Here is a 56,217-nt window from a genome sequence, read left to right on the forward strand (position 1 = left end):
GAGGGTGATCGTGTTCTTCAGGGACTTGCGCATGTCTTCATTCCTTTGCTTGTCGCGCTCGGCGCGGTGGGTGACAGCGCGCCGAACACACCCCGCGAAGGGGTGGAGAACCAGCGGTGAGCTGCTGGTGAGCGCTTGCGGGTGTTTCCCGGCTTGTGACAGTGATTCGGGGCCACTCGCGAGATGGTTTGGGTGGGTTTGTCCTCGTTACCGTTCTGTGACAACCCGGGCCTGTCGGGCGGCCGGGCGAACGCCGGAATTCGTCGCGCCGAATCCTTCTGATCAGGCCTTTTCGGCGGTGTCGCCCGCTCGGGACATGGCAGGATCGACGAGTTCCGAGACGACGGTGTCTCCGCTGTCATCTCGAAAGGCGTCCCCCCATGTCGTTCTGGGCCCTCTTCCTCATCGCGCTCGGCGTCTCCGCCGACGCCTTCGCCGTCGCACTCGGCAAGGGCCTGCACATGAAGCGGTTCAACGTCCGGCAGGCCGTGGTGATCGCCGTCGTGTTCGGTCTCTTCCAAGCGCTGATGCCGCTGCTCGGCTGGCTGCTCGGCACCACCTTCGCCCGCGCGATCGCCGACTACGACCACTGGGTGGCGTTCGGGCTGCTCGCGCTCGTCGGCGGCAAGATGCTCTGGGAGGCCTTCAGCAAGCACGAGGACACCGACGAGGACACCGACCGCCTGCGGATCCGCGAACTGCTGGTGCTGGCCATCGCGACGAGCATCGACGCCCTCGCGGTCGGCATCACGCTGGCGTTCCTGCCGGTGTCGATCGGGTGGGCCGTCCTGCTCATCGGCATCACGACCGCGGTCCTGAGCTTCGTCGGGGTGGCCGTCGGGCGTCGGGTCGGCGCCCGCTTCGGCAAGCCCGCCGAGATCGCCGGCGGTGTGGTGCTCATCCTCATCGGCGTGCAGATCGTCCTCGAGCACACCGGCGTCCTCGGCTGACGCCGTCGACCATCGGTCATCGGACGGCTCGGGCGGCGATCCACTCGCGATCGGACTGGCTCTGCCTGTCCATGCGAGGATCAGGCCGTGACTCGTGGGGACACCGACGGAAGCGGACGCACCGGGACCGGACCGTGGCCGCATGCGATGCTGGCAGCTGCAGTCGGCGCCGTCGCAGCCCAGTTCACCCACGGCGGTGCCGTCGCCGTTCTGCTGACGGGGTTGCCGGGCTTGGTGGTGCTCGTGATGGTCACGGTGGTGACCGGTGGTGCCCTCGCTGTGTGCGCGGTCCTCGGTACGGGAGCGCGGAGGTTCGCGTGGCTCGGAACCACGGCGCTTCTCGTGGTCCCCGTGGTACTCGTCGTCGACGCCGTCCGCTTCATGCGAGCCGGACCGAGCGATTCCCCCGACGGTGGCTTCTCACCGTCGCCGCTGCTGTGGGTGATCGGCGCGGTGCTCGCTGCCGTCCCTGCTGTGCCTGTGCATGTGACCCGTACCGGCAGATCCCCAGCCGGTCGAGGCGAGTGACACCGGGGGACTTCGCACCGCGAGGCCGAGGGACCCGCGCGATCTTCCACGCGCAGTCACAGCCTCTCCGGGAGTAGCTTGACTAGATTTAGTCATTCGTGACTAAATAGCGTCACTGCCGACCGAGCCGGAGGAGGTGTCGATGCAGCTACAGAACCCGTTCACCGCGCTCTCGCCGACCGTGGACGCCGACGTGCTCGCCGAGCTCGCCAGCGTTCCTCCAGGTCGGCCCCACCCGCTGCCCGCCATCGTCGAGCGGACAAAGCGCTCCAGGACCGGGGTGCTGACCGTCCTCGAGCGGCTTGTGCAGCAAGGCGTCGTCTTGTTCGACGACATCGGGGGTGTCAAGACCTACCAGCTCAACCGCGAGCACCTGCTTGCAGAACAAATCGTGGCGATCAGCGAGTCGCGGGCTCGTTTCCTCGCTCGTCTTCGCGATGACTGCGAGCTGATCCCCGTCCGGTACGCAGCGCTCTTCGGTTCCGCGGCACGGGGGACGATGCGGCCTGACAGCGACATCGACCTGTTCTTCGCGGTGGACGCCGCCGAACGGGAGCGTGCGGAGGACCGGATCTTCGACCTCACCGGTGCTGTCCATCGCTGGACCGGGAACGAGGTCAATCCCGTCGTCTACGACGCCACCGCCATCAGTTCCGACGACCCACTCATCGCCGCCATCGACGCAGAAGGCATCCCACTGACCAACGATCGTCGATGGCTGCGGAACCAACTCCGAGAGGCTGCCGATGACCCCACCCAAGCTCGCACCGACGACACCCGGCGATGACGCGTACATGCGCGGCCGGTTCAGCAAAGCGAAGGACTTCCTCGAGTCGGCAGAGGCCCTGTTCGTCGTCGGATCGGACGACGGGGTCCTCGCTCCGACCTCGGTCCACGCCAGCTCGTTCGTGGACCTCTGCGTGAACGCTGGCATCGCTGCAGGTGACGCCATCTGCATCAAGAGGACCGGCCGGTACAGCAGCGGCGGCGACCACAACGCCGCAGTCGCGATCCTCAAGGACGCGACCGACAGGGCGGTTGCGAAGAACCTCGACATGCTCATCCGGGTGAAGAGCAAAGCGGCGTACAGCGCAAGGGCGGTGGACGCGTCGGACATCCACAACGCCGGCGAAGCTGCGCGCGCTCTGGTCGACTACGCCCGAGACGTCATCTGACCCGAGCCCTTCGCTCCCCCCGCATACCGGGAGGCGCGGTGCGGGTCGGACCCGCACCGCGCCTCCCGGCCGGGTCGCGTCAGGAACCGGAGGCCGGTGCGTCGCTCGGGGCACCGGTGGGCGCGTCACCCGGGGTCCGCGGGGTCGGCGCCGAGCCGTCCGTCGCCGGGGGCGTCGGTGCCTTCCCATCGGCCTTCGGTGCTGCTCCGTCGGGACCGCACGTGGCAGCTCCGCCGGCCGGACCGGCTCCCGGTCCGGCTGCCGGACCACCGGCGGGGCCGCCTGCCGGGCCGCCGGCTGCACCACCGGCTGCGCCCGGGCCGCCGGGCGCACCGCTCGGCGCTCCCGTCGGCGCACCGGTGGGTGCCCCGGACGGTGCCCCGCTCGGTGCTCCGGTCGGCGCGGTGACGCTGCTGTTCCCGCCGTCACCGGGACCGGCCGCCATCGCCGCAGTGACGCCGACCCCGCCGAGGACGAGGGTGGCGGCGACCGCGGCACCGATGCCGGCGCGGCGGGCGAAGCGTCGTCGGCCGGCGGTGCGGTCGGCTGCGGGTGCCGTGGTGGGCGCTGCGGCGAAGTGGTCCACCGGGTACTGCTCCGTGGGCTGGTCGTTCCGGTTGCGGTCGTCGTGGTCGTCGTGCTGGTTGCTCTGGTGCATCGGGGTGCTCCTCATGGCTGCGGCGAACCCGTGCGGCTCGCTGTGGACAACGCTGGAAGTCGTGTCTGAAGCAGGACTGAAGCACAGGCGTTGCCCAGGTCGTTCCATGCTGCTTGCTCGCAGAGGACACCTACCGTTCCCCGCGTGACCCTCCCCGCCCGCGTCCTCGTCATCGACGACGACGAGTCCATCCGCACCGCTGTCGCCTCGAGCCTCCGGGCCGAGGGGTTCGCCGTGCGCACCGCCGGTGACGGCGACACCCTCGTCGAGGACCTGGCCTCGGGCCGCCCCGACCTGGTGGTGCTCGACTGGATGCTGCCCGGTGCGAGCGGCATCGTGCTGGCTGCCCGGGTGCGCTCGGTGTCGGACGCGGCCGTGGTGATGATGACAGCGCGCGACGAACTCGAGGACCGACTGCGCGGGTTCGCCGAGGGTGCCGACGACTACGTGGTGAAGCCGTTCGCGATGGCGGAGCTCGTCGCCCGGGTCACCGCGGTCCTGCGGCGGCGGGGTCGGATCCCGTCCGTGGTGGAGATCGGCGACCTCGTGGTCGACCCGGACGGCGCGACCGCTCGCCGCGGTGGTGCGCTGCTCGACCTGACCGCGACCGAGTTCCGGCTGCTCTGCTTCCTGGCCGAGGGTCGTGGCCGGACGCTGTCGAAGGCGCAGATCCTGACGCAGGTGTGGGGGTACGACGACATCGACCCGAACATCGTCGAGGTGCACCTCAGCGCACTGCGGCGGAAGATGGAGGCGCACGGGCCACGCCTGATCCACACGATCCGCGGGCTCGGCTACCGGATGAGCGCCGAGCGGGTCGCTGCGTGAGCCGCCGCCGGGTCGCCGGTCCCGCCACGCCCGCACTCCGCACCACGTCCCTCCGCCTCCGGACCGTCGTGGCGATCGTGGTGCTCCTGGCCGTCCTGCTGGGCGGGCTGTGTGTCGCGGTGCAGGTCCTGCTCGGCGAGCAGCTCCGCGCCCAGACCGTCGACCGGCTGCGGGACCGGGCGTCCGCGGCGGCGGCCCTCGTCGGGACGGTCGACGCCGACGACCTCGCCGACCGCCTGTCGATGCAGGGGCTGTCCGTGCGCATCGTGCAGCCCGACGGTGCCGAGGTGCAGGCGGGTCCGTCGCCTGAGCAGCTCCGCGCCGGACCGCCCGACCCGGGGAGCCTGCCCGCGCCGGGGTCGGGCCCGGGGGCCGCTACCGGGGCCAACGGCACAGGCACCGGCGCCGGCCGCACCACGACCGGCAGCGCGGACGGTGCATCCGTGGTGTCCTCGACGACCTCCGAGGACGACGGTGTCCTGACCCTCCGGTCGCGGCTCGACGACGGCACGGTCCTGACCCTGACGACCGGCACCCGCGACGTCCAGTCCACCCTGTCGACGCTCGGCTGGGTGATGGGAGCCGCGTCCGCCGGGTTCCTCGTCGTCGCCGTCGTCGGTGTCACCCTCGTCGTCCGCCGGGCGCTCCGACCACTCGACGTGGTGACGTCGACCGCGATGTCGATCGCCGGGGGTGACCGTGGCCGACGCCTCCGACCGCACCGGGACGACACCGAGATCGGCCGTGTCGCGACCGCCCTCGACACCATGCTGGACGCGGTCGAGGGTGCGGAGGACTCCGCCGTGCAGGCTGAGCTGCGACTCCGGGCCTTCCTGTCTGACGCCGCTCACGAACTCCGCACTCCGGTCGCCGGGGTGCGGGCGGCTGCGGAGACGCTGATCCGCGCGGGCGTGCAGGGGGAGCAGCAGGAGCAGCTCGCGGTGCACGTCGTGCGACAGGCGGGGCGCGCCTCCCGGCTCGTCGACGACATGCTCACGATGGCGCGGCTGGACCGCGGGATCGACCTCGACCGCCGACCGGTGGACCTGGCCGCGTTCCTGACGGCCGAGGCGGAACGGCTGGTCCTGCGGCTGCCGTCGGTGCACCTCGACGTGCGCGTGCCGGACCATCCGGTGCCGGCCTTGCTCGACGCGGACCGGATCGCCCAGGTGCTCGGCAACCTCGCCGACAACGCCGCCCGGGCGACCGGCGGTGACGGCCACCTGCTGCTGACGCTCCTGGCCGCCGACGGTGCGGACACCGCCGTGGTCCGGTTGGAGGACGACGGTGTCGGCATCCCGCTCGCGGACCGGGAGCGCGTCTTCGACCGACTCGTCCGCTTGGACGACGGACGCGAGGACCGGAGCGGCGGCGCCGGGCTCGGCCTGCCGATCGCGCGCGGGATCGCGCGTGCGTCCGGCGGCGAGCTGGTCGCGGCCGACCCGCTCGTCCTGGACGGCGCGGCGTTCGTGCTCACCCTGCCGGTGTCCGGAACAGCGGCCCCGGCACACGACCACGGCCGGGAGGCGCGACTCACCCCCGTCGGCTGAGGTGCGGACGCGTGCTGGGGTCGCGAGATGCCCCGTCGGGTGCCGTCCGGGCCTGGGCCCGGCCCCGACTCACCGGGCCGCGACCTGACGCCGGTGCACCGGCCCGCTGCCGTCGACGAGCGCGCCGCCCGGGGCACCGCGGCGGACCGCGACGACCTCGGCCATGATCGACAGCGCCATCTCGGCGGGCGTCTCGGCGCCGATGTCGAGGCCGATCGGGGACCGCAGCCGCTCGGTGTCGGGCGTACCGAGCTCCCGCAGCACGGACAGCCGCCGCTCGTGCGTCGCCCGGGACCCCATCGCGCCGACGTACCCGGCACCACGACGGAGCGCCAGGTCGAGCACCTCGGCGTCGAACCGGTCGTCGTGGGTGAGCACGATGACGACGGTGTCCGGTCCGATCGCGGTGTCGGCGAGGACCCTCGGCGGCCACCCGACGACACGCTCCTGCGCCGCCGGGAACCGCTGGTCGGTGAGGAACACCGGCCGCGGGTCCACGACGGTCACCGCGTAGCCGAGCATCGCCGCGGTGTTCGTGACGGCGACGGCGAACTCGACCGCGCCGACCACGATGCACCGCGCCCGTCCGCCGGCGTACTCGGTGAAGACGCGGGTCCGGCAGCCGTCCGACGCCGTCACCGCGGTGCCGAGCGAGGCCGCGTCGAGCGACAGGCCGAGCGAGGTCGGCGCTCCGGCAGCGGCGGCACGGAGCGCGTCGACCACGACGGCGTCGGTCGGCAGGACGCGGTGCACGAGCACTTCGACCCGGCCCCCGCACCGCAAGCCCGGCGCCCAGTCGGCCAGCGGGTCGGACGGGTCCTCGAACCCGAAGCGTTCCAGGACCGGGACGCCCGTCGTCAGGACGTCCTCGGCGGTGTCGTAGAGCGACCCCTCGACGCATCCGCCGGAGATCGTCCCGACGACCTCGCCGCCGGGCAGCACCGCCATCGAGGTGCCGGTCCCGCTCGGCGCGCTGCCCTGCACGTCGACGGCGGTCGCGACGACGATCGGGTCGCCGCCGTCGAGCACGGCCAGGAGGCGCGGTGCCAGTTCGAACATCAGACACCTCCGGCGTCGGTCGCGTCCGCCAGCAGCGCCCACACCCGGTCGCGGGTCATCGGCAGGCGGTACGGCCGGATGCCGATCGCGTCCCGGACGGCGTTGGCGACGGCCGGGGCGACCGGGTTGTAGGGCGCCTCGCTCATCGACTTCGCACCGAGGGGGCCGAGCGGGTCGGAGGTGTCGGCGAAGAGCACCTGCGTCCGTGGCACGTCGGATATCTTCGGCACCCGGTAGGAGCGGAAGGCGTCGGTGGTGACCCGGCCGGTGGCGTCGAGCACGACCTCCTCGTAGAGCGTCGACCCGATCGCCTGTGCGGCACCGCCTTCGACCTGGCCACGGAGCTGTTCGGGGTTGAGGACGGTGCCGGCGTCGACGGCCTGCACGCTCTGCAGGATGCGGACCTCGCCGGTCGGTCGGTGCACCGCGACCCGAGCGCCGTGCACCGTGAACGCGAGGGAGCGCGGGGTGCCGTCGTGGCTGGCGTGTGCGACGAGCGGCCCCTCGGCCAGCAGCTCCGCGTGTCCGACGAGCTCGTCGCCCACGCGGACGCCCTCGGGCTCGACGGTGACCGCCGGACCGAGGACGCCGGAGGCCGTGCGCGGGGTCCGGGCCGCGACGAGCGCCAGCGCCCGGGCGGTCAGGTCGTCCCGGAGGGTCTGCGCGGCGGCGTACAGGGCCCGGCCGGCGACGACGACCCCGGCGGACCCGAACGCCCCGGTGTCGTGGTGCGCGGCGTCGGTGTCGGACTGGTGCACGTCGACCCGGTCGGGCGTGGTGCCGAGCGCGGTGGCGACGAGCTGTGTGTGCACGGTGGTGGTGCCGTTGCCGAACTCCGCCGTGCCGACACCGATGCGGTAGCGCCCGCCGGGCAGCAGCTCGACGGACGTGTGCGCGTGGTGGCCCCGAGGCGGCATGGTCGCGATGGCCGCGAGCGCGACACCCGTGCCGTACGCCCAGTCCGGGGAGCGATCGAGCCCCGGTCCGTCCAGCACCGGCCCGTCCATCCGCGGGACCTCGGGCAGCGGTCCGGCGAGCGCGTCCTCGACCAGGTCCAGGCACTGGTCGAGCCCGTAGCTGCCCTCCCACTGCAGGTCGCTCTGCTCGTGCGGGTCCGTGACGACGAGCGGGTCACCCGGCACGACGACGTTCCGCCGGCGGAGCTCGATCGGGTCGATGTCGAGCTGCCGGGCCAGGTCGTCCATCGCCGACTCGATCGCGAACACCACCTGTCCGAGGCCGTACCCGCGGAACGCCCCCGAGGGCAGGTTGTTCGTGTAGACCGACTCTGCGTCGACGCGCTTCACCGGGCACCGGTACACCGCGACGGACTCGCTGACCGAGTGGAACATGACCCCGATGCCGTGGTTGCCGTACGCCCCGGTGTCCATCGTCTGGTCGACGTGCAGCGCCGTCAGTGTGCCGTCGGCATCGGCACCGAGCCGGACCCGGACGCGCATCGGGTGCCGGGTGGGAGCGACCGTGAACTCGTCCCGACGGCTGAACTCGAACTGCACGGTGCGTCCGGTCCGGAGCACCGCAAGGGTGACGAGGTCCTCGGTGAGCAGCTCCTGCTTGCCGCCGAACCCGCCGCCCACCCGCTTCGCGACGACGCGCACCCGGGCCGGGTCGAGTGCGAAGACGTGGGCGATCTCGTCCCGCACCAGGAACGGGACCTGCGTGGCGGTCCGGAGCACGAGCCTCCCGTCCGGGTCCACCCACCCGCGGGTGGCGTGCGTCTCGAGGGCGGCGTGCGAGACACGGCCGGTGGTCCAGACGCCGTCGACGGTCGCGGCCGACGCGGAGAGCGCGGCCTCGACGTCGCCGGTACCGCCGTGGAGGCTCGCCACCACGTTCCGCGCCGGCTCGGCGATCCGGTGCTCGGCGGCCGTCTTGTCACCGTGCAGGAGCGGGGCGCCCGGCCGCCGTGCCGCGTCCGGGTCGTGGACGCTGTCGAGGACCTCGTACTCGACCCGGACCAGGGCGCACGCCTGCTCGGCGATCCGGACACTGTCGGCGACCACGGCGGCGACCCGCTGTCCGCGGAACCGCAGTACCGGGTCGAGCACGCGGGTGTCGTCCGGGTCGTCGAGCCGCGACTCGTGGCGGCCGGTGGAGAACAGCACGCCGGGGTCGTCGTGGTGGGTGAGCACGGCGTGCACGCCGGGCAGGGCCGCGGCTTCGGTGGTGTCGATCGCGGTGATGCGGGCGTGCGGGTGCGGGCTGCCGAGGACGGCGAGGTGCAGGAGCGCCTCGGTGCGCCGGAGTCCGTCGCTCGGGATGTCCAGCGTGTACTCCTCGCGGCCGGTGACGATCCGCCGGGCGGCGGGGGCGGCGACCGAGGTGCCGATCGCCGCGCCGGGAGCCGCGCAGGAGGTGTTCGCGACGCCGTCCAGTGCGTCCTCGATCGCCCGGTACCCGGTGCAGCGGCAGAGGTTGCCCTTGAGCTTCCGGTGCCGGTCGGCCAGGTCGTCCTCGGTGAGCGTCGAGGCGGTGACGACGAAGCCCGCCGTGCAGAAGCCGCACTGGAACCCGGGCGCCTCGGCGAACGCGCGCTGGACGGGGTGCGGGTCCTCCGGGGTGCCGAGACCGGCGGCCGTGGTGACCGTCCGGCCCTCGAGCCGGTGGGCCGGGGTGATGCAGGAGTGCACCGGCACCTGGTCGACGAGGACCGTGCAGGCACCGCAGTCACCGGCGTCACAGCCCTTCTTCACGGAGGTCACGCCGTGGTCGCGGAGGAGCGTGCGGAGGACCTGTCCGGGCTGCGGCGAGACCTCGAGCAGGGTGCCGTCCACCTCGAGCCTCATCGGGTGCCCGCCGTCGCTGCGCCCGCTACCTCGGCCGCTTCGGTCCGGAGTTCGTGCGCGAAGACGCTGCTCACCGCGCGTCGCCACCGGGGGGAGCCGTGCGGGTCGTCGTACCAGTCCTCGTCCGAGCCCAGGACGGCGTCGAGTGCTGCGTCCACCTCGCCGGCCGACGGCACCGACGACCACCGGAACACCACCGGCCGCGGGGTCGCCGCCGTGACGACGAGCACGAAGCCGGCCGCCGACCACCGTGCGGTGACGAGCGAGCCCGACCGGCCGTTCGGGCTGAGCGACACCCGGCGGAACCCGGTCGTCGCCCGGAGTGCCTCCTCCGGCAGCTCGAACGCCCGGATCACCTCGGCGTGTCGGAGGTCGAGCGTCTGCACCCCGAGCACGAGCTGCTCCACGGGGACTCGGCGCTCCCCACCGTCCGGCGTCCACACCACCGCGGTCGCGTCGAGCGTGACGAGGAGCGCCGTCATCGCCCCGGCCGGCAACCCGACCGCCACGTTCCCGCCCACGGTCGCCGCGTTCCACACCTTGAACGAGGCGAGCAGCGCGTTCGCACACCGGTCGACGAGCGGCCAGGCGGTCCAGTCGGGGTCCGGCTGCACCCGGAGCAGCGCGGCGATCGTGCACGTCGCGGCGATCGTCAGCGTGCCGGGCGTCCGTTCGACGTCCGGCCAGCCGAGCGTCGTCAGGTCGACGAGTCCGGTCAGGCCGGGTTGCTCCTCCGAGAAGAGCCAGGTGCCGCCACCGAGCGGGCGGTCACCGGGTGCGAACGCGAGGTCGTCGCGGTGCGACGGTGTCCGCACGGTGCGGACGGAGACGAGGTCCATGGACGGGTCCGATCAGGGCAGGGCGGCAGGGGTCGACGAGCGCACCGACTCGTCGGCCGTGCGCGATCATGCCCCGGTTCCATGCCATGTCGGCCACGCTAGGGAACCGGTGTTTCAGCGTCGTTACGGGGAAGGAACAGCCGTGGTCGGGCGGTACAGCGGACCCGTGACCTGCCCGACCTCTCCCCGAAACACGGGGGTGCCATCCTCCGGGACATGACCGTTCCACCGTCCGACACCGCCACCCAGGCGTCCGCGACGACCGGCAGCGCGCTCGCGTTCGACCGGCTCGACGACGACGCTGCCCGGGCGCTCGTCACGTCGTGGGCCGCCGTGCCCCGGTGGGTCGACGCCGTCCTCGCCGGCCGCCCCTACGGTGCGGCCGACGCCCTCGCCGCCGCGGCCGACCGGCTCGCGCGGAACTGGACCGACGACGAGGTGGACGCCGCGCTCGCGGAGCACCCGCGGATCGGGGACCGGCCGGTGGGTGACGGGGCCGCGGCAGCAGCCTCCCGGCTGGAACAGGCCGCGTCCGCCGAAGCCGACGCGGACACGGCGGCCGCACTCCGGGCGGGCAACGCCGCGTACGAGGACCGCTTCGACCGGGTGTTCCTCATCCGGGCCGCCGGCCGCAGCGCCGACCAGGTCCTTGCCGAACTGCACCGACGGATGGAGCACGACGACGCCACCGAGCGCGTCGAGGTCGCCGCCCAGCTGCGGGAGATCGCCCTGCTCCGACTCGACCGGAGCGTCCGGTGAGCCACCTCAGCACCCACGTGCTCGACACCACGAACGGGTGGCCGGCCGCCGGGGTCGCCGTCTCGTTGACCGACGCCGACGGGGTGCTCGTCGCCTCCGGCCGGACCGATGCCGACGGTCGGATCAGCAGCCTCGGGCCGGACCGGCTCGCACCGGGGGAGTGGACCCTGTCCTTCGCCACCGGCGCGTACTGGGCGGCGCTCGACACCGGCACCTTCCACCCGCGCGTGACCGTGACGATCACCGTCCCCGAGCAGGCGGACCACCCCGCCCCGCACCTGCACGTCCCCCTCCTGCTCAGTCCGTTCGCCTACTCCACCTACCGAGGGAGCTGACCCACCATGACCGACACCAGCACCGCACCCGACACCGCCGCCCGCGCCACCGAGCCCGGCACCGTGCCGACCACCGTCCACCTCGGCGCCAACCAGTACGGCAAGGCCGAGGTCCGCCTGGTCCGGGTGACCCGCGACACCGACCGCCACGAGATCGAGGACCTCACCGTCACGACCCAGCTGCGCGGCACGGCGCTCGCCGACTCGTACACCGACGGCGACAACGCGAAGGTCCTGGCGACGGACTCGCAGAAGAACACCGTGTACGCCTTCGCCCGGGAGCACGGGGTGCACAGCCCGGAGGAGTTCCTGCTCCGACTGGGCCGGCACTTCACCACCGCGTTCGACTGGTACGACGGCGCCACCCTCTCGGCCGAGCAGCACACCTGGGAGCGCATCACGGTCGCCGGCCGCGAGCACGACCACGCCTTCGTCCGGGCCGGAGCCGGCACGCGCACCGCGGTCGTGCAGGTCGACGGCGACGACGTCCACGTGATCGCGGGCGTCACCGACCTGACCGTGCTCAAGTCGACCGGCAGCGAGTTCCACGGCTTCCCCCGCGACGGCTACACGACCCTCGCCGAGACCGACGACCGGATCCTCGCGACCTCGGTGACGGCCCGGTGGCGGTACCTGCCGGACGCGGTCGCCGCCGGCATCGACTACGACGCCGTGCACGCGGGCGTCCTCGCCCGGATGCTCGAGACCTTCGCCGACCTGCACTCGCTCGCGCTGCAGCAGACCCTGTTCGCGATGGGGCGCACCGCGATCGAGGCGTTCCCCGAGATCGCCGAGGTGCGCTTCTCGATGCCGAACAAGCACCACTTCCTGGTCGACCTGGCGCCGTTCGGGCTCGACAACCCGGGCGAGGTCTTCTTCGCCGCGGACCGCCCCTACGGCCTCATCTCGGGAACGGTGGTCCGCGACGGCATCGAGGAAGCACCCGCCGCCTGGCTCGCGGTGCCCGGGTTCGTCTGACGATCCACATGACGGCCGCCCACACGCGACCCGGACGGGTCGTCGGCGTCGTCCTGGCTGCCGGTGCGGGTACCCGCATGGGCCGGCCGAAGGCCCTGGTCCGTCGATCGGACGGCCGAGCGTGGGTCGACCTGGCGGTCACGGCCCTGCTCGACGGCGGCTGCGACACGGTCGTCGTCGTCCTCGGTGCGTCCAGCCGGGAGGCACGTGCCCTGGTCCCCGTCCGGCCGGCGGTCCGCACCGTGGTCGCCGCCGAGTGGGAGCGCGGCCCGTCCGCCTCGCTGCTGGCGGGCCTGTCCGCGGCGTCGGAGGACCCGGACGTCACCGCCGTGCTCGTCACGCTCGTGGACCTGCCCGGGCTGCCGGCAGAGGCGGTGCGCCGGGTGCTCGACGACCGCGGTCGAGCGGTTCCCGACCGCGCGGCACTCCGACGGGCGGTGCACGACGGCCGGCCCGGACACCCGGTGCTCCTCGGGCGCGACCACTGGGCCGCGCTCGATGCGGCGCTCGAGGCGGCAGCGGGGGAGGACCGAGGCGCCGGGCCCTGGCTCCGGTCGGCCGGGGTGCAGTCCGTCGAGTGTGGCGACCTGTGGGACGGCGACGACCAGGACCGACCCGGGTCGGGTCCGGGCGCATCTGACCTGACCCGGACGTGACGGGAGGCCCGGTGCCAGCTGGCACCGGGCCTCCCGTCAGGTGGTCTCGGACTAGGCGACCGACGTGCGCACCTCGGCGAGGGTCGGGTAGTCGGTGTAGCCCTCGGCGCTCTGGCCGTAGAAGAGCTCGGGGCGGGGCTCGTTGAGCTCCGCGTCCTGCTCCCAACGCTCGGCGAGGTCCGGGTTCGCGATCGCGGGACGGCCGACGGCGATCGCGTCGGCGATGTCCTCGTCGACGACGGCGATGGCCTCGTCGCGTGTGGTCATCGCGCTGAAGCCCGAGTTGACGACGAACGGGGCGCCCGCGGTGCGGCGGATGTGCTGCACGAGGTCACCGGTCGGCTCGGCGTGCAGGACGTCGATGAAGGCGAGCCCGAGCGGAGCCAGACCCTCGGCGATCGCCGAGTAGACGGCGCGCACGTCGGCGGCGTCGTCCTCGATGACGCCCTGGATGCCGTGCTCCGGCGACAGGCGGATGCCGGTGCGGTCCGCGCCGACGGCCTCGGCGACGGCCGTGGTGACCTCGACGGCGAAGCGGGCACGGTTCTCGGCCGAGCCGCCGTACTGGTCCGTGCGGGTGTTCGAGTGGCTCGACATGAACTCGTGCACCAGGTAGCCGTTGGCGCCGTGGACCTCGACGCCGTCGATGCCGGCGGCGATGGCGTTGCGGGCGGCCTGGACGAAGCCCTGGACGGTCTCGGCTACCTCGTCGGTGGTCAGCTCGTGGGGGACCGGCATGTCGGCCTTCGAGCCGTCGGCCAGGTGGGTCTGGCCGGGGGCGGCGACGGCGCTCGGGCCGACGATCCGCGGGGTCTGCGAGATCGCGGGGTGCGAGACCCGGCCACCGTGCATGAGCTGCATGACGATCGTGCCGCCGCGCTCGTGGACGGCGTCGGCGACGCGACGCCAGCCGGCGATCTGCTCGTCGGTCTCGATGCCGGGCTGGCCGGGGTAGGAGCGGCCCTCCTGCACGGGCCAGGTGCCTTCGGTGATGATCATGCCGAGGGTCGCGCGCTGGGCGTAGTGCTCGACGAGCAGGTCGTTCGGGATCCCGTGCTCACCGGCGCGGGTGCGCGTGAGGGGGGCCATGGCGATGCGGTTGCTGAGTCGGAGGGCGCCGAGGGCGGTGGGTTCGAAGAGCTTCACGTCCGGTCGGAACGCCGCGAGCATGTTGCGCATTCCAACTCGCGCCCGCTGTCCGGTTCCCGTGGTCAGGGGCGCGGGCACACCAGCGTGGAGGAGCGGACCTGACCCTCGGGGCGGATCACGGTGTGCAGGGACAGCGGTTGGTGGCAGATCGGACAGCCGCGGTCGACCGTGCGGTCGTCGATGCCCTCGGGGTGTCCGGCACCGATCTGCGAGGGCCCCATCTTGTCGATGAGCGTCGTGTTCCACCGCTCGTACCACTGCGCGAAGCGTCCCATGGTCACCCTTCCGTTCGTACCCTGATCATTAGTGTACTCGCGATTACGTCAGTCGGCGAGACCGGCGTGGTCCACGACCTCGAGCAGGGCCGTCAGCTCGTCCTTCAGCGCCTCGAGTCGAGCCACCGGCCACCCCAGCCGTGCGGCCACCGCGACCGGGACGGCCTCGGCACGGTCCCGGAGGGCGCGTCCGGCCGTCGTCAGGGACACCGCGAGCTGTCGTTCGTCCTCGGTGCTGCGGCTGCGGCGGACGTAGCCGGACGCCTCCAGTCGCTTCAGCAGCGGGCTGAGGGTCGCCGACTCGAGCCGGAGTTCGCCGGCGATCTCCCGCACCGATCGGGGGTCCCGCTCCCAGAGGGCGAGCATCACCAGGTACTGCGGGTGCGTCAGGCCCATCGGCTCCAGGAGTTCGCGGTAGAGCCCGACCACGCTGCGGCTCGTGGCGGCGAGGGCGAAGCAGAGCTGCCGGTCGAGGGAGAGCGGGTCGGTCTCGGTGTCGAGCATGCACCCACCGTACCCTTCCTGCACGAACTGGTGCCGACTGAGCCGCGGAACACCGGTGTTCGTCTGGTGCGCCGCGCATCTGCGCGATGTGACCGACGAACACCGGTGTCGTGCGGGGTGGACGACGGACGGGAGGCCCGGTGCCGGTCTCGTGGACCGGCACCGGGCCTCCCGTCGGCGACGCTGGTGCCTACGCGCGGTGCGCGGGCGAGTGACCCGAGTCGTGGGTCGGTGCGTCCGGCTCCGCCGGAGCCGCGTGCGACCCGTGGTGGGCGTCGTCGTCCGCCGGGGCCGACCCGTGCGGCGTCGCCGGCTGCATGCGCTCGAGCTTGGCGCCCTCGACGTCCACGTCCGGCAGGATCCGGTCGAGCCACTTCGGGATCCACCACGCGCTCTTGCCGAGCAGGTGCATCACGGCAGGGATGAGCAGCATCCGGACCACGAACGCGTCGAGCAGGACACCGAACGCCAGCCCGAACCCGATCGGCTTGATCGTCGACGAGTCCGAGAAGATGAACCCGGCGAACACCGAGATCATGATGATCGCGGCCGCCGTGACCACCGCGCGGCCGGCGTGCAGACCACGCTGCACCGCGACCTTTGCGCTGGAGCCGTGGGCGTACGCCTCACGCATGCCGGAGACCAGGAACAGCTGGTAGTCCATCGCGAGCCCGAACAGGATCCCGATCTCGATGATCGGCAGGAAGCTCAGGATCGGCGCCGGGTCGTGCACGCCGAACACGCTGCCGAGCCAGCCGAACTGGTAGATCGCGGTCAGACCACCGAACGAGGCGAGCACCGACAGGATGAAGCCCGCCGTGGCCGTGATCGGCACGAGGAACGACCGGAACACGATGATCAGGATGATCAGCGACAGCCCGACCACGACCGCCAGGTAGAGCGGCAGGACGTTCGCGAGCTTCTCCGACACGTCGATGTTGGCACTGGCGTTGCCGGCGACGCCGAGCTCCACCGTGCCGTCATCGGTCGAGACGCTCTGCGAGCGGAGGTCCTTGACCAGTTCCTCGGTCGAGACGCTGTCCGGGCCGCCGTGCGGCTTCACCTGGAACGCGATGATCGAGCGGTCCTTCGACGCGCCGATCGGCAGGACCGCGTCGACGTCGTCGTTCTTCGACAGCGCCTGGCCGATCGTCACCTCGGTGCCGGTGACGTCGTCCTTGCTGACTGCCTTCGGCAGCGTCGCGACGACGAGCAGCGGCCCGTTCTGGCCGGCGCCGAACTCCTTCTCGAGCGTCTTGTACGCCTTGTACTGGCTGGACTCGACCGCCTCCGACGACCCGGACGGCAGGCCCAGGCGCATCTGCGTGGCGGGGAGTGCGATGGTGCCGAGGACGGCGACGCCCGCGACGAGGGTGATCACGGCACGCCAGGTCGACATCGGCTTGTTCGGGACCGGCACCGAGCCGGTGTGCCCGATCTGCTGCCGCTCCTTCTTCCGGAGGATCCGCAGGCCGAGCAGCGAGAGCAGCGCCGGGGTGAAGGAGGTGGCGATGAGGATCGCGAACAGGACCGCGACCGCACCGACCGTGCCCATCAGGCCGAGGAACGGGATGCCGGTGATGTTCAGCGCGAGCAGCGCGACGATGACCGTCGTCCCCGCGAAGACCACGGCGTTGCCGGACGTGCCGTTCGCCAGCCCGATCGACTCGTGCACGCCCATGCCCTGCTTCAGCTGGGTCCGGTGCCGGTTGAGGATGAACAGGGAGTAGTCGATGCCGACTGCCAAGCCGAGCATCACCCCGAGCACGGGCGTGACCGAGATGAACTCGACCAGGCCGGAGAAGGACAGCGAGGCGAGGGTCGCGACGCCGACACCGAGCACGGCGCTGAGCAGCGGGATCGCGGCACCGATGACCGTGCGGAGCATGAGGAACAGCACGAGGGCGGCGATGATGACGCCGATGATCTCGCCCGGTCCGAGGATCGAGGGCACGCCCTGCGCGATGTCGTTCGAGACGAAGACGTCGACACCGCTGATCTTCGCGGCGTCGGCGCGGTCCGAGATCTCCTGCTTCGTGGTCTGCGGGACCTCGTAGGTCGACTTCGTGAACTGCACCGTCCCGATGGCGGCGGAGTCGTTCGACGAGACGAAGCGGATGTCCTTCGACAGGTCCAGCAGGTCGGAGCCCTGCTCGAGGTCGCGCTCGTTGTCCGCGAGCTTCTTCGTGTTCGAGTCGATGGTCTTCTGCGCGTCGGCGATCTGCTGCTCGCCCGCGGTCAGCTGCTGCTGCTGGGCGTCGATCTGGGCCTGCGCCTGCTCGAGCTGCTGCTGGCCGGCCTGCGCCTGTGCCTGTGCGGCCGGGGTGGCAGCAGCGGCGGCTCCGGCGGCCTGGGCCTGTGCCTGCGCCTGGGCCTTCTGCGCGTCGAGCTGCGCTTGGGCGTCCGTGATCTGCTGCTTGCCGGACTCGAGCTGGGCCTTCTGCGCGTCGAGTTGCTCCTGCCCGTCCTCGAGCTTCTGGCGCCCCTCGGAGATCTCCTTGCGGCCGTCGACGATCTTCTGCCGCTGGTCGTCGAGCCGCTGCTGGGTGGCGAAGCCGTCGGTGGTGCCCTTGACGCCGGGCAGGTCCTCGAGGTCGGTCAGGAACGACTTGACCTGGTCCTGCTGGCTGTCCGTGAAGGCCGTGCCGTCGGTCGTCTGGAAGACCAGCGTGCCGTTGCCGCCGTTCGCGCTCGGGAACTTGTCGGCCAGCTCGTCCTGCACCTGGCTGGTCTTCGTGCCGGGGATCGTGATCGAGGACGAGATGGTGCCCGCGAACAGGCTGAAGGTGACACCGGCGATCGCCATGAGGGCGATCCAGGCGATGATCACCGTCCAGTGTCGGCGGGCCGCGAAGCGACCGAGGCGGTAGAGGAGACCGGCCATGCTGGGCCCCGTTCCTTTCGTCGTGGGTGGTGCTGTCGAACGGGGTGCGCCGGTGGACCCCTGGGAGGACGTCTGTTCGGTCAGTGCTCGGGCAGGTACCCGCTGCGGACGCTGTGCACGAGTCGTCCGAGCAGGGCGTCCCAGTCGGCCCGGGCCTGTTCGTCCAGGCGGGGACCGGTGGTCGTGAGCCAGTGGTCGGCGATGACGACGATGCCGCTCATCAGCGAGTCCACCAGGAGTGCGGTGTCCAGGGCATCAGCTGCGGGGTGCCGCCGGGCGACCTCGCTGCGGAGGCGCCCGGTGACGCGGGCGAAGGCGGTCTGGGTGAGGGCGGCCGCCTTGGGGTCGTCCTCCTCCGGCTCGCCGAGGATCCGGTGCAGCCGGACGATCGCGCCGGGCAGGTCCGTGCCGCGGGCGGCGGACTCGAGTTCGTCGAACATCGCCGCTCTGCTGCCGTCACCGACCGGGGTGTTCGCGATCTCGGCGAGGAACTGGTCGATGATCACCGACAGCACCTCTTCGCGCACCGACAGGCGGATCTCGTCGAGCGAGGCGAAGTGGTTGAAGACCGTGCGGCGGGCGACGTCGGCACGGGCCGCGAGCTCGTCGACGCTGAACTCGCCGCCGCGCTCGTCGATCAGCTCGCGCGCGGCCTGCAGGATCGCCGCACGGTGCCGGGCCTTGAGGGCAGCACGGCGATCGGGCGAGAGGGTCACGGTGAAGACACTAGGTGCATCGATGCACTCGGTGCACCTTCCTGGGGTCGATGCCCAGGTTCGTCCCCCGACCTGCGGGGGTCCGCAGGTCGGGGGCCCCGGTGCCGTCAACACCAGCGGCCACGCAGCGTGCCGACCTCGATGATCTCGATACAAGACGATCTTGAACGTGTATCGTCTCATCCATGGACAGTCACGACAGCGCCGCGCCGGCCACGGTCCTGCCGGAGATCGACTGGACGGCCGGTGGGATCGAGACCGAGCTCGGCTGGGCGCTGCCGCTGGCCCTGCAGGAGTTCATGCGCCTGGGGACCGACGCCGTCGCCGACGTCCCCGCCGGCCCGCGCGGGTACCAGGTGCTCGTCGCGATCACCACCGAGGAGCCCTCCTCGCAGCTCTCCCTCGCTCGACGGCTCGGCGTGGACAAGACCCAGATGACGTACGTCGTCGACGCCCTCGAGGCCGGCGAGTTCGTCGAACGTCGCGCCGACCCGTCCGACCGACGGGTGCGCCAGGTGCTCCCGACGGACGCCGGCCGGGAACTGCTCGACCGGGCCCGGCGGTCCCTCCGCGCCGCCGAAGGAGTCCTGCTGCGTCACCTCGCCGAGGACGAGCAGACCACGATGCGGCACCTGCTCGCCCGTGTCGCACTCGCCGCGAGCACGCCCGCTCCCGGCTCCGTCACCGACGACCCCTCCTTCCACCACCCGGTCGCCGCACCGGAACGTTCCCGCCGGCGACGGGAGCCGGGGACCCCGGCGACCCCGTCGACGACCCCACAGTGAGGCCCTCCCCATGACCAGCACCGTCCTCGTCGCCGGAGCGACCGGCGACCTCGGCCACCGCGTCGTCCGCGAACTCCTCGGACACGACGTCCGGGTCCGGGTCCTCACCCGCCCCGGCAGCACGTCCGCCGCGGCCCGGTTCGACGACCACCCGCAGGTCGACGTGGTCGTCGCCGGCTACGACGACCACGATGCCCTGACCCGGGCCGTGGACGGTGCCGACGTCGTCGTGTCCACCGTCAGCGGCACCCGTCCGGTCATCGTCGACGCGCAGCGAGCCCTGCTGACGGCCACCGTGGCCGCCGGGGTGCCGCGGTTCATCCCCTCCGACTACTCGGCCGACTACCGGCGGATCACCCCCGGGACGAACCGCAACTTCGAGCTGCGCCGCGAGTTCGCCGCGCACGTCGACGCGGCACCCGTCCAGGCCACGTCGATCCTCACCGGGATGTTCACCGACCTGCTCACCGGCGAGGCTCCGATGATCCTGTTCGGCCGCCGTCTGGTCCTGTTCTGGTCGTCCGCCGACCAGGTGCTCGACTTCACCACCAAGGACGACGTCGCCCGGGTCACCGCCCTCGCCGCCCTGGACGACGACGCTCCCCGGGTGATCGAGATGGCCGGCGACCAGCTGACGGCCCGTGACGTCGCTCGGACCGTCAGCGAGCTGACGGGTTCCCGGTTCCGTCTGCAGTGGGCGGGCACGACCGGCACCCTCTCCGCCATGAGCGCGGTGGGGAAGCGGCTCGCGAAGGACACCGACGAGACGTTCCCGGCCTGGCAGGGGATGCAGTACTTCGTGAGCATGTTCAGCGGGCAGGCGCAGCTGCGGCACGTCGACAACGGGCGGTACGGCTCCCACGACTGGACGAGCGTCCGCGACGTCCTCCGCGCGCACCTCGCCACGGGCAGCGCACGTACGGCGTCCTGACCGGCCACCGGCAGGAACGCCGCACTATCGTGTGACGATGCCGGACCGGACGAGGGCGACGATCGTGACCGCGCTCGTCGTCGCGGCCGCGATCGCGTTGACGGGGTGTCAGGCGGGCGTGGCGCCGGTCGGTCCGAGCCGCCCCACCTCCGGCACGGCGACCACGACACCGACCGCGACGACACCGCCTCCCGCGAGCACGACGAGCGCCGCGACCACCCGGGCGCTCGGTGCACTCGAGTCCCGGCACGATGCCCGGCTCGGCCTCGTCGCGATCGACACCGGCAGCGGTGCGACCGTCACGCACCGAGCCGGGGAGCGCTTCGCGTTCGCGTCGGCTGCGAAGGTGTTCATCGCCGCGACGGTGCTCGACGACGCCCGGTCGGACGACCTCGACGCCGTCGTGCCGATCGAGCAGCGTGACCTGCTGGCGTACGCCCCGGTGACGTCGCAGCACGTCGGATCGGGCATGACCGTCCGGGCGCTCCTCGACGCGATGCTCCGGTCGAGCGACAACACCGCCGCGAACCTGCTCGTCGCGCGGGTCGGCGGACCGTCCGTGGTGCAGCGCTGGCTCCGCGGGATCGGCGACCAGGTGACGCAGGTCCTGCGGGTCGAGCCGGACCTCAACGAGGCCACCCCGGGCGACGAACGCGACACGACGACGCCCGCGCAGTTCGCGGCGGACCTGCGGACGGTGCTGCTCGGGGACGCCCTGCGCCCGGACGACCGGCAGCTGCTGGTGGAGACGATGGCCGGGAGCACCACCGGTGACGCGACGATCCGTGCCGGTGTGCCGCACGGGTGGTCGGTCGCGGACAAGACCGGCACGGGCTCCCACGGCGTCCGGAACGACGTCGGGATCGTCACCCCGCCCGGCGGCGCCCCGGTCGTCCTCGTCGTGATGACCAGTCAGTCCGCGGCGGACGCCGAGCCGGACGACGCGCTCGTCGCCACGGCCACCCGGACGGCGGTCGCCGCACTCCGCGCGACGCGGCGCTGAGCGGCGGTCCGGGGTCCGGACGGTCCGAGCGGTCCGCGCGGTCCGCGCGGTCGCCGCCTCCCGGTCAGTGCGGGAGCGTCGCCGCCCACCGCCCGATGACGTCGTACGCGTGCTCGCGGACCGGCTGGGCGGACAGCACGACGTCGTGCAGTGCGCCTCGGAGCCGCCGGACGGTCACCTCGTCGCCCAGCGAGAGCGCGCGTCGCGCGACGGCGTCCACGTTGAGCGCGACGTCGGCCCGCGTCATGCCCTCGTTCCACCGCGGTTGCAGCATGCTCTTGTCGCTGAGCATCACGAGCGTCGGCACCGTGATGCCGAGGCCGTGCGCGACCCGCTCCTGCCCGGCGAAGACCGCGGCGAGCCACCCGGGGTGCAGTGGGAAGCCCCGATCGGGCCGCCACCGCTGGTCGTAGGTCCAGGTCCCCTCGGCCGAGCTGGAGACGGTCCGGGTGTAGAAGCCGGGGTCGACGGCGGGCATCGGGGCGAGGGGGTTGCGCTTCGCGCCGAGCTTGATGACGGGCGCGACGACCGCCCGGCCGATCGCGTCCGCCTGGAACTCCAGCCACGGGCTGTTGAGCACGAGCCCGTCGACGAGCTCCGGGTGTCGGGCGCTCCAGAGCGCCAGGGTGAGGCCACCGGTGGAGTGCCCCATCGGGACGAGGCGTCGGTGCTGCTCGGGGTGCTCGGCGCGGATCACGTCGAGGGCGGCGGCGATGTCCTCGTCGTAGGTGGCGAGGTCGTCGACGTGACCGGGCGTCTGGTGTGGCCGGAGGCTCCGCCCGTACTTCCGCAGGTCCAGGGCGTGGAATCGTGCGCCGAGCCGTTCGACCCGCTCCGCCAGCTCGGTCTGGAAGAAGTAGTCCGACCAGCCGTGGACGTAGAGGACGTCGACGTCGTGCAGGGGACCGGCGTGCCGGCGCAGGTGGTCGACCGGGCCGCGCCGCCGACGGACGAGGGTCGCGACCACCGGCCCCTCGTCGTCCACCCCGAGCGGCAGCTCACGACGCTCGTAGTCCGCCCCGAGGACGTCGTCCTGCCACCCCGCGTCCGTCATCCGTCGTTCCTACCGCAGTCGCCTGCGCGTCGTCGCGACCAGACGACGCAACGGGAGGCTCCCCACCAGCTGGTGGGGAGCCTCCCGTTGCGGCTCGGGGTCGCGTCAGGAGACCGGCTTGCTCTCGTCGATCCAGCCCGCGAGCTTCGTCATGTAGTCCGCCTGCGAGGCGTAGTCGAGCGCGGGGAAGGTCCAGCTGTGGACCTGGCCGGCCGCGAGGGCGGCGTTGTCGGCGAACGTCGGCTGCTTCTCGAGGTCCGCGACCTGGTAGCCCTGCTGCGAGAGCAGGATCACGTCGCCCGAGATCTGGCCCGCGTTCTCCCAGCTGTAGATGCCCCAGTACCAGCCCTTCGGCTTCGGGACGACGAAGTCGACGCCGAAGTCGGTGTACATCTGCAGCGTCGGCTCGTCGGACGGGCGGGTGACGTAGGCGCCGTCACCGTCCGCGTACATCGAGACGACGGAGAGGTCGTTCCCCTTCGCGGCCTGCTGCAGGGCGTCCTTGGCGGTGTCGAAGTCCTTCTCGGCGGCCTCGACGGTGGTCTCCTCCGCCCCGAGGGACTCGGCGAGGTCGGCGATGTGCTCGATGACGTCCTCGCCCTCGCCGCCCCACTTGACCTGGGCGACCGGCGCGATGGCGGCGACCTGCTCCTGCTGTTCCTTGTCCTTGAAGCCGTAGCCGGGCTGCGTGGTGTCGAGCGTGCCCTTGGCGTCCGTCGGGTAGACCGAGGTGACGACGAGGTCCGGCTTCAGAGCCGCGAGCTTCTCGAGGTCGATGTCGCCGTAGGCGTTGCCGAGCTGCGTGATGCCGTCGGTGTCCAGGTCCTTGAAGCGCTGGTCCTTCGCCATCGTCAGCTGGCCGAAGGTGCCGACCGGGCGCAGACCGTACTCGATGAACGAGATCGCGATGTCGTTGAGGACCACGACGCGCTTCGGGGTGTGGTCGACCTTCACCGTGGCTCCGGTGGCGTCCTCGTACGACCACGCGCGGGAGGACGCGCTCGTGCCGTTGCCGGCGTCGTCGGATCCGCCGGTGCTGGAGCAGCCGGTGAGGATGAGGGCCGTCGCGGTGACGGCGGTCAGGAGGGCGGCACGGACCGTGCCGCGGCGGAGAGTGTTCACGTTAGGTGAGCCTAACCTAACCTGAGTGGATCCACCAGTTCGGGCCGGAACCCCGGCCGGGAGGCGCGTCACGCGTCGTGCTCGTCGGCCTCCGGGACCACCATGGGGGACCCCGTCACCGGGTCCGGCACCACGCGGGCGTGCAGGCCGAACGCCTGCTCGAGGACGGCCGGGGTGAGGACCTCGGCGGGCGTGCCGTCGGCGACGACACCGCCGTCGTGGAGCACCACGAGCCGGTCCGAGTACCGCGCCGCCAGGGTCAGGTCGTGGAGCACCATCACGACGGTCGAGCCCTGCTCGCGATTGATCCGCCGGACGAGCCGGAGGACGTCGAGCTGGTGCGCCAGGTCCAGGTAGGTCGTCGGTTCGTCGAGCAGGAGCGTGTCCGCCCGCTGCGCCAGGACGAGGGCGATCCAGGCACGCTGGCGCTGGCCGCCGGACAGGCTCGCGACGTCGCGGTGGGCGACGTCGGTCAGACCCGTCGCCGCGATGGCGTCCTCGGCGACGGCTGCGTCCTCCGCCGTCCACGGGCGGGCCCAGGACTGGTGCGGGTTCCGGCCGCGCATCACCAGGTCGAGCACGCTCGTGCCGGCCGGGGCGAGCGGCGACTGCGGCAGGATCGCGAGCTTCCGCGCGACGGCGCGGTTCGGCTCCTTGCGGATCGGCGCTCCGTCGAGGAAGACCTCACCGGACTGCGGCTTGAGTACCCGGCCGAGCGCCTTGAGGAGCGTCGACTTGCCGCACCCGTTCGCGCCGAGGAACGTCGTCACCGTGCCGTGCTCGATCGTCAGGTCGAGGTCGCGGACGACCGGGGTCCGGTCGTACCCGACCGACAGGCCGCGGGCCTCCAGGACGGGGACTGCGTGTCCGCGAGCGACAGCCGGCGTCGGGGTCGCGACCGAGGGGGTCGTCGTGGTCATCGGGACATCTCCTTGCGGTGACGGATGAGGAGCCAGATCAGGTACGGGGCGCCGATCACGGTCGTGACGATGCCGACCGGCACCTGCCAGGGGAACGCCGAGCGGGCGAGCAGGTCCGCGCCGAGGACCAGGACCGCGCCGAGCGCTGCCGACAGCAGCAGCGGCGGCCGGTTCGTCCCCGCGATCCGCAGCGCGATCTGCGGGACCACGAACGCCACGAAGCCGACCGGACCGGCGGCGGCGACCGCAGCCGCCGTCAGGACGACCGCCAGGCCGATCACGAGCAGCCGGTGTCGCTGGACGCCCAGGCCGACACCGGTGGCGACCTCGTCGCCGAGTTGCCCGATGCCGAGCGCGGCCGAGGTCGCGAGGGCGAGCGGGACCCCGACCGCGGCGATGACCAGCAGCGGCCACACCGTCGTCCACGAGGTGCTCGACAGACTGCCGACGAGCCACTGCGACGCGGCCGTGGCCTGCGTGATCTTCGCGCGGACGAGCAGGTAGCTGGTGAGGGCGTCGAGGGTCGCGCTGACCCCGATCCCGACCAGGATCAGCCGGTGACTCTGCACACCGCCACGCCAACCGAGTCCGTACACGATCGCCGCCGCGACCAGAGCGCCGATCGTCGCGGCGACGGGGATGCCGCCGCCGAGGACCAGCGCGCTGACCGAGGAACCACCGCCGCCGAGCACGACCGCCGCCACCGCGCCGACGCTCGCACCGGACGTGACACCGATGATGTCCGGCGTCCCCAGCGGGTTCCGGGTGAAGGTCTGCGTCAGGGCACCGGCGACCGCGAGCGTCACGCCGACGAGCGCCCCGGTCAGGACGCGGGGGAGGCGCAGGGTCGTCACGATGAACTGCTCCGGGCCGGACTCCAGGCCGAGCAGGGCACGGACGACGGTGCCCGGGGCGATGAACGTCGAGCCGATCGCGACGCCGAGGACGACGAGCAACAGGGCGGCGACGACCGCGACGACCGAGGTGCTGAGGACGCGGGGGCGCCAGGCCAGGCCGACCGGGCCGATCCGGACGCCGCGGCGGGGGCCGGTGGTGGTGCTCGTGGCGGCCGGCGTCGGCCCGCCGGTGGTGGGGCCGGCGGTCGACTCGTCGGTGTCGACCCGTGTCGTGGCGCTCACAGGGACACCAGCGACCGGCGGCGGGCGACGGCGACGAACACCGGACCGCCGATGACGGCCAGGACGATGCCGACCTCGACCTCGGCGAACCCGCCGATCAGTCGTCCGACGACGTCCGCGGCCAGCACGAGCACGGCCCCGAGCAGCGCCGACGCCGGCAGGGTCCAGCGGTGCCCGGTCCCGACCACGGCGCGGGCGACGTGCGGCACGGTCAGGCCGACGAAGGCGATCGGACCGGCCGCCGCGGTGGCGCCGGCGGCCAGCAGGGTGATGCCGCCGAGGCCGACGAGCCGCGCGGTGAGCAGGTCCTCGCCCAGGCCCTTCGCCAGCTCCGACCCGAGTCCGAGTGCGTCGAGGGCGCGGGTGTTCCAGATCGCGAGCACGAGTCCGACGGCCATGAACGGCCATGCGGCGGCGAGCACGTCGAGCTGCCGCCCGGACAGGGACCCGACGACCCACAGGCGGTAGGCATCGAGGGAGTCCTGGTCGGTGAGCACGATGAACGACGTCAGTGCGCCCAGCAGCGCGGACACGGCGGCTCCCGCCAGCGCGAGCGGCACCGGGCTGGCGGTCCCGCTGCCGGCCACGGTCACCGAGAAGACGACGACGCTCGCGACGACCGCGCCGACCAGGGCGAACCAGACCGAGGCGCTGGTGCTCGTCACGCCGAACACGAAGACACCGAGGACGACCGCCAGGCCGGCACCGGCGGAGACACCGAACAGGCCGGGGTCGGCGAGCGGGTTGCGCGTGTGCCCCTGCATGAGCAGTCCGGCGATCCCGAGGGCAGCGCCGACACTCGCGCCGATCAGGGTGCGGGGGACGCGGGAGCCCCAGACGATCGCCTCGTCGGTCCCCGAGCCGGTGCGCATCAGACCCGCGAGCACCCGGTCGGCACCGATGTGGTTGCTGCCGAGGAGCATGCTCGCGACCGCGGCGGCGACGACCAGCACGGCGAGCCCGAGCAGCACCGCCACACGACGCCGGGCCGTCCGGCGGTGCACGCCGGAGGCGCCGATCACCGCTCCGGGCAGGGCGGCGGGCGCGGTCGTCACAGCGAGGGGAGGGGGTGGCACGGAAGCCATATTAGGTTAGCCTTCCCTCATGGCGAAGATCCCGAGGCTGATGCCCGAGAACCCGCGGCTGTTCCGGGCGCAGGTCGTCCGCACCGAACGGCACACCCCGTCGATCCACCGCGTCACCATCGCGAGCGACGAGATCCGCGACTTCCCGTTCCTCGGCTTCGACCACTGGTTCCGCCTGTTCCTGCAGCGCCCCGAGCAGGACACCTTCGTGATGCCCGAGATCGACGGTGCCAAGTGGTGGCCGCAGTACCTCCGCATCCCCGAGGACGCTCGACCGCACTGCGCGAACTACACCGTCGCCGGACACCGCCCCGAACGCGGCGAGATGGACATCGACTTCGTCGTGCACACCGGCGCCGACGGCCGGCTCGAGGGCCGCGCCGCGATCTGGGCCTGCGCCGCCCGCCCCGGCGACGAACTCGCGCTCCTCGACCAGGGCTGCATCTTCGACTGCCCGGACGACGCCAGCGAGGTCGTCATCGCCGCCGAGGAGACCGGTCTGCCCGCGGTCGTCGGCATCGCCCGATCCCTGCCGCGCGGCACCGTCGGCCGGATCATCCAGGAGGTCCCGTCGGCGCTCGACATCCGCGACCTCGACGCCCCGGTCGGCGTCACCGTCACCTGGCTCGTGCGCGGCGACGCCTCCGCGGTCCCCGGACGGGCGGCGCTCGCCGAACTGCAGCGGCACGTTCCCTCGGACGACCTCGGCTACGCGTTCGTCGTGGGGGAGTCCCGCCTGGCCACCGAGGGCCGCCGCCACCTGCACCGTGCCGGGCTGCCGAAGTCGCGGATCACCTTCTCGGGGTTCTGGAAGCACGAGGCACGACAGCCCGCGATGGCCTGAGCGCCTGCTCCGGCTCGATCGCAGGGCGCCCGGTTGTGGCACGCTTGCCGCATGGGGGAACACACGGACGACCCGCGCCGGGGGCGCACCCGGCGAGCCACCGCGACGGCGGTCGTGCTCACCGCTCTGCTGCTGGTGACCGGCTGCTCGATGCTGCCTGGCAGCGCCGGCTCCGACACGGCATCCAGCCGACGGGCGACGCCGCACAGCACGCCCACCGCCCGTGCAACGCCCACCCCGACCCCCACGCCCACCCCGACGACCCCGGCCGTCGCTGAGCTCACGGGTGTCACGATCGACGCGGGGGACGTCGCCGAGGGTGCTCCCGCGACCGTCTCCGGCACCGGCCCCTCGGACATCGCGTTCCGGGTCCGCGGGGACTTCGGCGTCGTCGCCGACCTGGACTGTTCGGGGTGCACCGGTACCGCGACCATCACGGCACCCGGGCGGATGTCACCGTTCGGCTCCGCTCGGGCACCCCTCAAGGCGTCGTTCGTGACCAGCGTCCTCAAGAACGACCCGGAGCAGCAGATGCTCATCATCGAGGCCGACGGCCCGTGGTCGCTCACCCTGCGCAGCTGGAACGACCTGGCGACGGTGTCCGGCCCGCAGTCCGGTACCGGTCCCGCCGTGCTGTTCTTCTCGGACGACGTCGGGCACGTGCAGGTCGACTACACACCGGCCAGCGCGGACGACCGTTTCGGCCTCCGGGTCTTCACGACCTCGGATGCCACCCGCATCTACGGCGACACGGAGGCGTTCTCCGAGACCTTCGAAGCCGATCTGCCGGGCATCCTCGCGATCGCCACGAACGGGAAGTGGTCGGTCACCCCGACGCCCTGACCCCCAGAGAACGCGCCGGCGAGCCCGCCGGGCGCCTCGCGCGTATCCTCGCGCCATGAGCTGCCGACTGAGCGAACTGGTCCTCAACTGCGCCGACCCCGAGGCGCTGTCCCGCTTCTGGTGCGCCGTCCTCGACTACGTCGAACTCGGCAAGGACGAGGACGGCATCGAGATCGGCCCCGCCTCCGGTTTCGGCGGCGCGACACCGACCATCATCCTGTCCCGGGTGCCGCACGCGAAGACGCAGCCGCTCCGCCTGCACCTCGACGTCAACCCGGTCGACCGCGACCAGGACGCCGAGCTCGAGCGGCTCCTGGCCCTCGGCGCGCGACCGGCGGACGTCGGACAGACCGGCGACGAGTCCTGGCATGTGCTGCAGGACCCGGAGGGCAACGAGTTCTGCCTCCTCCGGTCGCGGCTCGAGCCGCTCGCCGGCTGAGCCGGATCGCACCCGCGCCCCACGACGGACGGGAGGCTCCCCACCAGCTGGTGGGGAGCCTCCCGTCCGTCAGGTGGTCCGGACGTGACGTCCGGACCGAGCGTCAGCCCTTCAGGCCGGAGCCGGTGACACCCTCGACGATCTGCCGCTGGAAGATCAGGTACAGGATGATCAGCGGCAGCGCCGCCAGGATCGCACCCGCCTGGATGTCCGCGTAGCGCTGACCGAAGCTGCCCTGGACCGTGGCGAGCCCGACCGGGATCGTCATGAGGTCCGGGTTCGACAGCACGAACAGCGGCAGCAGCAGGTTGTTCCACACCCCGACGAACGTCAGGATCGTCACCGCGGCGATCACCGGACGCGACAGCGGCAGGATGACCGACCAGTAGATCTTCCAGATGCCGGCGCCGTCGATGCGCGCGGCCTCCTCCAGCTCCTTCGGGATGCCGTCGAAGAACTGCTTGAAGATGAACACCGCGATCACGGCGGGCACCTGCGGGAAGATCACCGACCAGTAGGTGTTGAGCAGGTTGACCGCGTTGAGCTCCTGGAAGATCGGGATGATCAGGACCTGCGTCGGGATCATGATGCCCAGGATGATGAGCAGGAACGCGATGTTCCGGCCGCGGAACACGAGTCGTGACAGCGCGAAGGCGGCCATCGACGCGAAGATCACCGTGAGCACCGCGGTGACGACGCTCGTGATGCCGCTGGCCAGGTACCAGTTCCAGATGTCGCCGGACTGGAACAGCGACGCGTAGGAGTGCAGCGTCGGGTTCCAGTTCGACAGGATCGACTTCGCGCCGAGTGCGGCCACACCGTTGTCGGACAGCGAGGTCTTCAGCGCGAACAGGCTCGGGATGAGCCAGATGATCGCGAACACCGTCAGGACGATGGCCGACGCGATCGTGAAGCCGCGGCCGCTGACGCCGATCTTCGCGGCGCTCGTGGGAGCGGCCGAGGAGACGCCGGTGCGGAGCTTGGTGCGGCCGGTGGTGATGCTCTCGGTGGCGGTCATGTCAGGCTCCGATCTCACGCTTGGCGGCAGCGCGCTCGACGAGCTGCCGGATGACCGCGATGGCGACGATCACGATGAACAGCAGGACCGACGCGGCCGATGCGGCGCCGAGCCGGTTGTCCGTGAAGCCGACACCGGTGATGAGCTGCAGCGAGACCTGGGTCGAGATGCCCGGTCCGCCGTTTGTCATCAGGTACACCTGGTCGAAGATCTTCAGGCTCGCGATGATCTGCAGCAGGATGACCAGCGTCGTGGTGCGGCCGAGCAGCGGCAGGGTGATCGACTTGATCTGCTGCCAGTTCGAGGCGCCGTCCACGGCGGCGGCTTCGTACAGCTCGCGGGGGATCTCCTGCAGGCCGGCCAGGTACAGCACGAAGTTGAAGCCGAGCGTCCACCAGACGGTGGCGATGGCGACACCGATCATCGCCGTGTTCGGGCTGGACAGCATGCCCGAGCCGGGGGTCAGGCCGAGCCCCGACTGGATCGTCGCGAACAGGCCGGTGGCCGGCGTGAAGATGAACACCCAGATGAGCGAGATCGTCGCCGACGGCAGGATGAACGGCAGGAAGAACGCCAGTCGGAAGAACCACTGGCCCTTGTTCATCCGGTTCGTGAGCACCGCGAAGACGAACGCCAGGATCACCAGCGGCGGCGTCGTGTACAGCGTGAACTGCAGGGTGTGCCAGAGCGACGACCAGAAGTCGGAGCGCCCGAGCATCTCCGCGTAGTTCGCGAACCCGGCGAAGCTGCCGAGTCCGGTGCGCACGGTCGAGGTGTTGAAGAAGCTGGTGACGATCATCCAGATCGTCGGACCGAGCAGGAAGGCCACGTAGAACAGGCCGAAGGGGGCGAGGAAGAGCCACCCGCTGCGGCCCTGCCCGCGGGAGATGCTGGTCCGGTAGTTGCGGAGCCGCCGGGGCGCGGCGGCCGCGTCCGTGGGGCGGTCGAGGACTGGTGCTGTGGTCACGTCATCGTGCCTTTCGCGCGGTGTTCACGGTGTTCGCATGCCCGGTGACCGCATGCCCGGTGCTGCCGGTCACAGGGGGCTCGGGGTGTTGAGGTAGGTCGCCAGCTGGCTCTTGATCGCGCTGAGTGCCTGCGCGGGACTCGAGCTGCCCTGCTGCACGAGGGCGAGCTGCGCGCCGACCGTGCCCTCGAACGTCGAGCCCGATCCGCCGTACCAGGCCGCGTCGTCGAAGACCGCGGTCTCGGCGGCGGCGGCGTAGTTCGACTGCGGCTTGAGCTCCTTGTACTGCGTGCTGTCGAACGTCGGCATGTAGGCCGGGACGTGCCCGCCCTCCGCCCACGTCAGGCTCTGCTCGAGCATCTGCTTGATGAACAGCAGGGCGGCCTTCTTCTGCTCCGGCGTGCGGTTCTTCTTCGGCAGGATGAACGTGTGCGAGTCGGCCTGGGTGGCGGGCTTGTCGTAGAGCGTCGGGATCGGCGCCATGCCGAACTTCAGCCCCTTGATCGACTGGGCGGTGCTGATCTCCCACTCGCCCTGCATGAAGAAGCCGGCCTTGCCGTCGAACATCAGCGACTGGGCCGTGGCGTAGTCCAGGGCCTTGTTCATCCAGCCCTGCTTCACCCACTTCTGGGTGCGGCTGGTGACCTCGTTGTAGGCGTCCTCGTTGACGGTGAGCTTCGCGCCGCCGTCGCTGATGAACGGCGTCGCGCCGTTGATCTGGTTGTACATCGTCCAGAAGAAGCGCCACGGGGTCGCCGTCTCCGGCACGACGTTCGCCACGTTCAGCGCTGTGCCACCGGTGACCTTCGACACGGCGGCCAGGGCGCTCTCGAACGCGTCCATGCCGTCCAGGCTCTTGAGCTCACCGTTGCCGTCGAGCAGCCCGGCCTTCTTGCAGACGTCCACGTTGTAGAACAGCACGAACGGGTGGGTGTCGAGCGGGATCGCGATGTTGGCGCCGTCGGTCTTCTGCGCGGCCCACGCCTTCTGGTTGAAGTCGCTCGCCTTGAGTCCGACGCCGGCGAGGTCGTCCGCGGTGATCGGGTCGAGCAGGTCGCCGTCCCAGAGCGGCTTCGCCCGGGTCAGGTGGGCGATCGCGACGTCCGGCGGCTTGTTCCCGACGGTCGCCAGAGTCAGCTTCGAGTAGTACGGGTTGCCCCACGCGAAGGTCGTCGCCTGCAGGGCGGACGACCCGCCGTGCTGCTTGGCGTAGCCGGCTTCCATCGCCTGCATGCGCAGGCCGTCACCGCCGCCGAACAGGTTCCAGAAGACCAGGGTCTCCGGGTTGAGGGCACTGCCGGCGAGACCGGCCGAGAGCGGGCTCGAGCACGCGGCGAGGGGGAGCACCGTGGCGGCCGCCGCTCCGGCGGCGAGCAGGCTCCTCCGCGTGAAGGTGGACCCGCGGAGGGGTGGGACGGATCGGTTCGGCATGGCATCACTCCATCGGGACGGGCCGAAGCGGGACGGTCATCCGGGGAGGAACGACGTCCCGATCGCGGGGCGTCGGTGCCCCGTGAGCGCTCACATTAGCGCCGCACCGACGTGCGCACCAGCCCTTCCGTCCCGTGTCGACACCCGATAGCGTTTCCTCCAGGTGAGCGCTCACTTCCGTGACACTGCGGAACACTCGTGCTCGACGCACAGCCTGATCGAAGGAGATCCATGCCCCGCACACACCTCGTCCTCGACTCCGCGTTCACGGTGGGCCCGGTGCGGCGCCGATTGTTCGGCGGCTTCGTCGAACACCTCGGTCGTCACGTCTACGACGGCATCCACGAACCCGCGCACGAGTCGGCCGACGAACACGGCTTCCGCAAGGACGTGATCGAACTCGTCAAGGAGCTCGGCGTCACCACCATCCGCTACCCCGGCGGCAACTTCGTCTCCGGCTACAAGTGGGAGGACGGCGTCGGACCGGTCGAACAGCGTCCCCGCCGGCTCGACCTGGCGTGGCACTCGACCGAGACGAACGAGGTCGGCCTGCACGAGTTCCAGCAGTGGCTCGACTCGGTCGGCTCGGAGCTCATGCTCGCCGTGAACCTCGGCACGCGCGGCGCCGCCGAGGCCATCGAGCTGCTCGAGTACGCCAACATCCCGGGCGGCACGGCACGCTCCGAGGAGCGCAAGGCCAACGGCCGCGAGGAGCCCTTCGGCATCACCATGTGGTGCCTCGGCAACGAGATGGACGGCCCGTGGCAGCTCGGCCACAAGAACGCCGAGGACTACGGCAAGCTCGCCGCGATGACCGCGAAGGCGATGCGGCAGATCCAGCCCGACCTCGAACTCGTGGCCTGCGGTTCCTCGGGGGCGTCGATGCCGACGTTCGGCGAGTGGGAGCGCACCGTCCTCGAACACGCCTACGAGGACGTCGACTACATCTCGGCGCACGCCTACTACGAGGAGGACCAGGACCTCACCTCGTTCCTGGCCTCCGGCGCCAACATGGACCACTTCATCAAGACGGTGACGACCGCTGCGGACCACGTGCAGGCGCACAAGGGCTCCGACAAGCGGATCGACATCTCGTTCGACGAGTGGAACGTCTGGTCGATCACGAAGTGGGAGGCGCAGCAGAAGACGTTCACGCTCGACGAGTGGCCGGTCGCCCCGCGCCTCCTGGAGGACGTGTACACCGTCGCCGACGCCGTCGTCCTGGGCGGGCTGCTCATCTCGCTCCTGCGCCACGCGGACCGCGTCGCGTCCGCGTCGATCGCGCAGCTCGTCAACGTCATCGGCCCGATCATGACCGAGCCGGGTGGCGAGGCCTGGCGCCAGACCACGTTCTTCCCGTTCTCGGTCACCTCGCGCCTGGCGCACGGCACGTCGCTGAACGTCGTCGCCTCGGGTGACACGATCGACGGCGGCAAGCACGGCACCGTCCCGGTCGTCGACTCGGCGGCCACGGTCGAGGACGGGCACGCCGCGGTGTTCCTCGTCAACCGCCACCAGACCGAGAGCACGACGGTCACGATCGACCTGTCCGGGCTCGACGTCGACGGGGACGTGCACGCGGAGGGCATCTGGGACGATGACCTGCACGCCGTGAACGACCTGTCGAACACCTCCCGCGTCGGCCTGCGGACCAACGAGTCCGTCCGCCGCGAGGGTGACACGATCACGATCGAACTGCCGCCCGTCTCCTGGACGGCGCTCTCGATCGGGTAGTCGCCTCGGCGCACGCTGCGTGCGGCGAGCGTCGAGTGAGCAGAGGACGCCGGGTCCCTTCGGGGGCCCGGCGTCCTTCTCTGTGCGGGGCCGGCGGCGGCGGGGCCGGCGGGGGCGGGGCCGGCGGGGCCGAGCCTCGCCTGTGCGGACGCATTGCAGCCCGCGTGCGGCGCATTCTGTCCGCGTGGCCGAGCCTCGAGCGCGAATCTCGTGCGGCCAGGAGGCGCGTGGCGGGCGCGCGCCGCGCCTCCCGTCGGCCGAGCCTCGGCTGGGCGGACACGGTGCGGCCCGCGTGCGGCGCATTCTGTCCGCCTGGCCGAGCCTCGGCGCGGCCCCGCGGCCCCGCAGCGCCCCGCCCGCCGCTACCGCGCCGGCGGCGCGGCCGTGCTCGCGCGGACGACGAGCCGCACCGGCACGAGGTCCGTCGCCGCCGTGGCGGCACCGCCCTCGATCTGCGTCAGGAGCGTGGCGACCGCGCGGCGCCCGACCTCGTCGAAGGACTGGTGCACGGTGGTGAGCGGCGGCCAGAACGAGTCGGACTCGGGCGAGTCGTCGAAGCCCACGACGCTGAGCGAGGACGGGACGGCGCGCCCGACCTCGTGGCAGGCGCGGAGCACACCGAGCGCGGTCTGGTCGTTCGCCGCGAACACCGCGGTGATCTCGGGGCGTCGGGCGATCTCGAGGCCGGCCTGGTAGCCGGACTCGGTGCTCCAGTCGCCGCCGAGCACGGGCGGGACGGTGCGCCCGGCCGCGGTGAGGGTCGCACTCCAGGCCGCCTGCCGTCGCGCCGCCGAGTACGAGGACGCGGGTCCGGCGACGTGCCACACCGTGTCGTGCCCGAGGTCGAGCAGGTGCTGGGTCGCCAGTCGGGCGCCGTCGGCCTGGTCGGTGTCGATCGCCGGGTGCTCGGTGGTGCCGGTGGAGTCCACGACGACCATGGGGACGCCGTCGGGCAGCTCGACCTCGGCCGTGTCGATGACGTGCGACTCGATGATGATGACCACGCCGTCGACGGCCTGTTCGTGCAGGCGGGAGAACGCGGACCGGACGCCCTCTTCCGTGCGGGACGCCATCGGCAGCAGGGTGATCGTGAAGTCGGCGACCCCGGCGGCGTCGGCGATGGCCTCGAGCGTGCGCATGTTGCCGTACGAGGCGAGCGTGAACATGATGACGCCGATGGTGCGGAAGCGTCCGGACCGCAGGGCCCGGGCGGCGCGGTTGGGCCGGTAGCCGAGCTCGGCCATGGCCTGCTGGACGCGGGTGCGGGTCTCGGGGCTGACGTTGTCGAACCCGCGGGCCACGCGGGAGACGGTCTGCATCGAGACCCCGGCGGCTTCCGCCACGGCGGCGAGGGACGGGGCCCGGCGGGGGACTGCGGTGGCGTCGGTGGTCGTCGAGATGGTCACGCGCCCCCTTCCATGCGAACGGTGTGGGGCCGGTACGGGTGCGCAGCCGAGGGCCGGCACCGGGCGACGGCCGGTGCGGGCCGGCATCGATGCACGACCACTCCTGCGAACGCTAGCGCATGATGACGTTGCCATGCTATGGTCGCCTCCGTTCGATGTTGACGTCAACATCAGCGCGGGTCGCAGCACGACCACCCGGCGCTGAGGTCCCCGTCGACGTCAGTTCAGGACACGACGAAGGAGTCACATGAGCACGCTCACCGCGCGGAGCCCCGAGGCCGCGCCGCGACGCTCGGGCACCACGCCCGCACCGCGTCGCCGTGGGAAGCCCCGGGGTCGCATGACCGGCTGGCTCTTCGTCGGCCCGTTCGTCGCCGTCCTCGTGCTGATGCTCATCGTGCCGATCGGCTACGCGCTGTGGCTCAGCCTGTTCCGCGACCAGCTCATCGGTGGCAACCAGTTCGTCTGGTTCGCCAACTACGTGCAGCTCTTCCAGGACGCCAAGTTCTGGTCCGGCTTCGGCCGCGTCGCGATCTTCCTCGTCGTCCAGGTGCCGATCATGCTGGGCCTCGCCCTCGTCGCCGCCCTGGCGCTCGACAGCGCCCGCCTCTGGGGCACCGGGTTCTTCCGCATCGCGGTCTTCCTGCCCTACGCCGTCCCCGGTGTCGTCGCCGCCCTGATCTGGGGCTTCATCTACGGCAACCAGTTCGGTCTGACCGGAGCGGCGAACGACGCGCTCGGCATCGACCTGCTGCAGCCGTTCAGCCCGAGCTGGGTCCTGACGAGCATCGGCAACGTCGTCACGTGGGAGTTCCTCGGCTACAACATGCTGATCTTCTACGCCGCCCTCCGCACCGTCCCGGGCGACCTGTACGAGGCGGCCGAACTCGACGGGGCCGGCCCGATGCGCACGGTCTTCTCGATCAAGCTCCCGGCCCTCCGCGGCCCGATGGTCATCGCGACGATCTTCTCGATCATCGGCAGCTTCCAGCTCTTCAACGAGCCGAACCTGCTGAAGACCCTCGCCCCGAACGTCATCGGCAGTGCCTTCACGCCGAACATGTACGCCTACTCGCTGTCCTTCAGCGGCCAGCAGTTCAACTACTCCGCCACCGTCGCGATCGTCATGGGCGTCATCACCGCCGTCATCGCCTACGTCGTGCAGGTCCGCGGCACCCGACAGGAGAACCGATGAGCACCCTGCAGGGTCCCGCCCCCCTCACCGTCACCGAGGCGACCACGACGCAGGGTGACCCGCGTGCACGCCGCACCCGTGCCTCCCGGAAGGCGGCCCAGCCCGTCGACGGGCGCAAGGTGAAGCGCTCCGGTCTGCTGACCGCGGTCATGGTCGTCTTCGTCGTCTACTCGTTCGCGCCGCTCTTCTACCTGCTGGTCAACAGCACGAAGACGCAGTCGTCGCTGCTCTCCACGTTCGGCCTCTGGTTCGGCGGGAAGTTCAACCTCTGGCAGAACATCGTCGACACGCTGACCTACAACGACGGCATCTTCGTCCAGTGGCTCGGCAACACGCTGCTCTACGTGGTCGTCGGTGCGGGCGGGGCGACCCTGCTCGCGACCGTCGCCGGCTACGGCATGGCGAAGTTCCAGTTCCCCGGCCGTCGCGCCGTGTTCGCCGTCGTCCTCGGTGCGATCGCCGTGCCCGGCACCGCCCTGGCGGTGCCGACGTTCCTGCTCTTCTCGCAGGTCGGCCTGACCAACACCCCGTGGGCGATCATCCTGCCCTCGCTGATCAGCCCGTTCGGCATGTACCTGATCTGGACCTACGCGGTCGAGGCGATCCCCACCGAGCTCATCGAGGCTGCCCGCATGGACGGCGCCGGCGAGTTCCGCATCTTCTTCACCATCGCGCTGAAGCTCCTGGCGCCCGGTGTCGTCACGGTCCTGCTGTTCGCGGTCGTCGCCACCTGGAACAACTACTTCCTGCCGCTCATCATGCTGAGCGACCCGAAGTGGTACCCGCTGACGGTCGGCCTGAACCAGTGGAACGCGCAGGCCACCGGCTCCGGCGCGCAGCCGATCTACAACCTCGTCGTCACCGGCTCGCTGCTCACGATCATCCCGATCGTAGTCGCGTTCCTCTTCCTCCAGCGCTTCTGGCAGTCCGGCCTCGCGGCCGGCTCCGTCAAGGCCTGATCCCGCCCTCCGGCCCCGGTCAGCAGCACCGGACCCCGGCCGGGAGGCACGGAGCGGCCCCGCAACGGACCGCACCGACCAGCACCAGCACCAGCAGTCCCTCCTCCACGAAGAAGCACCTTCTTCACGATGAAGTGAAAGGCACCACCATGCAGAAGCGTCTCCGGCGCGGGCTCAGCGCCCTCGCCATCGGCGTCACCGCCGCGATGGCCCTCGCCGCCTGCGCGTCCGGCGGCTCCGGCTCCGGCGGCTCGGCCTCCGACATCGACAAGGCCCTCGACCAGGGCGGCACGCTGACCTACTGGTCGTGGACGCCCTCCGCGAAGGACCAGGTCGCCGCGTTCGAGAAGGCCTACCCCAAGGTGAAGGTCAAGCTCGTCAACGCCGGCACCGGTGCGGACCAGTACACGAAGCTGCAGAACACCGTGAAGGCCGGCTCGGGCGCCCCCGACGTCGCACAGGTCGAGTACTACGCCCTGCCGCAGTTCGCCCTGTCCGAGTCGCTGCTCAACCTGTCCGACTACGGCTTCGGTGACATGAAGGACAAGTTCGCCGCGAGCACCTGGAACTCGGTCTCGATGGACGGAAAGGTCTACGGCCTGCCGCAGGACTCCGGCCCCATGGCGATGTTCTACAACAAGAAGGTCTTCGACCAGTACGACATCGCCGTGCCGAAGACGTGGGACGAGTACGTCGCCGCCGCGAAGAAGCTGCACGACGCCGACCCCGAGAAGTACCTGGCCGCCGACTCCGGCGACGCGGGCTTCACCACGAGCATGATCGCCCAGGCCGGCGGCACCCCGTTCACCACCGACGGTGACAAGGTGACCATCAACCTGCAGGACTCCGGCACGAAGAAGTGGACCCAGACCTGGGACCAGCTCGTCGAGCAGGGCCTCCTGGCGAAGACCGTCGGCTGGACCGACGACTGGTACAAGCAGCTCGGCAACGGCCAGATCGCCACGCTGATCACCGGCGCCTGGATGCCCGGCAACCTCGAGGCCAGTGTCGCCGACGCCAAGGGTGACTGGCGCGTCGCACCGATGCCGACCTACGACGGCCAGACCGCGGCCACCGCGAACAACGGCGGCAGCGCCGAGGTCGTCATGAAGCAGTCGAAGAACCCGGCCCTCGCCGCCGGCTTCCTCAAGTGGCTGAACTCGTCGAAGGCCTCGACCAAGGTCTTCATGGAGTCCGGCGGGTTCCCGTCGACCACCGCCGACCTCGAGTCGTCCGCGTTCCTCGACGAGAAGCCGGACTACTTCGGTGGCCAGCAGATCAACAAGGTGCTCGTCGACGCGTCCAAGGCATCGGACAACGACTTCACCTACCTGCCGTACCAGGTGTACGCGAACAGCGTCTACGCCGACACCGTCGGGCAGTCGTACGAGAAGAGCACGTCGCTCGAGTCGGGTCTGTCGGCCTGGCAGGACGCCCTCGCGAAGTACGGCAAGGACCAGGGCTTCACGGTCTCGACCAAGTAGCCCCACCACATCGACGCGGCCGTGCGGGTTCTCCGCACGGCCGCGTTCCCACGAGACGCGTCGGCACCGACGTGTTCCCACCAGAAAGCAACGACATGCGCTTCGCCATCGGCGACACCGACTTCCTGCTCGACGGGCAGCCGCACCGGGTGCTCTCCGGTGCCATCCACTACTTCCGCGTCCACCCCGACCTGTGGGCCGACCGGATCCGCAAGGCCAAGCTCATGGGCCTCAACACCGTCGAGACCTACGTGGCGTGGAACGCGCACGAGGCCACCCCCGGCACCTTCGACTTCACCGGCGGCCTGGACCTCGGCCGGTTCCTGGACCTCGTCGAAGCCGAGGGCATGCACGCCATCGTCCGCCCCGGCCCGTACATCTGCGCCGAATGGACCAACGGCGGGCTGCCGTTCTGGCTGTTCACCGACGGCACGGTCGGCATCCGCCGGGACGAACCGCAGTTCCTCGCCGCCGTCGGCCGCTACCTCGACGCCCTCGCCCCGATCCTGGTGCCGCGGCAGATCGACGCCGGCGGGCCGATCGTGCTCGTGCAGGTGGAGAACGAGTACGGCGCGTACGGATCCGACCCGGTCTACCTCGAGAAGCTCGAGCGGATGCACCGCGACATCGGTCTGACCGTGCCCTTCACGAGCGTCGACCAGCCGATGGACTCGATGCTCGAGGACGGCTCGCTGCCGTCGCTGCACAAGACCGGCTCGTTCGGCTCCCGCTCCACCGAGCGCCTCGCCCGCCTCCGCCAGGCGCAGCCGACCGGACCGCTGATGTGTTCCGAGTTCTGGGACGGCTGGTTCGACAGCTGGGGGGAGCACCACCACACCACGTCGGCCGCAGCCTCGGCGTCGGACCTGGACGACCTGCTCGCCGCCGGCGGTTCGGTGAACATCTACATGTTCCACGGCGGCACGAACTTCGGCTTCACGAACGGCGCGAACGACAAGGGCGTGTACCGGCCGATCGCGACGTCGTACGACTACGACGCCCCGCTCGACGAGGCCGGACGCCCCACCGAGAAGTTCCACGCCTTCCGGGACGTCATCGCCCGGTACGCCCCCGTCCCGGAGCTGCCCGCGGCGATGCAGCCCGGCGGGTCGGGACGTCTCGCGCCGGCGTCCGGGCCTGCGGAAGCGCCGACCGACGGCCTGGAGGCACGACCCACCCCCGCCGCGGACGTCGCCGTCCGCCTCGACCGCGTCCTCCCGCTCGTCGACCTGCTGCCGACGACGACGGACTGGACCACCCACGAGACGCCACCGACCTTCGACCAGCTCGGCGCCGCCTCCGGCTTCGTCCTGTACCGGACCGAGGTCGACCTGCCCGACGGCGGGGTGCTGACCGTGGGTGAGGAGGTCCGCGACCGCGTCCTCGTGCGCGTCGACGGTCGGACCGTCGGCGTCCTGGAGCGGGAGCACCACGACCGTGCGATCGCGCTGCCACCGGTGACGGGCCTCCTGGAGCTGCTCGTCGAGGACCAGGGACGCGTCGACTACGGGCCCCGGATCGGCGAGCCGAAGGGGCTCATCGGCGCGGTCCGGATCGGCGACGACGTGCTGTCGCGCTGGACGGTGTCGCCCCTGGCACTCGACCCGGTGCCGGAGGCCGCGCTCGAGGTGCTGCGGAACGCAGACCTGTCGACGGGGGAGACCCTCGCCGGTCCGGTGTTCGCCATGGGGTCGTTCGAGCTCACCGACAGCGGTGCGGACCTCGACCGCTCCCTGGCGCTCGACGGGTTCCGGAAGGGTGTCGCCTGGGTCAACGGGTTCTGCCTCGGCCGGTACTGGTCGCGCGGTCCCCAGCGCACGCTGGCCGTCCCGGCACCGGTCCTCCGAGCCGGACGGAACGAGGTCGTCGTGTTCGAGGTGCACGCCTCGGCGGCACGCACCGTCTGCATGTGCGTCGAGCCGGCGCTCGGACACACCGAGGCCTGAGGCCCCTCCGCACAACGAACGGCCCCGGGGATCCCCGGGGCCGTTCGTCATGCGGTGGTCGGTCGGGCTCGGTCAGCAGGTCGGCTCCGGGACGAGCACCGCGATCCGGCCGACGCGGACGACCGGGACGCCGCCGCGTTCGCCGAGTCGCTCCCCGGCGAAGCGGACGAGCACCCCGGGCTCGGTCCGCTCGGCCTCGACGAGCGCGGCGGCCTGGGCCGGTGTGACCAGCAGCTCCCACGGTCGGCGGATGCCCGCGGCGTCCTCGGAGCAGAGCTCGAGCAGCACGCCGACTCGTGCGCCGGCCGGTCCCTCTGCCGTCGTCGTGCCGGTGCGCAGCCCCACCAGTGCGCCCGTGTGCGTGATGTCGTTCATGGTCCCCCTCGGTCCTCGGCGTCCTCGCCGCGACGAGCCTACGGCGGCGAGGATCTCTCGCACCTCATCCGGAAGGTGGGGAAGCGGGGTGTCGCGTCCGCCGAACGGGTGACGCGCGGTCCCCGGGGGCGCTCGTCAGCCGCAGGGGACCGATCGCGGCGGTGTTCGCGCTGCGCTCCCACGCGGGCGCGCGGATGACCTCGTCGTCCGTCACGGCGCCTCGTCGAGACGGTCGAGGTCCGCGAGGGCCTGCTCGGCCTGCGCGATCCGTTCGGGCTCCGGTCGGGTCCACCACTCCGACCCCCGCTCACCGAGACCGTGCTTGGCGAGGCCGTTCCGGTGGCGGGCTGCTGTGACGGCGTCCTCGTCCCCGGCACGCTTCGCGAGCTTCACGGCGTTCCGGCCACGCCCCAGGTGCGAGCGGAGACGCGCTGCCAGGTCCTCGGGGAGCGCCGGGTCCGTCCGCCGCCACCGCCGTCCGTCCACGACGAAGAAGTGGTCGTCCTCCACACCCGCGGTCATGCTCCGAGTCTGCCCGAGCCACGTCCGAGCTGTCGGTGGTGGCGGGTAGAACGGACGGCGATGACCGACTCCCGCGTGCGCCCCCTGCTCGACGTCACACGCATCTACGCAGAAGACGCCGCCCTCGAGCTCCCCCGGGGACAGGAGATCGTCGGGCGTTGGCCGGACGCCGAGATCGTCCCGGTGGCGTCGCACTGGCAGATCCCCGAGGTGCACGGCGACGAGCGCAACGTGTCGCGGTGGGTCCGGATCAAGACCGAGGCGCTCGTGCTCGGCGTCAAGAAGTCGATCGTGACGCGGCCGAACGGTCGCTCCGCGGACTTCATCGCACCCTCGACCGCGAACGGCTGCGCGATGGCGTGCGCCTACTGCTACGTCCCCCGGCGCAAGGGGTACAGCAACCCGGTCACCGTCTTCGCGAACATCGAGCAGATCACGAAGCACCTCGCTCGGAACATCCACAAGCAGGGCCCGAAGACGGAACCGAACCAGTGCGACCCGGACGCCTGGGTCTACGACATCGGGGAGAACAGCGACTGCTCGGTCGACGCGATGCTCAGCGACAACGTCCGAGACCTCTGCGACCTGTTCCGGATGACGCCCACCGCGAAGGCGTCGTTCGCGACGAAGTACGTCAACCGGGACCTGCTCGACTGGGACCCGATGGGGCGCACCCGGATCCGGTTCTCGCTGATGCCGCACGAGACCGCGAAGGTGACGGACATCCGCACCTCACCCATCCCCGAACGGATCGCGGCGGTCAACGACTTCGTCGACGCCGGGTACGAGGTGCACCTGAACTTCTCACCCGTGATCCTCACGCCGACGTGGGAAGCCGACTGGGCCGCCATGCTGCGCGAGGTCGACGACGTGCTGTCCCCGGCCGCCAAGGCCCAGCTCGCAGCCGAGGTCATCTTCCTCACCCACAACGAGCAGCTGCACGCGGTGAACCTCGGCTGGCACCCGAAGGCCGAGGACCTGCTCTGGCGCCCGGAGCTGCAGGAGCAGAAGCTGTCGCAGAACGGCGCCGTCAACATCCGCTACCGCGCGGCGATGAAGGCACGCCACCTCGAGCGATTCCGTCAGCTCGTCGCCGAGAACCTGCCCTCCTGCCGGATCCGGTACGCCTTCTGATCGTGGGACGACGAACGCCCGCACCGCGAGCGGTACGGGCGTTGCGTGGTGGTGCCGGCGGTCACTTGCCGTCGACGGCGTCCTTCGCCTTCTCGGTGTCCATACGGGCCTCGCCCATGCCCTGGTCCTTGTGACCCTGGGCAGTGAGCTCGGCGTCGTCGGTGTGCTTGCCGACTGCCTCTTCGGCCTTGCCGGCGAGCTTCTGGGTTGCGTCCTTGGCCTTGTCTGCGAGCGACATGGTGTTCCTTCCTGCGGGGGATCCCGCCGAGGGTCCCCGGCGCGTGCTGCTGACGCTAACCCCGTCCTCGGCGCCGCTCACGGCCGGGGCCGAGGGTCGTGTACCCCGGTGGTGCTGACGCGCGAATCAGGATGGTCGCTCAGCGCGGACGGCGGATGCGGATCGGCCCCTTGGCGGTCGACGGGTCGATGACGTTGCCGCCCTGGGTGATCTCGACCTCGCCGCGCGCGACCATGCGACGCGCCGCGCGACGCGCGGGCTCCATCAGGTCGCGCCAGTCGTCTCCGCCGATCGCACGGGCGGCGTCCGAGGGGCAGATGCTGGAGGTCACGGCCCGGGCGTCGAGCAACTCGTCGATGGTCCGCTCGAGGGTGCGATCGGTGTCGTCGAGCTTGTGCCGACGACAGGCGTCGGAACACCACTTCGCGTCCGCGCCCGCGGAGTCGGGCATCCGGCGGCCGCACGAGGCGCAGGTGCGTTCGGCGTGTGCTGCGTCGACTCGGCGTGCGTCGTCCTCGGTGCGGATGGCTCGTCCCATGCGTCCATGATCGTCCTCGCCACCGACGCGCTTCCAGGCTGGTGGTACCCCGGTCGGCGGTTCCGACCAGGGCCGGCTGGCAGCATGCAGGGATGGACCACGACGTCGACCGAACTCCCGAGCCCGCCTGGGTCGAGCACGTGATGTGGTGGCACGTCTACCCGCTCGGCTTCGTCGGTGCGGACATCCGCCCGACGAGCAGCCTCGACAGCGGTGTCGAGGACCGCCCCGTCGAGCACCGCCTCGGGCACCTGGATGGCTGGCTCGACCACGTCGTCGACCTCGGTCTCAACGGCCTGCTGCTCGGGCCGGTCTTCGCGAGCTCGACGCACGGCTACGACACCGTCGACCACTTCCGGATCGACCCCCGCCTGGGCGACGACGGTGATGTCGACCGACTGGTCACCGCCGCGCACGAACGGGGCATCCGGGTGCTGCTCGACGGCGTCTTCAACCACGTCGGTCGTGAGCACCCCGCCTTCCGGGCACTCGCCGAGCACGGGCCGGACGCCGGGACGGCCGCGCTCTTCGCCGTCGACTGGGACGGCTGGCAGCCCGGGCAGCCGGTGCCGGTCGGGTCGTTCGAGGGGCACGACATCCTGGTGGCGCTCGACCACTCCTCGTCGGCGACCGAGGACCTGGTCGTCCAGGTCATGACGCACTGGCTCGAGCGGGGCATCGACGGCTGGCGGCTCGACGCGGCGTACGCGGTCCCGCCGGCGTTCTGGGCGCGGGTCCTGCCGCGTGTCCGCGAGCGGTTCCCCGACGCCTGGTTCTCGGGCGAGGTCATCCACGGCGACACCGCGCAGATCGTCCGTGCGTCGACGATGGACTCCACCACGCAGTACGAACTGTGGCAGGGCATCTGGCACGGCATCGCGGACCGCAACTGCTACGAGCTCGCGCACGCGATCGAGCGGCACGACGAACTGCTCGCGACCTTCGCCCCGAGCACCTTCGTCGGCAACCACGACGTCACGCGGATCGCCTCGGCGGTGGGGGAGGGGTTCGTCCCGCACGCGATCGCGGTGCTCTTCACGGTCGCCGGCACCCCGTCGGTCTACGCGGGCGACGAGTTCGCGTGGACCGGCGTGAAGGAGGACCGTGTGGGCGGCGACGACGCCGTCCGCCCGACGTTCCCGGACGGCCCACCCGAGGTCACCGGCGTGGCGGCGGACGTCCTGCACGCCCACCAGGCGCTCGTCGCGCTCCGCCGTCGGCACCCGTGGCTGCACCGGGCCCACACCGACGTCGTGCACCTCGACAACACGGCGCTCGTCCTCCGCACCGCGACCGACCGGGAGGCCGTGGTCACCGCCCTGAACCTCTCGCCTGAGCCGGTGGTCCTGCCCGCCGCCGACGCGACGCGCGTCGAGGCGGGCGCGGGTGACCTGCGCGACGGGACCCTGCGCCTCCCGGCCGCAGGCTGGGCCGTCCTGACCCGCTGACGCAAACGAGACTCGGGCTGAGCGACGTTCCGCGCATCGCACGATGCGCGTCCTGTCGCTCAGCCCGAGTCTCGGCTGGCGGGTACTACTTGCGGCTGCTGGCCGCGCGGCGCTTGTTGAAGACGTCGAACGCGACGGCGGCGAGGAGCACCAGGCCCTTGATGAGCTGCTGGTACTCGGTGCCGACACCGAGAATCGACATGCCGTTGTTCAGGATGCCGATGATGAGACCACCGACGATCGCGCCCGGCACGGTACCGATGCCACCGGTGACGGCAGCGCCACCGATGAAGACGGCCGCGATGGCGTCGAGCTCGAACCCGTTGCCCGCGCTCGGCGAGGCCAGGTTGAGCTGGCCGGTGAAGACCACGCCGGCGAGGGCCGCGATGACGCCCATGTTCACGAAGAGCAGGAACGTGACGCGCTTCGTCTTCACGCCGGACAGCTGCGCGGCGAGCGGGTTGCCGCCGATCGCGTAGATGTGACGGCCGAAGACCGAGCTGCGCATGACCAGCGAGTACACGATGACCAGGACGCCGAGGATGACGAGCACGATCGGGGTGCCGTTGTAGCTGGCGAGGAGCACCGCGACGAACATGACGAGCGCGATGGTGAAGACGAGCTTCGTGATGAACCAGGCGAAGGGCTCGTCCTCGAGCTGGTACTTGCGACGCGTCGCACGACCACGGAACGCCGTGATGACCAAGATCACCGAGGCGGCGATGCCGAGGATCATCGTGAGCGGCTCGTAGCCGGAGGTGCCGAAGGCCGGCAGGAAGCCGGAGCCGAGGGAGCGGAAGCCCTCCGGGAACGGCGAGATCTGCTGGTTCTGCAGGGCGATCTGGGCAGCACCGCGGAAGGCGAGCATGCCCGCCAACGTCACGATGAACGCCGGGATCCCGAAGTAGGCGATCCAGAAGCCCTGCCAGGCGCCGACGAGGGCACCGAGGACCAGGCAGAGGACGACCGCGATCGGCCACGGCACGTGCCACTGGGTGATCATGACGCCGGCCATCGCACCGGTGAAGGCGACGACGGACCCGACCGACAGGTCGATGTGGCCGGCGATGATGACCATCACCATGCCGATCGCGAGGATCAGGATGTAGCTGTTCTGCACCACCAGGTTCGAGACGTTGATCGGCGCGAGGGTGATCCCGCCGGTCGTCGCCTGGAAGAAGATGACGATGACGATCAGCGCGATGAACAGGCCGATCTGTCGGAGCTGCCCGGTGAGGTAGCTGGCGGCGGACTTAAGCGCGTTCATTGACTGGGGTCTCCCGTTCCTGGGTCATGTACTGCATGAGGGTCTCGGGCGTCGCCTCGGAGCGGGGGACGTCCGCCGTGATGCGACCCTCGGAGAGCGTGTAGATGCGGTCGCAGATGCCGAGCAGTTCGGGGAGCTCGGAGGAGATCACGATGATCCCCTTCCCCTGGTCGGCGAGTGCGTTGATGATCGTGTAGATCTCGTACTTCGCGCCGACGTCGATGCCGCGGGTGGGCTCGTCGAGGATGAGCACGTCGGGGTCGGCGTACATCCACTTCGACAGGACGACCTTCTGCTGGTTGCCGCCCGAGAGCTTGCCCGTGACGGCGTTCACCGTCGGGGCCTTGATGTTCATGTTCTTGAGGAAGCCACGCGCGACGGTGGTCTCCTGCGAGCTGTTGACGAAGCCCCAGTTGGCGAGCTTGCCGAGCGCGGAGCCCGACACGTTGCGCTTGATGTCGTCGATCAGGTTGAGGCCGTAGCGCTTGCGGTCCTCGGTGGCGTAGGCGATGCCGTTGTCGATCGCGGCCGACACGGTGTTCGTCTTGATCGGGACACCCCGCTTGTAGACGGTGCCGCTGATGCCGGTGCCGTACGAGTGCCCGAAGACGCTCATCGCGAGCTCGGTGCGTCCGGCGCCCATCAGACCCGCGATGCCGACGATCTCACCGGCGCGGACCATGAGGTTGGCGTCGTGGATGATCTGGCGCGAGGCGTCGAGCGGGTGGTGGACGTTCCAGTCCTCGATGCGGAGGAGTTCCTCGCCGACCTGCGACTCGTGCTCCGGGTAGCGGCTCGACAGGTCGCGACCCACCATGCCGCGGATGATGCGGTCCTCGGAGATCTCGTCGGCGTGCATGTCGAGCGTCTCGATCGTCTGGCCGTCGCGGATGATCGTGACCTTGTCCGCGATCGCCTTGATCTCGTTGAGCTTGTGGCTGATGATGATCGCCGTCATGCCCTCGGCCTGCAGCGACTTGATGAGCTCGAGCAGGTGTGCGGAGTCGTCGTCGTTGAGTGCGGCGGTCGGCTCGTCGAGGATGAGGAGCTTCACCTTCTTCGACAGTGCCTTGGCGATCTCGACGAGCTGCTGCTTGCCGACACCGATGTCCACGATCTTGGTGATCGGGTTGTCCTTGAGACCGACGCGCTTGAGGAGCTCCGCAGCGGCGAGGTTCGTCTTGTTCCAGTCGATGAAGCCGCCCTTGGACTGCTCGTTGCCGAGGAAGATGTTCTCGGCGATCGACAGGAAGGGGCTCAGCGCGAGCTCCTGGTGGATGATGACGACGCCGGCTTCCTCGGAGTCGTTGATGTCCGAGAACCGGACCGGCTTGCCCTCGAGGAGGATCTCGCCGTCGAACGTGCCGGCCGGGTAGACACCCGACAGCACCTTCATCAGCGTCGACTTGCCGGCGCCGTTCTCGCCGCAGATCGCGTGGACCTGGCCACGTTCGACCTCGATGGAGACGCCCTGCAGCGCCTTCACACCGGGGAACGTCTTGGTGATGTCGCGCATCTCGAGGATGGTGTCCGCCACGTCGACCGCCTTCCGTTCCGCGCGCTGGTGCGCGCTCGAAGAAATAGGGGGAGACAGGCCGGAGGCGCGGTGCGGGACCGCGCCGCGCCTCCGGTCCGTCAGAGGGGTGCGACCTACTTGAGGTCGGATTCCTTGTAGTAGCCGGAGTCGACGAGGACCTTCTTGTAGTTGTCCTTCGTGACGACCGTCGGCTGGAACAGGTAGGTCGGGACGACCTTGACCTTGTTGTCGTAGCTCTTGGTGTCGTTGACCTCGGGCTTCTTGCCCGTCAGCAGGTCGTCGGCCATCGTGACGGACTCGGTCGCGAGCTTGCGCGTGTCCTTGTAGATGGTCGAGTACTGCTGGTCGTTGATGATCGACTTGACCGACGCGGCCTCGGCGTCCTGACCGGTGATGGTCGGGAGCGGACGGCTGCTGGTGCCGTAGCCGGCACCCTGCAGAGCCGAGATGATGCCGATCGACATGCCGTCGTAGGGGGAGAGCACGCCGTTCAGCGTGGTGCCACCCGAGTAGGACTTGGCGATCAGGTTCTGCATGCGGGCCTTGGCGGTCGCCGGGTCCCACTGCTGCGTGGCGGCCTGGGTGAAGCCGTCCTGGCCGGAGCCGATCTTGATGGTGCCGTCCTCGATGTACGGCTTGAGGGTCTTCATCGCGCCGTTGAAGAAGAACGTGGCGTTGTTGTCGTCGGGCGAGCCGGCGAACACCTCGATGTTGAACGGACCCTTCTTGTCGGTCTTGTTGCCGTCCGCGTCGAGCAGACCGAGACCGGTGAGGAGCGAGTTCGCCTGGTCGACGCCCACCTTCTCGTTGTCGAACGAGACGTAGTAGTCGACGTTCTTGCTGCCGGTGAGCAGGCGGTCGTAGGAGATGACCTTGATGCCGGCCTTGGCGGCGGCGTCGAGCTGGTCGGAGAGCGAACCACCGTCGATGGACGCGACGATGAGGACCTTCGCGCCCTTCGTGATCATGTTGCTGACCTGCTGGACCTGCTGCGGGATCTTGTTGTCTGCGTACTCGAGGTCGACCTTGTAGCCCTTCTTCTCGAGGTCGCTCTTGACGGCGTTGCCGTCCTTGATCCAGCGCTCCGACACCTTGGTGGGCATCGCGACGCCGACGAGGGCGCCCTTGTTGTCGGTGCTGCCGCTGCCACCGTCGCCGGTCGCGGAACGACCACCGCCGGCGGAGCAAGCGGCCAGGGAGAGAGCGAGGCCGAGGGCGGCGACGCCCGCGACGATCCTGCGCTTCTTCATCGAAGTACCTCTGTTCCTCTCGCGTCGGCATCGACGCGTTCAGGTGCGGGGCTGCTGTGTCCCGCTGGGGATGTGATGCTCCAAGTGAGCGCTCACATCATGTGGTCTCCGCCGAGCCGTGTCAACTCGTCGAGACCCGATCGGGATGTCATGTCCCCGAACTGGCGCCGCGGTACGGTGACCGGATGACGACGACCGCGACGCCGAACGGCAGGGGACGCAAGGCCCCGACGATCTTCGACGTCGCCGAACGTGCCGGCGTCTCCCACCAGACGGTGTCCCGCGTGATCAACGGGGACCCGACCGTCCGCGAACAGTTCCGGACGAAGGTGACCGACGCCGTCTCGGCGCTCGGCTACCGGCCCCGGGCCGCCGCACGGGCACTCGCCGGTGGACGGAGCCGTGCCCTCGGACTGGTCAGTGCCGGCGATGCGCTCTACGGACCGTCCAGCACGGCGATCGGTTTCGAGCGTGCTGCCCGGACCGCCGGGTACCACGTGCTCCTCTCGACGCTGCCGGACGACCCGAAGCCACTCGACCTGTCCGAGGCGCTCTCCACGCTGCTGGCGCAGGACGTCGCGGCGGTGGTCCTCGTCGCCGCCGACAACCGGGTGCTCGACGCCCTCGCCTCACTGACCCTGCCGGTGACCGTGCCCGTCGTCGTCGCGAACGCGGTGCAGCGGGACGCGCTGCCGACCGACCTGGTCGTGCCGGGCAGCGGCGGCGCGACCATCTCCGCGGTCGCCATCGACCAGGCGGCCGGCGCGACCCTGGCGCTGCAGCACCTGTTCGACCTCGGTCACCGTCGGATCGTGCACATCGCCGGGCCGACGGTCTCGCAGGAGGCCGAGGTGCGTCGTGCGACCTACGAGCGGACCATGCGCTCCCACGGCCTGATCCCGGTCGTGTTCGAGGGCGACTGGACCCCGGCGAGCGGGTTCGCCGCCGGCCGGGCGATGGACGTCACGGCCGTCGACGCCGTGTTCGCCGGGAACGACCAGATGGCGCTCGGCGTCCTGCACGCCTTCGCCGAAGAGGGGCTCCGGGTGCCGGACGACGTCGCGGTGATCGGCTTCGACGACGTCCCGGAGGCGGCGCACTTCACCCCGCCGCTGACGACGGTCCGTCAGGACTTCCAGGCGATGGGGGAGCGGGTGCTCGCCTCGGCGCGGGCGCTCCTCGAGGGTGGCCAGCACGACGACGCGCTCCTGCAGCCCGAGCTGGTGGTCCGCCGCAGCGCGTAGGCGCGAGGGGCCACCGCGTCCGGCGGTGGGTCCTCCGTGCGCGATGTGGCGGTACGGCAACGGCAGCTGGGGTTGCGCCACCTGAAGTATCACCACTAGCGTGTGGTATCCACATCGCGGAAGGGGGTGATCCGATGTCGATCGACGCCATCAAGGCGGAGCTCGAAGATGATCCGTTCATCTCGACCGTCCTGCGTCCCTGGGCCCACGCGTGAACAACGGCCGACCCCGGGGCCCGCTCGGCACCGAGATCATCGCCGAGGGGGCATCCGCATGAGCACGAAGGCCCTCGAGCTCGTCGGGGTCGAGCGATGGTTCGGTCATGGCAGCGATGCGGTGCACGCGCTGCGGTCGGTCGACCTCGAGGTGCCCGCTGGGAGCGTGCTCGGGGTCCTCGGCCCGAACGGTGCCGGGAAGACGACGACGGTCAAGATGGCCTCCACGCTCCTCGAACCGTCTCGCGGGAGCGTCCTGGTGGACGGCATCGACGCAGTCCGACATCCGAGAGCCGCACGGGCGCGACTCGGCCTGGTGCTCGGCGGCGACCGTGGCTTCTACCTGCGAGCGAGTGGACTCGAGAACCTGCGGTTCTTCGCGACCCTCGCCGGGTTGTCCCACCGTCACGCGGAATCGAGGATCGCGGAACTCCTGGACCGCGTCGGGCTCGCCGGGCGCGAGCGGCAGCGAGTCGAGACGTACTCACGCGGCATGCGGCAACGTCTCCACCTCGCGCGAGCGGTCCTCGCCGCGCCGGCTCTGCTCCTCCTCGACGAGCCGTCGATCGGCCTCGATCCCGAGGGCACCCGCGATCTGCGCGAGCTGGTCCGGGAACTCCGGGCATCGGGCTGTGGGATCCTGCTGACCACGCACCAGCTCCAGGAAGCCGACGAGCTCGCCGACGCCCTCGTGGTGATCGACCACGGAAGAGTCGTGTCGCGCGGGAGCGCCTCGGACATCGCCGCGGCTGGAGGCGTGGACACGGTCGTCACCTTCGCCACCAGGGAGCTCCTGCCCGCCACCCGAGCTCGGATCGAGGCGCACCCACACGTGGTCGACCTCGACGTCAGGCCTCGGGGGAACGGTCACGAGATCGACCTGGTCGGGTGTGGTCTCGACACCGACCTGCTGCGCGCCTTCGGATCCGAGCTGCGCATCGACTGGGTGACGCGGCGTCCGGTGACCCTCGAAGAGGCGTACCTCGCGTTCGTCGCTCGGCGCGGTACCCCGTGATGCGTGCACTCCGTCTGACCGCGTTCCACGGGCGGCAGTTGCTCCGCGTGCCGTTCTTCCTGCACCAGGCGCTCACGACCCCGCTCGTGTTCGAGTGGCTCCGAGCCATCGGGCTGGAAGGGGCCGGGGCCGCGATCCAGGGTGACCTGTGGCTCCTCGCGGGCATCGCGGGCATGTGGTCGACGACCACGCTCGCCGTCGGCATCATCGGGTTCCAGCGCTTCCAGGGGACCCTCGAACACCTGGCCACGAGCGTGCTCCGACCCGGGGCCGTGTTCGGCTCGCTCGCGGTCTCGGCCATGCTGATCGGCCTGCCGGGCTTCCCGCTGGCGTTCGCGGCGCAGGCACTCACGTCGGGAAACCCTTCGATCCGGTGGTCGGACGCACTCGTGGTCGCCGGGGCGGCGCTTGCTTGCGCAGCATCGTCGTCGGTGCTGGCCGCAGTGTTCGTGCTCTTCCGGTCGGCCACGGTGTTCGAGCCGCTGGTCCTGACACCGGTGTGGCTCGTCACGGGAGTCGTGCTCCCGCTGTCGGCTCTCCCTGCGTGGCTGGTCCCCTTGGCACTGGTCCACCCACTGACCTCGACGGTGCTCGCAGTCGGACGGACGTCGGGAGCGGTCCTGGTGCCGATCGCGTCCAGCGTCGTCGTGTCCACGGGATGGTTCGCCGTGGCGGCGCTCGCCCTCCACCTGGCGCTCCGGCGCGTGCGCATCAGCGGAACGCTGGGGTTGGGCTGATGACCGCCTTCTGGAACGCGGTGGTCGTCACCGCGCGGAGCCGTCCGGAGTTCCTCGACCGGACCACCGCACTGCTCGTGCTGCTGGGGGGTCCGGTCGTCACCGCGGTGCTCTACCTGGCACTCGCGACCGGCGGGGGGACCGCAGTCGGCACGCTCGAGGACGCGGTGGCATCCGGACTCGCGGTGGCGGGGCTCTCTGCCGGGATGGCCGCCTCGGCTCTGCTGTCGTCGGACCAGCACAACGGCACCCTGCCGTTCATCGTGGTGTCACCGACACGTCGGACCGCGGTCTGGCTCGGGAGGGTCACGGTCGTCGTCGGCCTCGGCGTGCTCGAGGGGGCCGTCGGGACCGTGGCGACCCTGTCGGTCACCGACACGTTCCCTCCGCCGGGTGTGACAGCGGCCGTCCTCGGGTTGATCCTCGAAGTCGCGGTCGTGTCGGTCGGTCTCGGCGCCGCGATCGGTGCGGCAGGGTTGGTGCTGCGGGACAGCATGCTGCTGCCGAACATCGCGGAGCAGGTCATCGTGGTCCTCTGCGGTGCTGTCGCACCGGTCGGGGTGCTCTCGCCGCCGCTGCAGGTCCTCGCTCGGGGGCTGCCGCTCTCGTGGTCGATCGAAGCGGGACGTGCGGTTGCCGACGGCGTGGTACCCGTCGCCGAATCGGTGACGGCGGCGGTGGTCGGCGCCCTGTGGGCAGTGGTCGCGGTGGCGCTCTGGACGGTCCTCGAGCGTCGTGCACGCCGGACGGGCGCGATCGAGTCGATGTCGCTCGGCTGAACCGGGGCCGACGCGGGCCGGCGCCGGTCCGACGCGGGCCGGCGCCGGTCCGACGCTCCTGCCGGAAGCCGCAGGACGTACCGCCCGCCTCGGTGGCGGACGGCACGTCGTGCGACAGAGCGGGGCCCGGGGGCTACCGGGCGAGCGGCAGCCAGACCCGCATGGGCGCCGGCGCACGGTTCGCCCAGGCGTAGTAGGGCACAGCCGTCGCGGTGACTGGTGACCCGGCCGGGAGGCTCGGGGCGCGGTCGTCGGACACGGCCACGTCGGCGACGCTGGTCGCCTCGCTCGCGCGCCCCGTCCCTCCCGGCCCGTCCAGCCGCCGGTACGGCCAGGTCGCCTGCATCCGCTCGGACGGCGCGCGCCCGGGGATCCGCAGCGTGACGACGCCGTCGAGCAGCTCGTCCCGCTGCTCCTCGGTGATCGCGGCCGCCGCGTCGACCGTCAGGTCGTCGACCGTGAAGCCCTGCTGGTCCGCCTGCTCGACCGCGTAGACGAGCGGGCCGCGCTCGATGGCGACCTGCCCGCGGGAGGCGTCGATGCGGGCGTCGGCCACGTACCGGTGCGGCGTCGTGTCGAACGCGAGCTCGACGGTGTCGCCGGCCGACCACTCGCGGTCGATGACGTGGAGCGTGCCGGCCGCCGGGCTCGCCGAGCCGTCCGGACCCGTGACGGTCGTGGTGTCCGACCAGGCCGGGATGCGGAGTCCGAGACTGAGCGGTCCGTCCTCGGTGACCGTGACGCGCACCCGGCCGTCGTGCGGGTAGCCGGTCTCGACGTCGACCGGCCCGAGCGAGGCGGTCGCGTACTGCTGGACCTGCAGCCCGCCGTCGGTCGCGGTCGCCAGGTAGCCGTCGAGGCTGGCGAAGGTGCGCATGATGTTCGGCGGGCAGCAGGCGCAGTCGAACCAGCCCCGACGGCCGTGCGCGGGGGAGCGGTTCTCGTCCTGGTTGGCGTGGTCGCGCTGCTGCAGCGGGTTGACGTAGAAGTACTCGGTGCCGCCGAGGCTCACGCCCGCGAGGAACGCGTTGTACAACAGGCGCTCGATCGCGTCGGCGTAGACGGGCTTCCCGGTCGCGAGCAGCAGACGCCAGGCCCACTGCACCCCGCCGATGGCCGCGCAGGTCTCGGCGTAGCCGCGGTCCGTCGGGAGCTCGTAGGGGTCGCCGAACGCCTCCCCGTCCCAGCGGGCGCCGAGGCCGCCGGTGATGAACGCCTTCGTCGCCATCATGTCGGCGAACTGCTGCTCACTCGCGGCGAGGAGTTCGGTGTCGCCGGTCTCGATCGCGACGTCGACCGCGCCGGCCGCCAGGTAGACGGCCCGGACGGCGTGGCCCTCGACGGTCGTGGCCTGCCGGGTCGGTACCCGGTCGGAGAAGTACGTCGGCTCGCCGCCGGCCCGCTCGATGATGCCGTGCCCGCGGGCGTCGACGAACCAGTGCGCCAGGTCGAGGTAGGCGCGGGTGCCGGTCTCGCGGTACAGCTCGACCAGGCCCATCTCGACGACGGGGTGGCCGTCGATGTCGCGGGTCTTCGGCGTGCCGTCTGGTGCGGTGCCGTCGCCGAAGGTGCGGACCAGGTGGTCGGCGTTCCTGATCGCGACCTCGAGCAGACCGGTGTCCCCGGTGGCACGGTGCTGGGCCACGGCCGCCTGGTACAGGTGCCCGGCGCAGTACAGCTCGTGGCTCCACTTCAGGTCCGTGTACCGCTCGCCGTTCCCTCGGACCTGTTGCACGGAGTCGAGGTAGCCGTCGTCGGCCTGCGCCTGGGCGTACAGGGCGGTGACCTCGCGCTGCAGGTCGAGCAGGTCGTCGGCGGGTGCGCGGCCGTACTCCCACGCCACCGCCTCGAGCCACTTCGTCACGTCGGAGTCCATGAAGACCGGGCCGGTGGCGTCGCCCTCCTCGAGCCCGGCGGCGATCCGGAGGTTCCGGAAGTTGCCGGCGGCCTCGAGCAGTGCATGGGCGCCGCGCACGGCGTCGCGGCCGTTGCGCTCCTGCCGGACTGCCCAGAAGCCGCCGGTGATCCGGGCGTCCCCCGTCGGCACCGGCCGGAGCGTGAGGTGCGCATCGGCGGTCGGGAGGACCGGGGTCGCCGGGTGCTCGCCGCGGTCGGTCGCGAGCGTGGTGGTCATGTCGCCTCCTTGCGATGTGACTGGTGCCGATCCGGAGTGCATCGTCTCGATTCGGAAAACGCTTTCTGCGGTGGACGTTACGACACGGGCGGGAGGCGCGCAAGGGCTCCGTGCATCGGCTTGCGTATGATCATCCGCACGTCCAGAACATCGGAAAGGCGGTTGCCGTGTCGGCCGAACGCACCGGAGTGCAGACCCGGATCACCGACGTCGCCGCGCTCGCCGGGGTCTCGATCGGCACCGCGTCGAAGGCCCTGAACGGCACCGGCCAGCTGCGGGACTCGACGCGGCAGCGGGTGAAGGACGCCGCCGAGAAGCTCGGGTTCGTCGGCGACGCCCGAGCGCGCGCGCTGTCCTCGGGGCGGACCTACACCGTCGGCATGATCACCACGGACTCGTTCGGCCGGTTCACGATCCCGGTGCTGCTCGGCGCCGAGGACGCGCTGTCCGCCGGGCAGATGGCCGTGCTGCTCTGCGACACCCGCGACGACCACGTGCGCGAAGCCCACTACCTGCGGTCCCTGGCGGCGCGCGGTGTCGACGGCGTCATCGTGACCGGTCGTTCCGCCGATGCCCGACTGCCGATCGACGTGTCGATGCCGGTCGTCTACGCCTTCACGCCCTCCACCGACGAGGCCGACGTCTCGATCACGCTCGACGACGCCGCCGGCTCGGCCCTCGTGGCCAGGCACGTGCGCTCACTCGGTCGGCAGCGGATCGCCGTCGTGACCGGGCCGGAGCGGCACCGGTCGGCGGTCCGACGGGCGGACGGTGCGTCGTCGGTGCTCGGGTCGCACCTGGTGGCACCACCGCTGTTCGGCGAGTGGTC

At 71.1% G+C, this 56,217-nt stretch carries 54 protein-coding genes (1 of these 54 only partly in view); 28 read left to right on the forward strand and 26 right to left on the reverse strand.

The window, feature by feature from the left end:
- Positions 1-380: 380 nt before the first annotated feature.
- From E9228_RS12225 to E9228_RS12240, 4 genes are all read left to right on the forward strand, one after another.
- On the forward strand, positions 381-950 hold the full coding sequence (locus E9228_RS12225) for a manganese efflux pump MntP (protein ID WP_166780853.1): 570 nt from the start codon (positions 381-383) through the stop codon (positions 948-950).
- A gap of 87 nt (positions 951-1,037) precedes the next feature.
- Complete coding sequence (locus E9228_RS12230) at positions 1,038-1,478, forward strand: hypothetical protein (RefSeq protein WP_166780854.1); 441 nt, start codon at positions 1,038-1,040, stop codon at positions 1,476-1,478.
- A gap of 142 nt (positions 1,479-1,620) precedes the next feature.
- A complete protein-coding gene (locus tag E9228_RS12235; RefSeq protein WP_166780855.1) occupies positions 1,621-2,265 on the forward strand; it encodes a nucleotidyltransferase family protein in 645 nt (214 codons plus the stop codon).
- Positions 2,225-2,653 carry a hypothetical protein gene (locus E9228_RS12240; RefSeq protein WP_166780856.1) on the forward strand — a complete coding sequence of 143 codons (429 nt, stop codon included), beginning with the start codon at positions 2,225-2,227 and terminating at the stop codon, positions 2,651-2,653. The genes E9228_RS12235 and E9228_RS12240 overlap by 41 nt, the downstream gene beginning before the upstream one ends.
- Positions 2,654-2,732: 79 nt before the next feature.
- Here the strand turns inward: E9228_RS12240 and E9228_RS12245 are convergent, their stop codons facing one another.
- Entirely contained in the window at positions 2,733-3,311 is a 579-nt protein-coding gene (locus E9228_RS12245) for a hypothetical protein (RefSeq protein ID WP_166780857.1), read from the reverse strand.
- 144 nt (positions 3,312-3,455) lie between these two features.
- On the opposite strand from E9228_RS12245, the gene E9228_RS12250 reads away from it, so the two are divergent.
- Both E9228_RS12250 and E9228_RS17600 read left to right on the forward strand, forming a co-directional pair.
- Entirely contained in the window at positions 3,456-4,139 is a 684-nt protein-coding gene (locus E9228_RS12250; RefSeq protein WP_166780858.1) for a response regulator, read from the forward strand.
- The gene (locus E9228_RS17600) at positions 4,136-5,689 is read left to right on the forward strand and encodes an ATP-binding protein (protein ID WP_166780859.1); all 1,554 of its coding nucleotides are present in this window, start codon (positions 4,136-4,138) and stop codon (positions 5,687-5,689) included. The genes E9228_RS12250 and E9228_RS17600 overlap by 4 nt, the downstream gene beginning before the upstream one ends.
- Positions 5,690-5,758: 69 nt before the next feature.
- Here E9228_RS17600 and E9228_RS12260 read toward each other — a convergent pair whose 3' ends face one another.
- From E9228_RS12260 to E9228_RS12270, 3 genes are read right to left on the reverse strand one after another with little or no spacing between them, the layout of a single operon-like run.
- Positions 5,759-6,748: an XdhC family protein gene (locus E9228_RS12260; protein WP_166780860.1), complete on the reverse strand. Its 990-nt coding sequence runs from the start codon at positions 6,746-6,748 to the stop codon at positions 5,759-5,761.
- Entirely contained in the window at positions 6,748-9,555 is a 2,808-nt protein-coding gene (locus E9228_RS12265) for a molybdopterin-dependent oxidoreductase (RefSeq protein WP_166780861.1), read from the reverse strand. Before E9228_RS12265 ends, E9228_RS12260 begins: the two co-directional genes overlap by 1 nt.
- Positions 9,552-10,394: an FAD binding domain-containing protein gene (locus E9228_RS12270; protein ID WP_166780862.1), complete on the reverse strand. Its 843-nt coding sequence runs from the start codon at positions 10,392-10,394 to the stop codon at positions 9,552-9,554. Before E9228_RS12270 ends, E9228_RS12265 begins: the two co-directional genes overlap by 4 nt.
- A gap of 216 nt (positions 10,395-10,610) precedes the next feature.
- Between E9228_RS12270 and uraD the strand changes: the two genes are divergently transcribed.
- The 4 genes from uraD to E9228_RS12290 are packed head-to-tail and all read left to right on the forward strand — an operon-like array spanning position 10,611 to position 13,122.
- Positions 10,611-11,153, forward strand: coding sequence for a 2-oxo-4-hydroxy-4-carboxy-5-ureidoimidazoline decarboxylase (gene uraD / locus E9228_RS12275; RefSeq protein WP_166780863.1), 543 nt, complete (start codon positions 10,611-10,613; stop codon positions 11,151-11,153).
- Positions 11,150-11,488, forward strand: coding sequence for a hydroxyisourate hydrolase (gene uraH, locus E9228_RS12280; RefSeq protein ID WP_166780864.1), 339 nt, complete (start codon positions 11,150-11,152; stop codon positions 11,486-11,488). The genes uraD and uraH overlap by 4 nt, the downstream gene beginning before the upstream one ends.
- A 6-nt stretch (positions 11,489-11,494) precedes the next feature.
- The gene (pucL, locus tag E9228_RS12285; RefSeq protein WP_166780865.1) at positions 11,495-12,466 is read left to right on the forward strand and encodes a factor-independent urate hydroxylase; all 972 of its coding nucleotides are present in this window, start codon (positions 11,495-11,497) and stop codon (positions 12,464-12,466) included.
- An 8-nt stretch (positions 12,467-12,474) separates the two neighbouring features.
- The gene (locus E9228_RS12290) at positions 12,475-13,122 is read left to right on the forward strand and encodes a nucleotidyltransferase family protein (RefSeq protein ID WP_166780866.1); all 648 of its coding nucleotides are present in this window, start codon (positions 12,475-12,477) and stop codon (positions 13,120-13,122) included.
- Between the two features lie 51 nt (positions 13,123-13,173).
- On the opposite strand, the gene E9228_RS12295 is transcribed toward E9228_RS12290, so the two are convergent.
- From E9228_RS12295 to E9228_RS16810, 5 genes are all read right to left on the reverse strand, one after another.
- A complete protein-coding gene (locus E9228_RS12295; RefSeq protein WP_341849904.1) occupies positions 13,174-14,268 on the reverse strand; it encodes an alkene reductase in 1,095 nt (364 codons plus the stop codon).
- A 65-nt stretch (positions 14,269-14,333) separates the two neighbouring features.
- Complete coding sequence (locus E9228_RS12300; protein ID WP_166781313.1) at positions 14,334-14,546, reverse strand: Trm112 family protein; 213 nt, start codon at positions 14,544-14,546, stop codon at positions 14,334-14,336.
- A gap of 48 nt (positions 14,547-14,594) precedes the next feature.
- Entirely contained in the window at positions 14,595-15,050 is a 456-nt protein-coding gene (locus E9228_RS12305; RefSeq protein WP_166780867.1) for a MarR family winged helix-turn-helix transcriptional regulator, read from the reverse strand.
- A 190-nt stretch (positions 15,051-15,240) separates the two neighbouring features.
- A complete protein-coding gene (locus E9228_RS12310; protein ID WP_166780868.1) occupies positions 15,241-17,934 on the reverse strand; it encodes an MMPL family transporter in 2,694 nt (897 codons plus the stop codon).
- Positions 17,935-18,014: 80 nt separating this feature from the next.
- Positions 18,015-18,650: a TetR family transcriptional regulator gene (locus tag E9228_RS16810; protein WP_208386140.1), complete on the reverse strand. Its 636-nt coding sequence runs from the start codon at positions 18,648-18,650 to the stop codon at positions 18,015-18,017.
- A gap of 185 nt (positions 18,651-18,835) precedes the next feature.
- Between E9228_RS16810 and E9228_RS12320 the strand changes: the two genes are divergently transcribed.
- The 3 genes from E9228_RS12320 to bla are packed head-to-tail and all read left to right on the forward strand — an operon-like array spanning position 18,836 to position 21,369.
- Positions 18,836-19,435: a MarR family winged helix-turn-helix transcriptional regulator gene (locus E9228_RS12320; RefSeq protein WP_166780869.1), complete on the forward strand. Its 600-nt coding sequence runs from the start codon at positions 18,836-18,838 to the stop codon at positions 19,433-19,435.
- Between the two features lie 10 nt (positions 19,436-19,445).
- On the forward strand, positions 19,446-20,366 hold the full coding sequence (locus E9228_RS12325) for an NmrA family NAD(P)-binding protein (RefSeq protein ID WP_166780870.1): 921 nt from the start codon (positions 19,446-19,448) through the stop codon (positions 20,364-20,366).
- A gap of 37 nt (positions 20,367-20,403) precedes the next feature.
- The gene (bla, locus tag E9228_RS12330; RefSeq protein ID WP_166780871.1) at positions 20,404-21,369 is read left to right on the forward strand and encodes a class A beta-lactamase; all 966 of its coding nucleotides are present in this window, start codon (positions 20,404-20,406) and stop codon (positions 21,367-21,369) included.
- 64 nt (positions 21,370-21,433) lie between these two features.
- Here bla and E9228_RS12335 read toward each other — a convergent pair whose 3' ends face one another.
- The 5 genes from E9228_RS12335 to E9228_RS12355 all read right to left on the reverse strand — a co-directional run bounded on the left by E9228_RS12335 (position 21,434) and on the right by E9228_RS12355 (position 26,680).
- Positions 21,434-22,423 (reverse strand): alpha/beta hydrolase, encoded by a 990-nt coding sequence (locus E9228_RS12335; RefSeq protein ID WP_166780872.1) that lies wholly within the window; start codon positions 22,421-22,423, stop codon positions 21,434-21,436.
- A 105-nt stretch (positions 22,424-22,528) separates the two neighbouring features.
- A complete protein-coding gene (locus tag E9228_RS12340; protein ID WP_166780873.1) occupies positions 22,529-23,545 on the reverse strand; it encodes an ABC transporter substrate-binding protein in 1,017 nt (338 codons plus the stop codon).
- Between the two features lie 68 nt (positions 23,546-23,613).
- A complete protein-coding gene (locus tag E9228_RS12345; RefSeq protein ID WP_166780874.1) occupies positions 23,614-24,465 on the reverse strand; it encodes an ABC transporter ATP-binding protein in 852 nt (283 codons plus the stop codon).
- Positions 24,462-25,604 (reverse strand): FecCD family ABC transporter permease, encoded by a 1,143-nt coding sequence (locus E9228_RS12350; protein WP_341849877.1) that lies wholly within the window; start codon positions 25,602-25,604, stop codon positions 24,462-24,464. Before E9228_RS12350 ends, E9228_RS12345 begins: the two co-directional genes overlap by 4 nt.
- Positions 25,601-26,680, reverse strand: a complete 1,080-nt coding sequence (locus E9228_RS12355; RefSeq protein ID WP_341849878.1) for a FecCD family ABC transporter permease — start codon at positions 26,678-26,680, stop codon at positions 25,601-25,603. Before E9228_RS12355 ends, E9228_RS12350 begins: the two co-directional genes overlap by 4 nt.
- A gap of 28 nt (positions 26,681-26,708) precedes the next feature.
- Between E9228_RS12355 and E9228_RS12360 the strand changes: the two genes are divergently transcribed.
- From E9228_RS12360 to E9228_RS12370, 3 genes are read left to right on the forward strand one after another with little or no spacing between them, the layout of a single operon-like run.
- A complete protein-coding gene (locus E9228_RS12360) occupies positions 26,709-27,533 on the forward strand; it encodes a siderophore-interacting protein (protein WP_166780876.1) in 825 nt (274 codons plus the stop codon).
- A gap of 51 nt (positions 27,534-27,584) precedes the next feature.
- Positions 27,585-28,376 carry a hypothetical protein gene (locus E9228_RS12365; RefSeq protein ID WP_166780877.1) on the forward strand — a complete coding sequence of 264 codons (792 nt, stop codon included), beginning with the start codon at positions 27,585-27,587 and terminating at the stop codon, positions 28,374-28,376.
- Between the two features lie 55 nt (positions 28,377-28,431).
- A complete protein-coding gene (locus E9228_RS12370; RefSeq protein ID WP_111079027.1) occupies positions 28,432-28,815 on the forward strand; it encodes a VOC family protein in 384 nt (127 codons plus the stop codon).
- Positions 28,816-28,918: 103 nt separating this feature from the next.
- On the opposite strand, the gene E9228_RS12375 is transcribed toward E9228_RS12370, so the two are convergent.
- The 3 genes from E9228_RS12375 to E9228_RS12385 form a co-directional block, all read right to left on the reverse strand.
- Positions 28,919-29,833 (reverse strand): carbohydrate ABC transporter permease, encoded by a 915-nt coding sequence (locus tag E9228_RS12375; RefSeq protein ID WP_166780878.1) that lies wholly within the window; start codon positions 29,831-29,833, stop codon positions 28,919-28,921.
- Position 29,834: 1 nt separating this feature from the next.
- Positions 29,835-30,800 (reverse strand): carbohydrate ABC transporter permease, encoded by a 966-nt coding sequence (locus E9228_RS17605; protein WP_341849879.1) that lies wholly within the window; start codon positions 30,798-30,800, stop codon positions 29,835-29,837.
- A 69-nt stretch (positions 30,801-30,869) separates the two neighbouring features.
- Entirely contained in the window at positions 30,870-32,231 is a 1,362-nt protein-coding gene (locus E9228_RS12385; protein WP_166780879.1) for an extracellular solute-binding protein, read from the reverse strand.
- A 231-nt stretch (positions 32,232-32,462) separates the two neighbouring features.
- On the opposite strand from E9228_RS12385, the gene arfA reads away from it, so the two are divergent.
- On the forward strand, positions 32,463-33,965 hold the full coding sequence (arfA, locus tag E9228_RS12390; RefSeq protein WP_166780880.1) for an arabinosylfuranosidase ArfA: 1,503 nt from the start codon (positions 32,463-32,465) through the stop codon (positions 33,963-33,965).
- A 362-nt stretch (positions 33,966-34,327) separates the two neighbouring features.
- Here arfA and E9228_RS12395 read toward each other — a convergent pair whose 3' ends face one another.
- Positions 34,328-35,365 carry a LacI family DNA-binding transcriptional regulator gene (locus E9228_RS12395; RefSeq protein WP_425248384.1) on the reverse strand — a complete coding sequence of 346 codons (1,038 nt, stop codon included), beginning with the start codon at positions 35,363-35,365 and terminating at the stop codon, positions 34,328-34,330.
- Positions 35,366-35,618: 253 nt separating this feature from the next.
- Between E9228_RS12395 and E9228_RS12400 the strand changes: the two genes are divergently transcribed.
- The 4 genes from E9228_RS12400 to E9228_RS12415 all read left to right on the forward strand — a co-directional run bounded on the left by E9228_RS12400 (position 35,619) and on the right by E9228_RS12415 (position 40,955).
- Positions 35,619-36,566 carry a carbohydrate ABC transporter permease gene (locus E9228_RS12400; protein ID WP_166780882.1) on the forward strand — a complete coding sequence of 316 codons (948 nt, stop codon included), beginning with the start codon at positions 35,619-35,621 and terminating at the stop codon, positions 36,564-36,566.
- Positions 36,563-37,525 carry a carbohydrate ABC transporter permease gene (locus E9228_RS12405; RefSeq protein ID WP_166780883.1) on the forward strand — a complete coding sequence of 321 codons (963 nt, stop codon included), beginning with the start codon at positions 36,563-36,565 and terminating at the stop codon, positions 37,523-37,525. The genes E9228_RS12400 and E9228_RS12405 overlap by 4 nt, the downstream gene beginning before the upstream one ends.
- Before the next feature lie 149 nt (positions 37,526-37,674).
- On the forward strand, positions 37,675-39,009 hold the full coding sequence (locus E9228_RS12410; protein WP_166780884.1) for an ABC transporter substrate-binding protein: 1,335 nt from the start codon (positions 37,675-37,677) through the stop codon (positions 39,007-39,009).
- A gap of 95 nt (positions 39,010-39,104) precedes the next feature.
- A complete protein-coding gene (locus E9228_RS12415) occupies positions 39,105-40,955 on the forward strand; it encodes a glycoside hydrolase family 35 protein (RefSeq protein ID WP_166780885.1) in 1,851 nt (616 codons plus the stop codon).
- 72 nt (positions 40,956-41,027) lie between these two features.
- On the opposite strand, the gene E9228_RS12420 is transcribed toward E9228_RS12415, so the two are convergent.
- Entirely contained in the window at positions 41,028-41,330 is a 303-nt protein-coding gene (locus E9228_RS12420) for a hypothetical protein (protein ID WP_166780886.1), read from the reverse strand.
- Positions 41,331-41,540: 210 nt separating this feature from the next.
- Positions 41,541-41,852 carry a biopolymer transporter Tol gene (locus E9228_RS12425; RefSeq protein WP_166780887.1) on the reverse strand — a complete coding sequence of 104 codons (312 nt, stop codon included), beginning with the start codon at positions 41,850-41,852 and terminating at the stop codon, positions 41,541-41,543.
- 60 nt (positions 41,853-41,912) lie between these two features.
- On the opposite strand from E9228_RS12425, the gene E9228_RS12430 reads away from it, so the two are divergent.
- Entirely contained in the window at positions 41,913-42,986 is a 1,074-nt protein-coding gene (locus E9228_RS12430) for a spore photoproduct lyase family protein (protein ID WP_166780888.1), read from the forward strand.
- Between the two features lie 61 nt (positions 42,987-43,047).
- Here E9228_RS12430 and E9228_RS12435 read toward each other — a convergent pair whose 3' ends face one another.
- Both E9228_RS12435 and E9228_RS12440 read right to left on the reverse strand, forming a co-directional pair.
- Complete coding sequence (locus tag E9228_RS12435; RefSeq protein WP_166780889.1) at positions 43,048-43,224, reverse strand: CsbD family protein; 177 nt, start codon at positions 43,222-43,224, stop codon at positions 43,048-43,050.
- A 139-nt stretch (positions 43,225-43,363) separates the two neighbouring features.
- The gene (locus E9228_RS12440; protein WP_166780890.1) at positions 43,364-43,762 is read right to left on the reverse strand and encodes a DUF3253 domain-containing protein; all 399 of its coding nucleotides are present in this window, start codon (positions 43,760-43,762) and stop codon (positions 43,364-43,366) included.
- Positions 43,763-43,854: 92 nt separating this feature from the next.
- On the opposite strand from E9228_RS12440, the gene E9228_RS12445 reads away from it, so the two are divergent.
- Complete coding sequence (locus E9228_RS12445) at positions 43,855-45,210, forward strand: alpha-amylase family glycosyl hydrolase (protein ID WP_166780891.1); 1,356 nt, start codon at positions 43,855-43,857, stop codon at positions 45,208-45,210.
- Between the two features lie 85 nt (positions 45,211-45,295).
- Here the strand turns inward: E9228_RS12445 and mmsB are convergent, their stop codons facing one another.
- From mmsB to chvE, 3 genes are all read right to left on the reverse strand, one after another.
- Positions 45,296-46,477 (reverse strand): multiple monosaccharide ABC transporter permease, encoded by a 1,182-nt coding sequence (gene mmsB, locus E9228_RS12450; protein ID WP_166780892.1) that lies wholly within the window; start codon positions 46,475-46,477, stop codon positions 45,296-45,298.
- Positions 46,464-48,014, reverse strand: coding sequence for a multiple monosaccharide ABC transporter ATP-binding protein (gene mmsA, locus E9228_RS12455; protein ID WP_166780893.1), 1,551 nt, complete (start codon positions 48,012-48,014; stop codon positions 46,464-46,466). Before mmsA ends, mmsB begins: the two co-directional genes overlap by 14 nt.
- Before the next feature lie 113 nt (positions 48,015-48,127).
- Positions 48,128-49,264 carry a multiple monosaccharide ABC transporter substrate-binding protein gene (gene chvE / locus E9228_RS12460; RefSeq protein ID WP_166780894.1) on the reverse strand — a complete coding sequence of 379 codons (1,137 nt, stop codon included), beginning with the start codon at positions 49,262-49,264 and terminating at the stop codon, positions 48,128-48,130.
- Between the two features lie 185 nt (positions 49,265-49,449).
- Between chvE and E9228_RS12465 the strand changes: the two genes are divergently transcribed.
- The 4 genes from E9228_RS12465 (at position 49,450) to E9228_RS12480 (ending at position 53,254) form a co-directional block, all read left to right on the forward strand.
- The gene (locus tag E9228_RS12465) at positions 49,450-50,508 is read left to right on the forward strand and encodes a LacI family DNA-binding transcriptional regulator (RefSeq protein WP_166780895.1); all 1,059 of its coding nucleotides are present in this window, start codon (positions 49,450-49,452) and stop codon (positions 50,506-50,508) included.
- Positions 50,509-50,781: 273 nt separating this feature from the next.
- Positions 50,782-51,738, forward strand: coding sequence for an ABC transporter ATP-binding protein (locus E9228_RS12470; RefSeq protein ID WP_166780896.1), 957 nt, complete (start codon positions 50,782-50,784; stop codon positions 51,736-51,738).
- The gene (locus tag E9228_RS12475) at positions 51,738-52,475 is read left to right on the forward strand and encodes an ABC transporter permease (RefSeq protein WP_166780897.1); all 738 of its coding nucleotides are present in this window, start codon (positions 51,738-51,740) and stop codon (positions 52,473-52,475) included. Before E9228_RS12470 ends, E9228_RS12475 begins: the two co-directional genes overlap by 1 nt.
- Positions 52,475-53,254: an ABC transporter permease gene (locus tag E9228_RS12480; RefSeq protein ID WP_166780898.1), complete on the forward strand. Its 780-nt coding sequence runs from the start codon at positions 52,475-52,477 to the stop codon at positions 53,252-53,254. Before E9228_RS12475 ends, E9228_RS12480 begins: the two co-directional genes overlap by 1 nt.
- Positions 53,255-53,387: 133 nt before the next feature.
- Here the strand turns inward: E9228_RS12480 and E9228_RS12485 are convergent, their stop codons facing one another.
- Positions 53,388-55,388, reverse strand: coding sequence for a glycoside hydrolase family 127 protein (locus tag E9228_RS12485; protein ID WP_166780899.1), 2,001 nt, complete (start codon positions 55,386-55,388; stop codon positions 53,388-53,390).
- Positions 55,389-55,555: 167 nt separating this feature from the next.
- Here E9228_RS12485 and E9228_RS12490 point away from each other — a divergent pair, with 167 nt between their 5' ends.
- Positions 55,556-56,217: the 5' portion of a substrate-binding domain-containing protein gene (locus E9228_RS12490; RefSeq protein WP_166780900.1), read on the forward strand. It continues 337 nt past the right edge of the window; only the first 662 of its 999 coding nucleotides appear in the window; its start codon is at positions 55,556-55,558; the stop codon falls past the right edge of the window.

The organism is Curtobacterium salicis (genome assembly GCF_011759505.1).
Classification (GTDB): Bacteria; Actinomycetota; Actinomycetes; order Actinomycetales; family Microbacteriaceae; genus Curtobacterium; species Curtobacterium salicis.

Excerpts from the sequence above, each read along its gene's own strand:
- E9228_RS12240 (WP_166780856.1), top strand. The coding sequence starts at position 2,225 with ATGACCCCACCCAAGCTCGCACCGACGACACCCGGCGATGACGCGTAC.
- E9228_RS12365 (WP_166780877.1), top strand. The coding sequence starts at position 27,585 with ATGGGGGAACACACGGACGACCCGCGCCGGGGGCGCACCCGGCGAGCC.
- chvE (WP_166780894.1), bottom strand. The coding sequence starts at position 49,264 with ATGAAGAAGCGCAGGATCGTCGCGGGCGTCGCCGCCCTCGGCCTCGCT.
- arfA (WP_166780880.1), top strand. The coding sequence starts at position 32,463 with ATGCCCCGCACACACCTCGTCCTCGACTCCGCGTTCACGGTGGGCCCG.
- E9228_RS12465 (WP_166780895.1), top strand. The coding sequence starts at position 49,450 with ATGACGACGACCGCGACGCCGAACGGCAGGGGACGCAAGGCCCCGACG.
- E9228_RS12425 (WP_166780887.1), bottom strand. The coding sequence starts at position 41,852 with ATGACCGCGGGTGTGGAGGACGACCACTTCTTCGTCGTGGACGGACGG.
- pucL (WP_166780865.1), top strand. The coding sequence starts at position 11,495 with ATGACCGACACCAGCACCGCACCCGACACCGCCGCCCGCGCCACCGAG.
- E9228_RS12375 (WP_166780878.1), bottom strand. The coding sequence starts at position 29,833 with ATGACCGCCACCGAGAGCATCACCACCGGCCGCACCAAGCTCCGCACC.
- E9228_RS12265 (WP_166780861.1), bottom strand. The coding sequence starts at position 9,555 with ATGAGGCTCGAGGTGGACGGCACCCTGCTCGAGGTCTCGCCGCAGCCC.
- E9228_RS12435 (WP_166780889.1), bottom strand. The coding sequence starts at position 43,224 with ATGTCGCTCGCAGACAAGGCCAAGGACGCAACCCAGAAGCTCGCCGGC.
- E9228_RS12360 (WP_166780876.1), top strand. The coding sequence starts at position 26,709 with ATGGCGAAGATCCCGAGGCTGATGCCCGAGAACCCGCGGCTGTTCCGG.
- bla (WP_166780871.1), top strand. The coding sequence starts at position 20,404 with ATGCCGGACCGGACGAGGGCGACGATCGTGACCGCGCTCGTCGTCGCG.
- E9228_RS12480 (WP_166780898.1), top strand. The coding sequence starts at position 52,475 with ATGACCGCCTTCTGGAACGCGGTGGTCGTCACCGCGCGGAGCCGTCCG.
- E9228_RS12320 (WP_166780869.1), top strand. The coding sequence starts at position 18,836 with ATGGACAGTCACGACAGCGCCGCGCCGGCCACGGTCCTGCCGGAGATC.
- E9228_RS12385 (WP_166780879.1), bottom strand. The coding sequence starts at position 32,231 with ATGCCGAACCGATCCGTCCCACCCCTCCGCGGGTCCACCTTCACGCGG.
- E9228_RS12270 (WP_166780862.1), bottom strand. The coding sequence starts at position 10,394 with ATGGACCTCGTCTCCGTCCGCACCGTGCGGACACCGTCGCACCGCGAC.
- E9228_RS12400 (WP_166780882.1), top strand. The coding sequence starts at position 35,619 with ATGAGCACGCTCACCGCGCGGAGCCCCGAGGCCGCGCCGCGACGCTCG.
- E9228_RS12335 (WP_166780872.1), bottom strand. The coding sequence starts at position 22,423 with ATGACGGACGCGGGGTGGCAGGACGACGTCCTCGGGGCGGACTACGAG.
- E9228_RS12290 (WP_166780866.1), top strand. The coding sequence starts at position 12,475 with ATGACGGCCGCCCACACGCGACCCGGACGGGTCGTCGGCGTCGTCCTG.
- E9228_RS12415 (WP_166780885.1), top strand. The coding sequence starts at position 39,105 with ATGCGCTTCGCCATCGGCGACACCGACTTCCTGCTCGACGGGCAGCCG.
- E9228_RS12310 (WP_166780868.1), bottom strand. The coding sequence starts at position 17,934 with ATGGCCGGTCTCCTCTACCGCCTCGGTCGCTTCGCGGCCCGCCGACAC.
- mmsB (WP_166780892.1), bottom strand. The coding sequence starts at position 46,477 with ATGAACGCGCTTAAGTCCGCCGCCAGCTACCTCACCGGGCAGCTCCGA.
- E9228_RS12370 (WP_111079027.1), top strand. The coding sequence starts at position 28,432 with ATGAGCTGCCGACTGAGCGAACTGGTCCTCAACTGCGCCGACCCCGAG.
- E9228_RS12235 (WP_166780855.1), top strand. The coding sequence starts at position 1,621 with ATGCAGCTACAGAACCCGTTCACCGCGCTCTCGCCGACCGTGGACGCC.
- E9228_RS12470 (WP_166780896.1), top strand. The coding sequence starts at position 50,782 with ATGAGCACGAAGGCCCTCGAGCTCGTCGGGGTCGAGCGATGGTTCGGT.
- E9228_RS12225 (WP_166780853.1), top strand. The coding sequence starts at position 381 with ATGTCGTTCTGGGCCCTCTTCCTCATCGCGCTCGGCGTCTCCGCCGAC.
- E9228_RS12430 (WP_166780888.1), top strand. The coding sequence starts at position 41,913 with ATGACCGACTCCCGCGTGCGCCCCCTGCTCGACGTCACACGCATCTAC.
- E9228_RS12410 (WP_166780884.1), top strand. The coding sequence starts at position 37,675 with ATGCAGAAGCGTCTCCGGCGCGGGCTCAGCGCCCTCGCCATCGGCGTC.
- E9228_RS12475 (WP_166780897.1), top strand. The coding sequence starts at position 51,738 with ATGCGTGCACTCCGTCTGACCGCGTTCCACGGGCGGCAGTTGCTCCGC.
- E9228_RS12305 (WP_166780867.1), bottom strand. The coding sequence starts at position 15,050 with ATGCTCGACACCGAGACCGACCCGCTCTCCCTCGACCGGCAGCTCTGC.
- E9228_RS12420 (WP_166780886.1), bottom strand. The coding sequence starts at position 41,330 with ATGAACGACATCACGCACACGGGCGCACTGGTGGGGCTGCGCACCGGC.
- E9228_RS12325 (WP_166780870.1), top strand. The coding sequence starts at position 19,446 with ATGACCAGCACCGTCCTCGTCGCCGGAGCGACCGGCGACCTCGGCCAC.
- E9228_RS12300 (WP_166781313.1), bottom strand. The coding sequence starts at position 14,546 with ATGGGACGCTTCGCGCAGTGGTACGAGCGGTGGAACACGACGCTCATC.
- E9228_RS12245 (WP_166780857.1), bottom strand. The coding sequence starts at position 3,311 with ATGCACCAGAGCAACCAGCACGACGACCACGACGACCGCAACCGGAAC.
- E9228_RS12260 (WP_166780860.1), bottom strand. The coding sequence starts at position 6,748 with ATGTTCGAACTGGCACCGCGCCTCCTGGCCGTGCTCGACGGCGGCGAC.
- E9228_RS12440 (WP_166780890.1), bottom strand. The coding sequence starts at position 43,762 with ATGGGACGAGCCATCCGCACCGAGGACGACGCACGCCGAGTCGACGCA.
- E9228_RS12405 (WP_166780883.1), top strand. The coding sequence starts at position 36,563 with ATGAGCACCCTGCAGGGTCCCGCCCCCCTCACCGTCACCGAGGCGACC.
- E9228_RS12485 (WP_166780899.1), bottom strand. The coding sequence starts at position 55,388 with ATGACCACCACGCTCGCGACCGACCGCGGCGAGCACCCGGCGACCCCG.
- E9228_RS12345 (WP_166780874.1), bottom strand. The coding sequence starts at position 24,465 with ATGACCACGACGACCCCCTCGGTCGCGACCCCGACGCCGGCTGTCGCT.
- uraD (WP_166780863.1), top strand. The coding sequence starts at position 10,611 with ATGACCGTTCCACCGTCCGACACCGCCACCCAGGCGTCCGCGACGACC.
- E9228_RS12445 (WP_166780891.1), top strand. The coding sequence starts at position 43,855 with ATGGACCACGACGTCGACCGAACTCCCGAGCCCGCCTGGGTCGAGCAC.